Source organism: Microbacterium sp. NPDC055357, from assembly GCF_053644835.1.
Genome location: NZ_JBSHLZ010000005.1, coordinates 174,537 through 231,319 on the forward strand (window position 1 = coordinate 174,537; position 56,783 = coordinate 231,319).

Annotated in this window: 52 protein-coding genes, 1 tRNA gene and 1 pseudogene; 39 read left to right on the forward strand and 15 right to left on the reverse strand. The window is 69.7% G+C overall.

What is annotated here, in order from left to right; genetic code table 11:
• Window positions 1–15: 15 nt before the first annotated feature.
• Genes ACWICD_RS09110 through ACWICD_RS09135 form a run of 6 tightly spaced genes read right to left on the reverse strand, consistent with a single transcriptional unit; the run spans window position 16 to window position 6,632 of the window.
• Window positions 16–567 (reverse strand): DnaJ family domain-containing protein, encoded by a 552-nt coding sequence (locus ACWICD_RS09110; protein ID WP_454139974.1) that lies wholly within the window; start codon window positions 565–567, stop codon window positions 16–18.
• Window positions 564–1,508, reverse strand: coding sequence for an oxygenase MpaB family protein (locus ACWICD_RS09115; RefSeq protein WP_376128531.1), 945 nt, complete (start codon window positions 1,506–1,508; stop codon window positions 564–566). The genes ACWICD_RS09110 and ACWICD_RS09115 overlap by 4 nt, the downstream gene beginning before the upstream one ends.
• Before the next feature lie 19 nt (window positions 1,509–1,527).
• A complete protein-coding gene (locus tag ACWICD_RS09120; protein ID WP_376128529.1) occupies window positions 1,528–2,472 on the reverse strand; it encodes a carbohydrate ABC transporter permease in 945 nt (314 codons plus the stop codon).
• Window positions 2,459–3,373 (reverse strand): carbohydrate ABC transporter permease, encoded by a 915-nt coding sequence (locus ACWICD_RS09125; protein ID WP_454139975.1) that lies wholly within the window; start codon window positions 3,371–3,373, stop codon window positions 2,459–2,461. The genes ACWICD_RS09120 and ACWICD_RS09125 overlap by 14 nt, the downstream gene beginning before the upstream one ends.
• A gap of 55 nt (window positions 3,374–3,428) precedes the next feature.
• A complete protein-coding gene (locus ACWICD_RS09130) occupies window positions 3,429–4,721 on the reverse strand; it encodes an ABC transporter substrate-binding protein (protein WP_454139976.1) in 1,293 nt (430 codons plus the stop codon).
• A 27-nt stretch (window positions 4,722–4,748) separates the two neighbouring features.
• Window positions 4,749–6,632 (reverse strand): glycoside hydrolase family 127 protein, encoded by a 1,884-nt coding sequence (locus tag ACWICD_RS09135; RefSeq protein ID WP_454139977.1) that lies wholly within the window; start codon window positions 6,630–6,632, stop codon window positions 4,749–4,751.
• A gap of 180 nt (window positions 6,633–6,812) precedes the next feature.
• Here ACWICD_RS09135 and ACWICD_RS09140 point away from each other — a divergent pair, with 180 nt between their 5' ends.
• A complete protein-coding gene (locus ACWICD_RS09140; RefSeq protein WP_376128521.1) occupies window positions 6,813–7,817 on the forward strand; it encodes a LacI family DNA-binding transcriptional regulator in 1,005 nt (334 codons plus the stop codon).
• A gap of 37 nt (window positions 7,818–7,854) precedes the next feature.
• Here ACWICD_RS09140 and ACWICD_RS09145 read toward each other — a convergent pair whose 3' ends face one another.
• Complete coding sequence (locus ACWICD_RS09145; RefSeq protein ID WP_454139978.1) at window positions 7,855–8,973, reverse strand: aminotransferase class V-fold PLP-dependent enzyme; 1,119 nt, start codon at window positions 8,971–8,973, stop codon at window positions 7,855–7,857.
• Between the two features lie 107 nt (window positions 8,974–9,080).
• Between ACWICD_RS09145 and ACWICD_RS09150 the strand changes: the two genes are divergently transcribed.
• From ACWICD_RS09150 to ACWICD_RS09250, 21 genes are all read left to right on the forward strand, one after another.
• Window positions 9,081–10,778 (forward strand): ABC transporter substrate-binding protein, encoded by a 1,698-nt coding sequence (locus ACWICD_RS09150; protein ID WP_454139979.1) that lies wholly within the window; start codon window positions 9,081–9,083, stop codon window positions 10,776–10,778.
• Window positions 10,779–10,780: 2 nt separating this feature from the next.
• A complete protein-coding gene (locus ACWICD_RS09155; protein WP_376128515.1) occupies window positions 10,781–11,755 on the forward strand; it encodes an ABC transporter permease in 975 nt (324 codons plus the stop codon).
• Window positions 11,752–12,750: an ABC transporter permease gene (locus ACWICD_RS09160; RefSeq protein ID WP_376128514.1), complete on the forward strand. Its 999-nt coding sequence runs from the start codon at window positions 11,752–11,754 to the stop codon at window positions 12,748–12,750. The genes ACWICD_RS09155 and ACWICD_RS09160 overlap by 4 nt, the downstream gene beginning before the upstream one ends.
• Window positions 12,747–13,631 carry an ABC transporter ATP-binding protein gene (locus tag ACWICD_RS09165; protein WP_454139980.1) on the forward strand — a complete coding sequence of 295 codons (885 nt, stop codon included), beginning with the start codon at window positions 12,747–12,749 and terminating at the stop codon, window positions 13,629–13,631. Before ACWICD_RS09160 ends, ACWICD_RS09165 begins: the two co-directional genes overlap by 4 nt.
• Window positions 13,628–14,503: an ATP-binding cassette domain-containing protein gene (locus ACWICD_RS09170; RefSeq protein WP_454139981.1), complete on the forward strand. Its 876-nt coding sequence runs from the start codon at window positions 13,628–13,630 to the stop codon at window positions 14,501–14,503. Before ACWICD_RS09165 ends, ACWICD_RS09170 begins: the two co-directional genes overlap by 4 nt.
• On the forward strand, window positions 14,500–15,783 hold the full coding sequence (locus ACWICD_RS09175; RefSeq protein WP_454139982.1) for an alpha/beta fold hydrolase: 1,284 nt from the start codon (window positions 14,500–14,502) through the stop codon (window positions 15,781–15,783). The genes ACWICD_RS09170 and ACWICD_RS09175 overlap by 4 nt, the downstream gene beginning before the upstream one ends.
• Window positions 15,780–17,225 carry an aminopeptidase P family protein gene (locus ACWICD_RS09180; protein ID WP_454139983.1) on the forward strand — a complete coding sequence of 482 codons (1,446 nt, stop codon included), beginning with the start codon at window positions 15,780–15,782 and terminating at the stop codon, window positions 17,223–17,225. The genes ACWICD_RS09175 and ACWICD_RS09180 overlap by 4 nt, the downstream gene beginning before the upstream one ends.
• On the forward strand, window positions 17,222–19,924 hold the full coding sequence (locus ACWICD_RS09185) for a beta-L-arabinofuranosidase domain-containing protein (RefSeq protein ID WP_454139984.1): 2,703 nt from the start codon (window positions 17,222–17,224) through the stop codon (window positions 19,922–19,924). The genes ACWICD_RS09180 and ACWICD_RS09185 overlap by 4 nt, the downstream gene beginning before the upstream one ends.
• A gap of 64 nt (window positions 19,925–19,988) precedes the next feature.
• Window positions 19,989–20,894, forward strand: a complete 906-nt coding sequence (locus ACWICD_RS09190) for a dihydrodipicolinate synthase family protein (protein ID WP_376128502.1) — start codon at window positions 19,989–19,991, stop codon at window positions 20,892–20,894.
• 26 nt (window positions 20,895–20,920) lie between these two features.
• Complete coding sequence (locus ACWICD_RS09195) at window positions 20,921–21,922, forward strand: proline racemase family protein (RefSeq protein WP_454139985.1); 1,002 nt, start codon at window positions 20,921–20,923, stop codon at window positions 21,920–21,922.
• Complete coding sequence (locus ACWICD_RS09200) at window positions 21,919–22,890, forward strand: ornithine cyclodeaminase family protein (RefSeq protein WP_454139986.1); 972 nt, start codon at window positions 21,919–21,921, stop codon at window positions 22,888–22,890. The genes ACWICD_RS09195 and ACWICD_RS09200 overlap by 4 nt, the downstream gene beginning before the upstream one ends.
• A gap of 1 nt (window position 22,891) precedes the next feature.
• Window positions 22,892–23,599 (forward strand): GntR family transcriptional regulator, encoded by a 708-nt coding sequence (locus tag ACWICD_RS09205; RefSeq protein WP_376128497.1) that lies wholly within the window; start codon window positions 22,892–22,894, stop codon window positions 23,597–23,599.
• Window positions 23,596–24,762: an NAD(P)/FAD-dependent oxidoreductase gene (locus tag ACWICD_RS09210; protein ID WP_454139987.1), complete on the forward strand. Its 1,167-nt coding sequence runs from the start codon at window positions 23,596–23,598 to the stop codon at window positions 24,760–24,762. Before ACWICD_RS09205 ends, ACWICD_RS09210 begins: the two co-directional genes overlap by 4 nt.
• Window positions 24,759–25,040, forward strand: a complete 282-nt coding sequence (locus ACWICD_RS09215) for a (2Fe-2S)-binding protein (RefSeq protein ID WP_376128493.1) — start codon at window positions 24,759–24,761, stop codon at window positions 25,038–25,040. Before ACWICD_RS09210 ends, ACWICD_RS09215 begins: the two co-directional genes overlap by 4 nt.
• Entirely contained in the window at window positions 25,033–26,490 is a 1,458-nt protein-coding gene (locus ACWICD_RS09220) for an FAD-dependent oxidoreductase (protein WP_454139988.1), read from the forward strand. The genes ACWICD_RS09215 and ACWICD_RS09220 overlap by 8 nt, the downstream gene beginning before the upstream one ends.
• Window positions 26,491–26,494: 4 nt before the next feature.
• A complete protein-coding gene (locus ACWICD_RS09225) occupies window positions 26,495–27,958 on the forward strand; it encodes an aldehyde dehydrogenase (NADP(+)) (protein ID WP_454139989.1) in 1,464 nt (487 codons plus the stop codon).
• Window positions 27,959–28,367: 409 nt separating this feature from the next.
• Entirely contained in the window at window positions 28,368–29,381 is a 1,014-nt protein-coding gene (locus tag ACWICD_RS09230; RefSeq protein WP_454139990.1) for a LacI family DNA-binding transcriptional regulator, read from the forward strand.
• A gap of 254 nt (window positions 29,382–29,635) precedes the next feature.
• Window positions 29,636–30,382 (forward strand): L-ribulose-5-phosphate 4-epimerase, encoded by a 747-nt coding sequence (locus tag ACWICD_RS09235; RefSeq protein ID WP_376128485.1) that lies wholly within the window; start codon window positions 29,636–29,638, stop codon window positions 30,380–30,382.
• On the forward strand, window positions 30,379–32,013 hold the full coding sequence (locus ACWICD_RS09240) for a xylulokinase (RefSeq protein ID WP_454139991.1): 1,635 nt from the start codon (window positions 30,379–30,381) through the stop codon (window positions 32,011–32,013). Before ACWICD_RS09235 ends, ACWICD_RS09240 begins: the two co-directional genes overlap by 4 nt.
• A gap of 87 nt (window positions 32,014–32,100) precedes the next feature.
• A complete protein-coding gene (gene araA, locus ACWICD_RS09245; protein WP_454139992.1) occupies window positions 32,101–33,612 on the forward strand; it encodes an L-arabinose isomerase in 1,512 nt (503 codons plus the stop codon).
• A 3-nt stretch (window positions 33,613–33,615) separates the two neighbouring features.
• Complete coding sequence (locus ACWICD_RS09250) at window positions 33,616–34,557, forward strand: aldose 1-epimerase family protein (RefSeq protein ID WP_376128479.1); 942 nt, start codon at window positions 33,616–33,618, stop codon at window positions 34,555–34,557.
• 143 nt (window positions 34,558–34,700) lie between these two features.
• Here the strand turns inward: ACWICD_RS09250 and ACWICD_RS09255 are convergent, their stop codons facing one another.
• On the reverse strand, window positions 34,701–34,895 hold the full coding sequence (locus ACWICD_RS09255; protein WP_376128477.1) for a hypothetical protein: 195 nt from the start codon (window positions 34,893–34,895) through the stop codon (window positions 34,701–34,703).
• 127 nt (window positions 34,896–35,022) lie between these two features.
• Between ACWICD_RS09255 and ACWICD_RS09260 the strand changes: the two genes are divergently transcribed.
• The 3 genes from ACWICD_RS09260 (at window position 35,023) to ACWICD_RS09270 (ending at window position 36,223) form a co-directional block, all read left to right on the forward strand.
• Window positions 35,023–35,454, forward strand: coding sequence for a YdeI/OmpD-associated family protein (locus ACWICD_RS09260; protein WP_376128475.1), 432 nt, complete (start codon window positions 35,023–35,025; stop codon window positions 35,452–35,454).
• 59 nt (window positions 35,455–35,513) lie between these two features.
• Window positions 35,514–36,083, forward strand: coding sequence for an asparagine synthase (locus ACWICD_RS09265; RefSeq protein WP_376128473.1), 570 nt, complete (start codon window positions 35,514–35,516; stop codon window positions 36,081–36,083).
• Window positions 36,084–36,150: 67 nt separating this feature from the next.
• Window positions 36,151–36,223: transfer RNA gene (locus ACWICD_RS09270), tRNA-Arg, on the forward strand.
• A 75-nt stretch (window positions 36,224–36,298) separates the two neighbouring features.
• Here ACWICD_RS09270 and ACWICD_RS09275 read toward each other — a convergent pair.
• The 4 genes from ACWICD_RS09275 to ACWICD_RS09290 all read right to left on the reverse strand — a co-directional run bounded on the left by ACWICD_RS09275 (window position 36,299) and on the right by ACWICD_RS09290 (window position 39,022).
• On the reverse strand, window positions 36,299–37,099 hold the full coding sequence (locus ACWICD_RS09275) for a nitroreductase family protein (protein WP_454139993.1): 801 nt from the start codon (window positions 37,097–37,099) through the stop codon (window positions 36,299–36,301).
• Between the two features lie 8 nt (window positions 37,100–37,107).
• The gene (locus tag ACWICD_RS09280; RefSeq protein ID WP_376128469.1) at window positions 37,108–37,464 is read right to left on the reverse strand and encodes a hypothetical protein; all 357 of its coding nucleotides are present in this window, start codon (window positions 37,462–37,464) and stop codon (window positions 37,108–37,110) included.
• 14 nt (window positions 37,465–37,478) lie between these two features.
• Window positions 37,479–38,381 carry an SDR family oxidoreductase gene (locus tag ACWICD_RS09285; protein ID WP_376128467.1) on the reverse strand — a complete coding sequence of 301 codons (903 nt, stop codon included), beginning with the start codon at window positions 38,379–38,381 and terminating at the stop codon, window positions 37,479–37,481.
• Window positions 38,382–38,491: 110 nt separating this feature from the next.
• Window positions 38,492–39,022 carry a MarR family winged helix-turn-helix transcriptional regulator gene (locus tag ACWICD_RS09290; protein WP_454139994.1) on the reverse strand — a complete coding sequence of 177 codons (531 nt, stop codon included), beginning with the start codon at window positions 39,020–39,022 and terminating at the stop codon, window positions 38,492–38,494.
• Between the two features lie 101 nt (window positions 39,023–39,123).
• Here ACWICD_RS09290 and ACWICD_RS09295 point away from each other — a divergent pair, with 101 nt between their 5' ends.
• Genes ACWICD_RS09295 through mmsB form a run of 3 tightly spaced genes read left to right on the forward strand, consistent with a single transcriptional unit; the run spans window position 39,124 to window position 42,715 of the window.
• A complete protein-coding gene (locus tag ACWICD_RS09295) occupies window positions 39,124–40,626 on the forward strand; it encodes a CoA-acylating methylmalonate-semialdehyde dehydrogenase (protein WP_454139995.1) in 1,503 nt (500 codons plus the stop codon).
• Between the two features lie 14 nt (window positions 40,627–40,640).
• Window positions 40,641–41,774, forward strand: a complete 1,134-nt coding sequence (locus ACWICD_RS09300) for an acyl-CoA dehydrogenase family protein (protein ID WP_454139996.1) — start codon at window positions 40,641–40,643, stop codon at window positions 41,772–41,774.
• A gap of 20 nt (window positions 41,775–41,794) precedes the next feature.
• The gene (gene mmsB, locus ACWICD_RS09305; protein ID WP_454139997.1) at window positions 41,795–42,715 is read left to right on the forward strand and encodes a 3-hydroxyisobutyrate dehydrogenase; all 921 of its coding nucleotides are present in this window, start codon (window positions 41,795–41,797) and stop codon (window positions 42,713–42,715) included.
• Window positions 42,716–42,971: 256 nt separating this feature from the next.
• On the opposite strand, the gene ACWICD_RS09310 is transcribed toward mmsB, so the two are convergent.
• Complete coding sequence (locus tag ACWICD_RS09310; protein WP_376128457.1) at window positions 42,972–43,382, reverse strand: GreA/GreB family elongation factor; 411 nt, start codon at window positions 43,380–43,382, stop codon at window positions 42,972–42,974.
• Between the two features lie 94 nt (window positions 43,383–43,476).
• On the opposite strand from ACWICD_RS09310, the gene ACWICD_RS09315 reads away from it, so the two are divergent.
• The 6 genes from ACWICD_RS09315 to ACWICD_RS09340 all read left to right on the forward strand — a co-directional run bounded on the left by ACWICD_RS09315 (window position 43,477) and on the right by ACWICD_RS09340 (window position 50,855).
• Window positions 43,477–45,045, forward strand: a complete 1,569-nt coding sequence (locus tag ACWICD_RS09315; RefSeq protein ID WP_454139998.1) for an L-serine ammonia-lyase, iron-sulfur-dependent, subunit alpha — start codon at window positions 43,477–43,479, stop codon at window positions 45,043–45,045.
• 65 nt (window positions 45,046–45,110) lie between these two features.
• The gene (locus tag ACWICD_RS09320) at window positions 45,111–46,439 is read left to right on the forward strand and encodes an MFS transporter (protein ID WP_454139999.1); all 1,329 of its coding nucleotides are present in this window, start codon (window positions 45,111–45,113) and stop codon (window positions 46,437–46,439) included.
• On the forward strand, window positions 46,436–48,247 hold the full coding sequence (locus ACWICD_RS09325) for a glycoside hydrolase family 2 protein (RefSeq protein ID WP_454140000.1): 1,812 nt from the start codon (window positions 46,436–46,438) through the stop codon (window positions 48,245–48,247). Before ACWICD_RS09320 ends, ACWICD_RS09325 begins: the two co-directional genes overlap by 4 nt.
• Window positions 48,244–49,254, forward strand: a complete 1,011-nt coding sequence (locus ACWICD_RS09330; protein ID WP_454140001.1) for a DUF2804 domain-containing protein — start codon at window positions 48,244–48,246, stop codon at window positions 49,252–49,254. Before ACWICD_RS09325 ends, ACWICD_RS09330 begins: the two co-directional genes overlap by 4 nt.
• Window positions 49,255–49,299: 45 nt before the next feature.
• The gene (locus tag ACWICD_RS09335; RefSeq protein ID WP_454140002.1) at window positions 49,300–50,124 is read left to right on the forward strand and encodes an ABC transporter ATP-binding protein; all 825 of its coding nucleotides are present in this window, start codon (window positions 49,300–49,302) and stop codon (window positions 50,122–50,124) included.
• Window positions 50,121–50,855, forward strand: a complete 735-nt coding sequence (locus tag ACWICD_RS09340; protein WP_454140003.1) for an ABC transporter permease — start codon at window positions 50,121–50,123, stop codon at window positions 50,853–50,855. The genes ACWICD_RS09335 and ACWICD_RS09340 overlap by 4 nt, the downstream gene beginning before the upstream one ends.
• Before the next feature lie 3 nt (window positions 50,856–50,858).
• Here the strand turns inward: ACWICD_RS09340 and ACWICD_RS09345 are convergent, their stop codons facing one another.
• Window positions 50,859–51,302, reverse strand: a complete 444-nt coding sequence (locus tag ACWICD_RS09345) for a MarR family winged helix-turn-helix transcriptional regulator (protein ID WP_376128443.1) — start codon at window positions 51,300–51,302, stop codon at window positions 50,859–50,861.
• Between the two features lie 43 nt (window positions 51,303–51,345).
• Here ACWICD_RS09345 and ACWICD_RS09350 point away from each other — a divergent pair, with 43 nt between their 5' ends.
• Window positions 51,346–53,142: a DUF2207 domain-containing protein gene (locus tag ACWICD_RS09350; protein WP_376128441.1), complete on the forward strand. Its 1,797-nt coding sequence runs from the start codon at window positions 51,346–51,348 to the stop codon at window positions 53,140–53,142.
• Window positions 53,143–53,147: 5 nt separating this feature from the next.
• On the opposite strand, the gene ACWICD_RS09355 is transcribed toward ACWICD_RS09350, so the two are convergent.
• Window positions 53,148–54,665 carry a DUF222 domain-containing protein gene (locus ACWICD_RS09355; protein WP_454140004.1) on the reverse strand — a complete coding sequence of 506 codons (1,518 nt, stop codon included), beginning with the start codon at window positions 54,663–54,665 and terminating at the stop codon, window positions 53,148–53,150.
• A 531-nt stretch (window positions 54,666–55,196) separates the two neighbouring features.
• On the opposite strand from ACWICD_RS09355, the gene ACWICD_RS09360 reads away from it, so the two are divergent.
• The 4 genes and pseudogenes from ACWICD_RS09360 to ACWICD_RS09375 all read left to right on the forward strand — a co-directional run.
• Window positions 55,197–55,457, forward strand: coding sequence for a DUF2599 domain-containing protein (locus tag ACWICD_RS09360; RefSeq protein WP_376128437.1), 261 nt, complete (start codon window positions 55,197–55,199; stop codon window positions 55,455–55,457).
• A 40-nt stretch (window positions 55,458–55,497) separates the two neighbouring features.
• Window positions 55,498–55,899, forward strand: coding sequence for a hypothetical protein (locus tag ACWICD_RS09365; RefSeq protein ID WP_376128435.1), 402 nt, complete (start codon window positions 55,498–55,500; stop codon window positions 55,897–55,899).
• A gap of 399 nt (window positions 55,900–56,298) precedes the next feature.
• Window positions 56,299–56,607, forward strand: a complete 309-nt coding sequence (locus ACWICD_RS09370) for a transposase (RefSeq protein ID WP_454140005.1) — start codon at window positions 56,299–56,301, stop codon at window positions 56,605–56,607.
• Window positions 56,604–56,783 (forward strand): annotated as a pseudogene (locus tag ACWICD_RS09375) (IS3 family transposase); the annotation flags it as partial. The gene ACWICD_RS09370 and the pseudogene ACWICD_RS09375, both read left to right, overlap by 4 nt.

Genomic DNA, 56,783 nt, shown 5'->3' on the forward strand with positions numbered 1-56,783 from the left:
CGGGCGCGGCGGAGGTCACCGGCGCCGACGGCGTCGCCGCGGCGGGGCCGCGGCATCGGGCTCCGGCTCGGCCGTTGTGCGCCGCTCGCGCCATGCGCGCAGTTCGGCGTCGACGTCGCGCGTGGGCGTCACGACCGGCGGCCCGCCGAGCAGCTGGCGCCGGGCTTCGACGACGCGACGGTTGAAGTCCTCGACGTACTCCCGCGCGTCGTGCTCGTTCGCGAGGGCGTCGATGCGCCGAGCGAACTCGGCGTGCTCGACGCGCAGCGAGAGCGCGGGCGGTCCGAGGCCCGTGAGCTGCTCGTGCTCGATCTTGCGGCGGATCCACCAGTCGGCGTCGTGGTGCGCCCCGAGTCCGCGGATGGGCTTTCCCGCTCCGGGTAGGTTGTCGAAGTCGCCGCGGCGGATGGCCTGCTGGATCGCCGTCTCGACGTACGCCGCGCGATCGAGCGTGCTCGAGCCGGTGGGCGAGCGCGGAACCTCATCGGATGCCGCGGGCTCGGGCGGCTCCGCCGCGTCGCGCTCCTGTCGGTAGCGCGCCGCTGTGAGCCGCGGGTCCTCGCTCACGGGCGGCCTCGCGGCGTGGCCGGCGTCACCGGCCCGGACGTCGTGGCGAGGCGGCGCAGGCGTTCGCGCGCGAAGTCCTGCGCGCGCGGCCCCGACCCCAGCGCACGGGCGGAGATCGCCAGCACGACGCGCGTGAGGGTGATGACGGGGAACGGTGACCGGCGCAGGCCGAGCAGCTTCCGGTACCGGTGGGGCAGGCTCGCCACGGCGGCGGCGAACAGCACGCGATACGCGATGCGCATCGACCCTCGAAACGGGATGCCGCGCAGGAACCGCACGACGTCGTCGACGCGTTCGTCGCGGCGCAGCTCGTGGCGGTCCAGGTATCCGTCGAGGCGTCGGCGCAGCTCGGCCTCGGATTCGGGCGGGTCGGCGACGTGCATGAGGCGTCCGGCCGTCGCCCACTCGCGGACGTACGCGTCGGGGCCGCCCGGGATGGGACCGCCCCACAGTTCGTGCGCGCCGAGGAACGCCTCGGTGAAGGCGAGGTGCACCCACTCGACGAGATCCGCGTCCGACGCCGAGTACGCGCGGGGGCCGCTCGCCGACTCGAACGTGCCGCTCACGCGCTCGTGCATGCGCCCGACGCGGGCGGTCTCGCGTTGCGCCTGCTCGGTCGAGCCGTAGGTCACGCAGATGATCCACCGCACGGTGCCGGCGAGGCGTCCGATCGGGTCTTCGCGATAGCGGGAGTAGTCGTGCACTCCGGCCATCGCGCCGGGGTTCAGAGCCTGGATGAGCAGCGCGCGGATGCCCGCGACGAACGTGCCGAGTCCGGCGTGCACGGTCCACACGGCACCGCCGTCGGCGAAGTAGCCGTCATCGTCGCCTGCCGCGAGGGCACGCACCCATGGCGGGGTGCCGTCGGGGTGGCCCGACAAAGCCGTGAGCAGTCGCGCGCGCAGGGGTGCACGGCGCGGGGGAGCGGCATCCGAACTCATCACTCCAGCGTGCCACGCCTCACTTCGCAGCTCCTGCGAAGATGCCGTTGACGTAGTGACGCTGCAGCAGGAAGAAGATGATGAGGCAGGGCACCATCGACACGACGACACCCGCGTCGAGCAGTCCCCAGTCGACCGTGCCGAACCGGCCGATCTGATTGCTCTGCAGCACGACGGGCAGCGTGAACTTGTTCTGGTCGGTCAGCAGCACGAGCGCCGCGAGGAACTCGTTCCACGCGTTGAGGAACGCGAAGATCGCCGAGGTCACGATTCCGGGGACGACCAGCGGAAGGAACACCCGCAGCAGACTCGTCCATCGCGTGCAGCCATCGATCAGCGATGCCTCTTCGATCTCGTCGGGGATCGCGGCGAACGAGTTCCGCATGATGAAGACGCAGAACGGCAGTTGGTAGGTCGTGTAGACCAGCACGACACCCAGCAGCGAGTTGAACAATCCGAGTTCGCGCAGCACGACGCTGATGGGGGTCAGCAGCACCGTGAACGGGATCATCATGCCGGCGAGGATCACGGCGAACACGACTCCGGATCCGCGGAACCGATAGCGTGCCAGGCCGTACCCGGCGAGGACCGAGAGCGCAACCGCGAGCGCGACGGTGCCGCCCGCGACGACGAGACTGTTCAGGATGCCGCGCAGCACGCCCTCGCCCGGATCGAACATGCGCTCCCACGCGTCGAACGAGATCTCCGTCGGAAGAAGGGTCGGCGGACGCTGCCTGAGCTCTTCGGGCGACTTGAGGCTGCCCGTGAGGGTCGTCACGAGCGGCAACAGGAAGAGGGCGGCCAGGAGCAGGCCTCCGACCCACCACCACACGCCCGCTCCCGAGCGACGGGTACGGGTCCAGCGGCGCACGTCGCCGCCTCGGCGGATGCCGCGGTCGGTGGTGAGCGTGGCCGTGGCGAGCTCGGCTGCGGTTTCGTCGCGCTCGGTGTCACGAACGGCCACGGTCGCCTCCTCTCAGGAGCCGGATCTGCAGGGCCGAGACGACGACCAGCAGCACGAGCATGATGACCGACAGCGCAGCGCCGTAGCCGAGCTCGAACTTCGTGAACGAGATGTTGTAGATCCAGTAGACGGCGGTGACCGTCTCGTTGTCGGGGCGACCCTTCGTGATGAGGAAGAACTGTTCGAACGCGAGCAGCGATCCCGCGACCGAGAAGACCAGCACCAGGATCACGGTCGGGCGCATGAGCGGCAGCACGACGCTGAAGAGGCGACGCCACCATCCGGCGCCGTCGAGCTGAGCCGCCTCCAGCACGTCCTCGGGCACGCCGTTCAGGCCGCCGAGCAGGAGGATCATCTGGAAGCCGACGACCTTCCACGTCACCATGACGCACACATTGATCAGGCCCGGCCAGGTCTGCGTCGTCCACGCGACCTGATCCAGCGGCATCCCCAGCGCCGCAGTGATCGCTGCGACGGGTCCCGCCGTCGGATCGATGAACCACAGCCACAGGAAGCTCGCCGCGGCGAAGCCGATGACGTACGGCGTGAAGAACACGGTGCGGAAGAACGCACTGCCACGGCTCGATCGACGGATGAACAGGGCCAGGGCGAACCCGAGCACGAACAGCACGGGCGTGATGATGAGGGTGTACAGCAGCGTGAACCCGAGCGAGCCGAGGAAGGTGGTGTCGGTCGTGAACGCGCGCACGTAGTTGTCGATGCCGATGAACCGCGGCTCGCCCAGGAGTGGCCAGCGATGCAGGCTCATCCACAGCATGAGAATGACCGGAACGATGAACAGCACCGTGGTCAGGGTGAGCGCCGGCACCGTGGCGAGAAAGCCCGTCCACGCCAGCCGGGTGCGGAGCCGAGTGCTCGGCGGGGTGACCGCTCGCGTCATGGTGAATCCTTCGGGATGACGGTGGGGACCGCGCGAGGCGGTCCCCACCGTGCCGTTACTGTCCGGCTTCGTCGACGATCTGCTGTGCGGTGCGCTGCGCCGCTTCGGCCGCGGCGGGCACGTCGCTGCCGAACACGCCGGCCTGCATGAGGCTCACCCAGGGGCCGTTCGGGTCGCTGAACAGGGCGTTGAAGGCGACCGTGTAGGGCACGCGTCCCTCGAGGGTCGCGGCGGCGAGAGCGGCCCACTCCGGGCCCTTCGCGCTGTACACGCTGTCGTAGAGGTCCGTTCGCACCGGAGTGAACCCGTCCTCGGCGAGGTGGGTCTGCGCGTCGTCGCCCGTGACCCACTCGATGAACGACCACGCGGCATCCGGGTCGGGGGATCCGGCCGGGATCGCGAGCACGTCCCCGCCCGCGAACGATGCCCCTTCGCCCGCCGTCTTGCCCGGCAGCGTCGCGACGCCGACCTCGAAGTCGGGAGGCGTGCTCTGCAGCTGGCTCAGGTAGAACGAGCCGCTGGCGACCATGCCGAGCATGCCGCTGTCGAATGAACCGCCGTAGTTCTCGCCTCCGTCGACCTGGCTCGCCGTCGTGATGCCGCCACCGGCGACCATGCCGTTGAGCAGCTCGACGAACTCGACCACGACGGGATCGTCGAAGGTGGCCTCGGGGTTCAGGGATCCGCTCGCGGAGTCGATCGGGTCTCCGCCGGCGGCCCAGATCATCGGGTTGAGCGCGAATGCGGCGCATCCGCCACAGCCTGCTGAGAAGTGGTAGCCCTCGTAGTCGGGGCCCAGGGCGCCGATCGCGTTGGCAGCGGCGGCGAACTCATCCCACGTCTGCGGGGGAGTCTCGGGATCGAGGCCGGCCTGCGTGAACAGGTCCTTGTTGTAGAACAGCACGGAGGAATCGGCCGTGAACGGCACCGTGAAGTTGCGACCCTCGTACGTGCCGGCGTCCAGCTGACCTTCGAGCAGGTCGCCGGCGTAGGGGAGTGCGCCGATCTGATCGGTGACGTCCTGGAAGGCGTCCGCTGCGATGAAGAAGGGCGCCTTGACGACGTCGATCGCGACGACGTCGGGGCTGTCGCCCGCGCTGATCGCCGAGCCGAGCTTCTGCTGGACCTCGCTGTTGGGGATCGCGGTGACCTCGACGGTCGTACCGGGATTGGCGTCTTCGTACTGTTTCGCGAGGTCGCGCATGTAGGACTCGCCGTCGGTGCGCGTCCAGACCGTGAGGGTCGAGGAGTCGCCGTCCCCGCCGTCGCTGCCACAGCCGGCGAGCGTCGCCGCCGCCACGGCCACGACGCCGACGACAGCGGCGCGTCGTGCGATGTGCTTGTGCATGTGATGGGTTCCTTTCTGGGGTGGAAATCAGGAGTCGGCCGGAAGCCAGACCCGCATCGCGTCGACGCCGTTGTTGCCCCACGTCGCGTAGGGCCGCAGGACGAGATCGGCACGCTGCGCCGGTGCAGCGGGAGCGTGAGTGCTGTACAGCGGCGCGTCGTCGGGGATCGGCACGACGCCGACGGCAACGCGCGCCAGAGGGCCGATCTCGGTCGATGTCTCGAGCGCGGTGACGATCGAGTCGGGCGACAGCTGCGCTGCGTCGACGTCGATGTCGTTGTCGCCCTGCTCGGCGCAGTAGACGACCGGTCCTCGCGAGATGGCGACACTGCCCCGCAGGGCGTCGGCACGGCGGTGCGGATGCCGCACGTCGAACGTCATCGGCAGCTCGAGATCGATCACGGCGCCGTCGCGCAGCGCGTCCTCGAGCGCGATCCAGCCCTCACCGACGGACGCCGCGCGCGGTGTGCCATCGACCCGCACGGACACCCCTGACGGATGCGCCCATGCGGGAACGCGCAGGCGCAGAGTCGTGCCGGGGGCATCCCCGGCGACGGTCACCGAGACGGCGCCCGTCGCGGGGTAGTCGGTGCGCACCGTCAGGGTCGCCTCGCCGTAGCTCACCGATGCGGGCAGATAGTGGGCGATGTCGATGGCGCCTGCGCCGGCGGCGCCGACGTAGTGCTCGAGCGATCCGAAGGTGCGCATCAGGTTCGGCGGGCAGCACGCGCACGAGAACCACGACAGCCGCTCGGACGATTCCTCCTGGCGACTCGCGACGTGCTCACGCCGCCGCTGCAGGGGGTTGCTGTAGGTGAACGTGTCGCCGCTGTCCGAGATGCCGGCCAGGACGACGTTGTGCAGCGCGATCTCTCCGGTGTCGAGGTACCGCGCCTCGCCTGTCGCGAGGTACATGCGCCATGCCCAGCCGAAGAGGGCGATGCCCGCGCACGTCTCGCTGTAGGCGCGATCCGCGGGCAGCTCGAAGCCCGCGCCGAACGCCTCGTCCTGATGGCGCGATCCCGTGCCGCCGGTGATGTAGATGCGGCGCGAGACCATGTCGTCCCACTGCACGCGCATCGCCGCGAGCGCATCGCGGTCTCCGCCTTCCAGGTACAGGTCGGTGACCCCCTGGTTGAGATAGAGCGCGCGCACGGCGTGGCCGCGCATCGTCGTCGTCGACAGGACGGGCAGGTCGTCCTGATAGTAGGGGGCCCCGTACACGCCTTCGCCGATGAAGCCCGAGCCGCGGCGGCGGATGAAGCTCTCGGCGAGGCGGAGCGCGGCAGCATCCCCCGTCGTGCGATACATCTCGATGAGCGCCGTCTCGATGAGCGGATGCCCGCAGTACTCGACACGGTCGTCGGCGCCGAACAGGTCGTCGACGAGCGCGACGAACCGCTGCGACACGCGCATCAGGCGGTCATCGCCCAGAGCGCGCTGCGCTGCGACGGCGGCCTGGATGAGGTGACCGAGGCAGTACAGCTCATGCCCGTGCACGAAGTTGCTCCACGGCTCCCGGTCCGGATGGTCCTGATAGGCCGAATCGAGGTAGCCGTCGGCGCGTTGCGCGCGCTCGAGGAGCGAGACGGTGTCGTCGAAGAACGTCCGCAGCTGCGCGTCATCGGCGCGCCCGAGTTCCCACGCGACCGCCTCGAGCATCTTGTAGACGTCGGAGTCTGCGAACAGCTGCCCGCGGAACGGCGCATCGGACTCTCCGGTCAGCCGGCGGAGGTTGTCGAGGTTTCCCTGCGATTCCAGCTCTCGGATGCCGTGGGGCAGCGAGATCCTGCGGTTGCGTGCGTGCCAATCGGCCAGCCGGCCCGAGGCCGTGCTGTCGGCGGGAAGCGCCGTGCGAAGCCCGTGCGTGCCGTTTCCGATGGGCCCGCGGGCGAGAGGAGAGTGCGGCATCCGTGCCCTTTCGATCTCTGTGCACGACGACGTGCGATGTGCTGCAATGGGACGCTACAGCAGACCGAAAGCGGTTTCAAGAGTTTCGCGCAGAGTGATCTATGCCCTTGTCTTCCAGGGCGATACTGTGGAAATCATGAGATCGGGGTTTTCGCCGCTGCCACGCTCAGGCTTCGCGTGGTGATCCCGCGCAAGCCGCGGCTGGCCGACGTCGCCGCGCTCGCGGGTGTGTCGATGGCGACGGCGTCGAAGGCGCTCAACGGTCGCGACGAGGTCGCGGCGGGCACGCGCGCGCGTGTCCACGAGGCCGCCGCTCAGCTCTCGTTCGAAGGAAACTCGATCGCCCGAAGCCTCTCGACGGGGCGTATGGGTGCGGTGGGCCTGCTGACATCCGACCTCGAAGGCCGCTTCAGTCTTCCGATCCTCATGGGCGCCGAAGACGCGTTCGGCGCGGAGGAGACGGCGATTCTGCTGAGCGATGCGCGAGGGGACCGTGTGCGTGAGAAGCGCCATATCCGTGCGCTCATCCCGCGCGTCGACGCGCTGCTGGTCGTGGGCAGCCGCACCGATGCGCGTCGATCTCTCGGGGACCTGCCGATGCCCGTCGTGTACGTCTACACGCCGTCCGATGATCCGGCCGACTGCTCGCTGACGCCCGACAACGTCGACGGCGGCCGACTCGCGGCACGCCACCTGCTCATGACGGGGCGCCGGCGCCTGCTCCACATCACCGGCCCGCCCGCCGATGCGGCCGCGACGGACCGGGCGCAGGGAATCGACGAAGTGCTCGCGACCGGTTCGTCCGGTGCGCGACTGTCCCTGCGCACCGAGTACGGCGAGTGGACGGAGCGGTGGGGGCGCTCCGCGACGCAGTTCGCCCTGCGCGACGGCATCGACTTCGATGCGATCCTGTGCGACTCGGACCAGATCGCCCGCGGTGCGCTGGATGCGCTGCTCGTGGCGGGCCGCCGCGTGCCCGAGGATGTCGCACTCATCGGCTACGACAACTGGGAGCTCATCGTCGCCGACACCAGTCCGCCGATCTCGAGCATCGACATGAACCTCGAGGCGATGGGTCAACGCGCCGCGCAGCTGCTCACCGCCGCGATCGCCGGCGTCGATCTTCCCGCCGGGCCGCAGCTGATGCCGTGCCGGGTCGTGGCGAGGGGTTCGACTCTGAGCTGAGCGGATGAGCGCGGTTCCGGCCGCGCTCCCTCACGCGTCAGGACAGCAGAACGGATGCCGCGGTCTCGATGTCGTCGAGTGTCGTCGTCGCGTGCACCGAGAGCCGGATGCGGTCGGGCCCGTGCAGCGTCGTGGTGATGCCGGCATCCGCGAGTCTCCGCCGACGTTCTCCGGCAGAGCCGTCGCCCCATCGCGCCACGACGATGCCGGCGCGATCCGACGCCGCGGCGGGCGAGACGACATCGGCGCCTCCCGCGCGCAAGCGGTCGTCGAGCGCCGTGACGCGCGTGGACACCAGGCGCTCGATCTCGGGCACGCCGACGTCGGTGACGAGCCCCAGAGCCGCCGAGAGCACGTGAGCGGATGCCGGCGAGCCGTTGGTCACGCGCATGTGCTGCGCGCCCGCGGCGAGCGGGTGCCGCCGGCCGTCGTAGCTCGTCGGCCGCTCGACGGCCGTCCAGCCGCTCAGGCGCGGAGCAAGACGTGTGCGGGCGCGCTCGGATACGGCGACGAATCCCGTGCCCCACCCCGCGCGCAGCCACTTCTGCCCGCCCGCGACGACGACGTCGGCGAGATGCCACGGCAGATCGACGACGCCCGCAGCCTGGATCGCGTCGACGATGAGCAGCCGGTCGCCGATCGTTTCGCGCAGACCCGCGAGGTCGGCGCGCCAACCCGTGCGGAAATCGACGGCACTGACGGCGACGGCTGTCGTGCTCGGGCGCAGCGCCGCAGCGACGCGTTCGGGTGTCACGGGTGCCGTGAGGCGGGCGCCCGGCATGTCGCGCACGCGCAGGATGCCGAGTTCCTCGGCGCGCCACCAGGGGTAGAGATTCGCGGGGAACTCGCCTCGCGAGACGAGCACCTCGGCCCCGCGCAGCGCGAAAGCCGTGTGGAACAGGCCGAGCGACGTGTTCGGGATGAGCGCGATGTCGTCGGCCGCGAAGCCCGTGAGCCGGGACACTGCGACGCGTGCTGCGGCGTCTTCGGACGCTTCGTCGACATCTCCGACGGTCATGCGCGACCAGTACGCGGCAGCGGCCTGCGCCGTGGAGCGCGCGGGCGGGCCCGAACGGGCGAAGTCGAGGTGCCCGGGGCATGGCTCGAACGCGGCCAGGTAGCTCGCGATGGTGGGGGAGGGTTCCGAATCGGGCACGCCGTAAAGATAACAATCTGACAGTGCAGTTGTACATTGCACCGTCATGTTGTTTCATGGTCCGAGTCACTCGACGCAAGGAAGCAAGAGAAAGGGATGGTCCACCCATGGACACCAGGAAGAAGGCCGCCGGGCTGCTCGCCGCAGGCGTGACGGCGGCGTTGCTGCTGACGAGCTGCGCCGGCGGAGGCTCGGCCCCCGAGCAGTCATCCGGCGCCACAGGTGAGGCCCAGCCGGGCGGCACCGTCCACATGCTGCAGAACACCGACTTCTCCTACCTCGACCCCGCTCGCGGCTGGGACGGCGGCGTGAACGCTTTCTATCGCCTGCTCTACCGCGGTCTGACGATGCAGGCCGCCGGAGACGCGGAGGACCCCAACGCGATCGTCGCCGACCTCGCCAAGTCGCTCGGCGAAGCATCCGGGGACGGCCTGACGTGGACCTACACGCTGAAGGACGACCTGGCCTTCGACAACGGCGACCCCATCACCTCGGCCGAGGTCAAGTTCGGCGTCTCCCGCGCGTGGGACCCTCAGATCGGCATCGGCTCGCCGTACCTCAAGAACGTCATCGACGCTCCCGAGGACTACCAGGGCCCGTACGTGTCGGGTGACCTGCCGACGATCGAGACTCCCGACGACAAGACGATCGTCTTCCACCTCAAGGAGCCGTTCCCCGAGTTCGACAACGTGCTCGCACAGGCCAACGCCGCACCGTTCCCGGTCGGCACGGGCGGCGGCGACGAGTTCATCAACGACGTCATCGCATCGGGTCCGTACACGCTGGAAAGCTACACGCCCGGCAGCACCATCAAGCTCGTGCGCAACGAGCACTGGAACGCCGACACCGACGACGTGCGCAAGGCGTACCCCGACGCGTGGCAGTTCGACATCGGCATCGACCCCGGCACGATCGACGAGCGCATGATCGCCGGCCAGGGTGCGGACGTCAACGCGATCTCGAGCAAGCTCAGCGCCGCCGTGCTTCCGCGCATCCAGACGCCCGAGCTGCAGGAGCGTGCCGTTCCGGCACCGGCCTATTGCACGACGTACATGTCGCTGAACACCACGAAGGAGCCGTTCACCGACGTCCGCGTCCGCCAGGCGGTCAACTTCGCGCTCGACCGCTCGGCGCTGCAGAACGCTTCGGGCGGCAACCAGCTCGCAGACCCGGCCACGACGATCATTCCGCCGTCGGTCAGCGGACACAAGGAGTTCGACCTGTACCCGAGCGTCGACGGCGCGGGCAACATCGATGAAGCCACGGCGCTCCTGGAAGAGGCCGGCCTCGCCGACGGGTTCGAGTTCACGCTCGACATCCGCACCACCCCGCTCGCTCAGGCGCAGGCTGAGGCCGTGCAAGAGGCGCTGGCCAAGGCCGGCATCACGGTCAAGCTCAACGTCATCGACGCGGCGATCTACTACGAGACCATCGCGACGCCCTCGCAGCAGAACGATGCCGCGATCACCGGCTGGTGCCCCGACTGGGCCTCCAGCGCGAGCACCTTCATCCCGCCGCTGTTCGACGGAGCCATGATCACCGAGAAGGGCAACCAGAACCTCGCGCAGATCGACGATGCGGATGTCAACGCCCGCATCGCCGAGATCCAGGCGATGACCGACGTGGACGCCGCGAAGCAGGCCTGGGGCGAGCTCGACGAGCAGATCATGCAGCTCGCGCCGATCGCACCGCTCGTGTTCGAGAACGCGATCTTCCTGCCCGGCTCGAACATCGCCGGGTACTACCCCAGCACGAGCATGACCGACCTGACGATCATCGGTCTGAAGGATCCCTCGAAGGGCTGAGGATGACCTTCAGTCCGACCAATCTCGAGGTCGAAGCCACGCCGGGCGGCGACCCAGTGCTCGAAGAGTCACTGGAGTCGCCCCCGGCCTCTGGCCGGCGGCTCCTCCGAGGGTTTCTCACCGATATCCGCGCGCTCCTCTCGCTCGGCTACATCGCGCTGATCCTGCTCATGGCGATCTTCGCGCCGCTGATCGTCGCGATCAGCGGCTGGGGGCCGTACGAGTTCGACCAGACAGCCATCGATCCGAACATGGGCGCGATCCCGATCGGTCCGCTCGGCGGCATCAGTGCCGAGCACTGGTTCGGCGTCGAGCCCGGCAGCGGCCGGGACATCTTCGCCCGCATCGTCTACGGCGCACGCGTCTCGATGACGGTCGCGCTCTCGGCGACCCTGCTGACGACCATCCTCGGCACCGTCTTCGGACTGCTCGCCGGTTACTTCGGCGGCTGGGTCGACAACGTCATCTCCCGCGTCATGGAGTTCCTCATGGCGTTCCCCGCGCTCATCTTCATGATCGCGATCCTCTCCGCGCTCCCCGCGGACAACCGCGTGGTGCTCCTCGTCGTGGTCATCTCGCTCTTCGGCTGGCCTTACCTCGCACGCATCGTGCGATCCCAGACGCTGTCGTTGAAAGAGCGCGAGTTCGTCGAATCGGCCCGCGCGTCCGGTGCCGGCGGCGTCGCGATCATCTTCCGCGAGATCCTGCCCAACCTCATGTCGACGATCGTCGTCATGTCGACGCTCGCCGTTCCGGGCTACATCGGAACCGAAGCGGGACTGTCGTTCCTCGGTGTCGGAGTCGTGCCGCCCACGCCGAGCTGGGGCCAGATGATCGCCGCGGCGGCACCGTGGTACGCCGTCGACCCGATGTACTTCATCATCCCGGGCACGTTCCTGTTCCTGCTCGTGCTGTCCTTCACGACGCTCGGTGATCGCATCCGTGCGCTCGTCGGCAACACCGAGGTGCGCGCATGACCCGGATGATCCTCTCCCGTGCAGCCGGCATGGTGCTCGTGCTGTTCCTGGTGACGCTGTTCACCTATGTCATCTTCTTCGTGCTCTCGCCCGACCCCGCGGTGCAGATCTGCGGGAAGAACTGCACCCCCGAGCGCATCGACCAGATCCGGGCGAACCTCGGAATCGACCAGCCCTTCTGGACCCAGTTCCTCGGCTATGTCGGCGGTCTGTTCGCGGGACGCGAGTTCGAAGTGGCCGGAGCGGTCATCTCGTGCCCCGCGCCGTGCCTGGGCTACTCGTTCCAGACCGGCCAACTCGTCAACGACATGATCGTGCAGCGGCTGCCGATCTCGGCGACGATCGCGATCGGTGCGGCCGTCCTGTGGCTGGTCGGCGGCGTGATCGGGGGCGTGCTCAGCGCGGCCAAGGAGGGCAGGTTCACCGACCGGTTCTTCGCCGCGCTGACTCTGGGCGGCATGTCGGTTCCGAACTACGTGCTCGCGCTGCTCCTGCAGTTCGTGCTCGTCGTCGCGCTCGGATGGCTGCCCTTCCCGCAGGCGGTGCCCTTCGCCGCAGATCCGGTGCAGTGGTTCCTCAACTTCCTCATGCCGTGGATCGTGCTCGCGGTCGGCTACGCCGCCGTCTACACGCGCCTCACACGTGCGAACGTCATCGATACGCTGCAGGAGAACTTCGTGCGCACAGCGCGCGCGAAGGGCCTCAGCCCCGCACTCGTGTGGCGACGCCATGCGCTGCGTCCCGCGCTGACCCCGATCGTCACGATCTTCGGCATGGATGTCGCGGGCCTGCTCGGAGGCGCGGTGATCACCGAGAAGGTGTTCGGTCTCAACGGGGTCGGAAAGCTCACGGCCGATTCGATCGCGGCGAACGACCAGCCGGTGATCATGGCGGTCACGCTGCTGTCGGCGTTCTTCGTGATCATCGGCAACTTCGTCGTCGACCTGCTCTACACGGCGATCGATCCGCGTGTCCGAACGGCGGCACGCGCATGACCGGGGGAACGATGCACCAGACGGATGCCGGCGAGCTGCTGCGCGTCGAAGGTCTCACCGTGGAGTTCCGCACGGCCGGGGGCACTGCGCGCGTCGTCGACTCGCTGGACTTCACCGTTCCCCGCGGGGGAGCCCTCGGGATCGTGGGTGAGTCCGGTTCGGGCAAGTCGATGACGAGCCTGGCGATCATGGGACTGCTTCCCAAGGGCGGCTCGGCGAGCGGCTCGATCCGCTTCGACGGGCAGGAGCTGCTGACGCTCCCGGAACGCGCGATGCGTCGCGTGCGGGGCGATCGGATCGCGATGATCTTCCAGGACCCGTTGTCATCGCTGAACCCGTACTACACCGTCGGCACGCAGATCGCCGAGGCGTACCGCTCGCACCGCTCCGGGGTGTCGGCCCGGGCGGCGAAGAAGGTCGCGATCGAAGCCATGGAGCGCGTGCACATCCACGACGCTGCGCGGCGCGTCGATCACTACCCGCATCAGTTCTCCGGCGGCATGCGCCAGCGCATCATGATCGCCATGGCGCTCAGCATGGAGCCCGAGCTGATCATCGCCGACGAGCCGACCACGGCGCTCGACGTCACGGTGCAGGCGCAGATCCTGGACCTGCTCGCCGAGATCCGTCGCGACACGGGCGCCGGACTCATCCTCATCACGCACGACCTCGCCGTGGTGAGCGAAGTGACCGACAGCATCGTGGTCATGCGCAACGGCGAGCTCATCGAGCGGGGCGCGGTGGAGACGGTGTTCAGCGATCCTCAGCACGAGTACACGCGGCGACTGCTGGATGCCGTGCCGCGCATCGACGACGAGATCGGCGAGTTGCGCACCACATCGGCGACGCCGGTCGCGACCCCTGAGGAGGGACAGCGATGACAAGCACGACGCCCCTGTGCCGGGCAACGGCGCTGGTCAAGGAATTCCCCGGTCACTCGGGCCTGTTCTCCCGCTCTCGACCGTTCCGCGCCGTCGACGAGGTGTCGCTCGAGGTGCACCGCGGCGAGACCCTCGCGCTCGTCGGCGAATCGGGCTCGGGCAAGTCGACGACGGCGCGGATCGTGGCGCGCCTCATGGAGCCGACGTCGGGCACGATCGAGTTCGAGGGGCGCGATGTCACGCGGCTCACGGGCCGCGCGCTGCACGAATTCCGCAGCGATGTGCAGGTGATCTTCCAGGATCCGTACTCGTCGCTGAACCCGCGGCACACCGTCGAGACTCTCGTGACGGCGCCCTTGCGATACCAGAAGCGCCGGGTTCCGGGCGGTGCCCGCGCCTTCACCCGGGCGCTCATGGAGCGCGTGGGACTCAATCCCGACCACTCCGGCCGATATCCGGCGCAGTTCTCGGGCGGGCAGGCCCAGCGCATCGGCATCGCCCGGGCTCTCGCCGTCGGACCGAAACTCGTCATCTGCGACGAAGCGGTGTCGGCGCTCGACGTCTCAGTGCAGGCGCAGGTCATCAACCTGCTGCGGACGCTGCAGCGCGACGAGGGGTTCGGCTACCTCTTCATCGCGCACGACCTCGCCGTCGTGCGCCAGATCGCGACGCGCGTCGCCGTCATGAGTCGCGGGCGCATCGTCGAGCAGGGCGAGCGCGACGAGTTGTTCACGAACCCGCGAGACGAGTACACCCGCACGCTGCTGGCTGCGGTTCCCCGGATCAATCCGGAATGGGATCGCAGACGCCGTGCGGCCGAAGCGGCTCGCCGAGCGGTGTCGCCCCGAACCGAAGGAGCATCGAGCGCGTGACCACGTCCTATCATCTGCCCGGCATCCACGTCACTGAAACAGAGGTCGCGGTACCGCTGGATTGGAGCACCCCCGAGGGTGAGCAGATCACGGTCTTCGTGCGCGAGCTCGTCGACCCGGATCGGGTGAACGACGACCTGCCGCTGCTGACGTATCTGCAGGGCGGGCCGGGTGGCGCCAACCCCCGGCCGCTTCGCCGCGACGGGTGGATCGACGAGGCGCTGCGGACCTATCGGGTCGTGCTCGTCGATCAGCGCGGCACCGGCCGCAGCCATCCGCTCGAGGCGGTCGATGTCGAGGGGATGAGCGCGGAAGCGGGCGCCGATCTGCTCGCGCTCTTCCGCGCCGATTCGATCGTGCGCGATCTCGAGCACGTGCGTGCGACGCGGTACGGCGGGCGACGGTGGGCCACGCTCGGACAGAGCTTCGGCGGCTTCCTGACCCTCACCTACCTCTCGACGGCGCCGCAGGGTCTCACCGCCAGCTACGTATGCGGCGGCATCCCGGGCACCCCGCCGCGCGCCGACGAGGTGTATGCGCGCACGTTCGATCGGGTCGCCGACAAGACGCGCGAGCTGTACCGCCGCTTCCCCGGCGATGCCGCAGTGGTCGCGCAGATCGCCGACCGATTGACCGACGGCGATGTCACGCTGCCCGACGGGGACGCGCTCACAGTGCATCGCTTCCAGTCGCTCGGCACCGACCTCGGCATGAAGCCGGGGCACGAACGCCTCCACTGGCTCATCGAGAAGGCGTTCGCTCGTCCGGGTCGCCTCTCGTCGGGCTTCCTGCAGGACGTCATGACGCTCACCTCCAGCGCGAACAGCGCTCTGTTCTGGACGCTGCAGGAGTCGATCTACGGCGATCCGTCCAGCGGTGCATCCGCATGGTCGGCGCAGCGCGCACGCGAGAGTCGTCCGGAGTTCGGACCGGAACGCCGCCCGCTGCTGTTCACGGGCGAGATGGCCTTCCCCTGGATGTTCGACGAGGTTCGGCTGCTCCGCGGCTTCCGCGACGCCGTGCACGTGCTCGCCGAGCGCACGCGGTGGAGCCCGCTCTACGACGCCGACCGCCTCGCGGCGAACGAGGTCCCCCTCGCCGCGGCGGTCTACTTCGACGACATGTTCGTCGACGCGCACCTGCAGCTGGACACGCTGTCGCGGATCGGTGCATCCCAGTACTGGGTGACCAACGAATTCGAACACGATGGGATCGGATCCGGCCGCACGTTCACGACGCTGCGCGAGATGGTCCGAGCCCGAGGAGGAGAGCAGTCATGACCGCCCCCGAAGCGACGACGCGTCCGCCCTACGCCGGAACCCGGTATCCGCGCCTCGCGCAGGTGCCTGCCTTCACGCGCTTCGTCGAGCAGGGATGGGACGACGTCGCCGTCCACCCTGATCTGCCCGACGGCACGGCTGCGGCGGCAGCGGTGCACCGTGCGCGGCTGAGTGCTGCCCTTCCCGGTCAGACGCTGGTCGCCGCGGCCGGCAGCGCGCCCATCCGCAACGACGACGCCGCGTACGGCTTCCGCGCCGACAGCAGCTTCGTGTGGCTCACCGGCTGCCAGGTCGAAGGTGCCGTCCTGGTCATGTGGGCGACCCGCGGCGGGCATGACAGCGTGCTCTACCTGCCTCGCCCCTACCGGCCGGGAGACACCGGCTTCTTCGCGGACGCCGCACACGGCGAGCTCTGGGTCGGCCCGAGTGCGGGTCTGCCGGAGTGGGCTGATGCCCTCGGGATCGCCGTCGAGCCGCTCGAAGCGCTCGAACCCCGCCACGCCGGACTGCGCGGTGCGCAGGCGGCGCGGTCGGCGGCCGCGCTCGCGACATCCGTCGGCGCGACCGTCTCCAGCGAGCTCGAGCGCACGCTGTCCCAGCTGCGCATGGTGAAGGACGACTGGGAGATCGGACAGCTGCGTCTGGCTGTGGACGCGACGGTCACCGGCTTCGCCGCGACCGTCGCGGAGGTCCCCCGCGCGATCCGCGACGGGCTCGGCGAGCGCTGGCTGCAGGGCACGTTCGATCGGCATGCGCGCACCTTCGGCAACGGTCCGGGGTATTCGACCATCGTCGGGTCCGGACCGCACGCGCCGATCCTGCACTGGGTGCGCTGCGACGGGCCGATCCTGCCCGACGCCGCACTGCTGCTGGATATGGGCGTCGAAGCGCGTTCGCTCTACACCGCCGACGTGACCCGCACCGTGCCGGCCGGCGGCAGCTTCAGCGCGCCGCAGCGCGCCGTGCACGACCTCGTCGAGAAGGCGCACCGGGCGGGGCTCGACCTCATCCGCCCGGGCACGCCCTATCTCGACTTCCACTTCGCCGCGATGGAGGTCATCGCGCAGGGCCTCCACGACTGGGATCTGCTGCCCGTGTCGGTGGACGAAGCGCTCTCGCCCGATGGCCAGCAGCACCGCCGCTACCTCGCATGCGGAATCGGCCACCACCTCGGCCTCGACGTGCACGACTGCAGCCAGGCGCACTACGAGGACTACATGGGTGCGGATCTGGAGCCGGGCGTCGTCATGACCGTGGAACCGGGTCTGTATTTCCACGCGCACGATCTCACGCTGCCGCCCGAATTGCGGGGGATCGGCGTGCGCCTGGAAGACGATGTGCTCGTCACGCCGACCGGTTCCGAGGTGCTCTCCGCAGGACTTCCGATCGACGCCGAGGGCGTCGAACGGTGGACGCGCGCGCAGCTCGGTGCGTCGTCGTGACGACGTCGCCGAGCCGCAGCATCCGGGAATTCCCACTCGCCGACGTGACGCTGCTCGAGGGCAGCGTGTTCGTCCGCGCGAGGGACGAGATGCTGCATCTCGCTCGCACGTATCCGATCGACCGTCTCCTCGCGGTGTTCCGGGCCAATGCCGGGCTGGACACCCGTGGTGCCTCCGCACCCGGGGCCTGGGAGGACTTCGGCCACCCCGACGAGCAGCCGTGGAGCGAGCACGACTATCCCGGCCGCGAGGGCGCTCCGACGGCGAACCTGCTGCGCGGACACTACGCCGGGCACTTCCTGTCGATGCTGTCGTTCGCCGCGGCCGGTGAGGGGGACCAGGCGCTGCGAGCGAAGGTCGACGAGATGGTGGCGGGGCTGGCCGAGGTGCAGCAGGCGCTCGCCGCGACCGGCCGGTTCTCGCATCCCGGCTTTCTCGCGGCATACGGCGAATGGCAGTTCTCGCGGCTCGAGCACTTCGCCCCGTATGGCGAGATCTGGGCGCCGTACTACACGTGCCACAAGATCATGGCGGGGCTGCTCGACGCCCACGAACTGACCGGCAGCGGGCAGGCGCTCGAGGTCGTCACGGCGATGGGTCACTGGGTGCACGGCCGGCTCTCGCTGCTCGACGACACGCGCCGCCAGCGCATGTGGTCGCTGTACATCGCGGGCGAGTTCGGGGGGATGAACGAGACGATGGCGCGCTTGAGCGCGGTCGCCGACGAACCGCTCTTCCTCGAGACGGCGCGACTGTTCGACCAGAGCGATGTGCTCGATGCCGGCGCCGCGGGCGAGGACATCCTCGACGGGATGCACGCCAACCAGCACCTGCCGCAGCTCATCGGGTACGTGCACGAGTACGAACTGACCCGCGACCGGCGATACCTCGACGCCGCGATCGGCATGTGGAACCGCGTCGTGCCCGGTCGGATCTACGCGCATGGCGGCACGGGCGAGAGCGAGCTGTGGGGGCCGGCCGACGTGGTCGCCGGTGACATCGGCCATCGCAACGCCGAGACGTGTGCGACCTACAACCTGCTCAAGCTCGCGCGGCTGCTGTTCGCCCACACGCTGGATCCCGCCTACATGGAGTACTACGAGCGCGGCCTCCTCAACCACATCCTGGGTTCGCGCCGCGACGCCCGGTCGGACACGAGTCCGGAAGTCACCTACATGTTCCCCGTGCATCCGGGAGCCCTGCCCGAGTACGACAACATCGGCACGTGCTGCGGCGGGACGGGCCTGGAGAACCATGTGACCCACCAGAGCGCCGTCTTCTTCCGCGGCACGGGCTCCCGGCCGGAGCTGTGGGTCAACCTCTACACGCCCGCCGAGCTCCGGTGGCGCGAGCACGGAGTGACCGTGCGCATGGAGACCGACCTGCCCTTTGCCGGTCGCGTTCGCCTGCGGATGGAGCCGACGGATGCCGCGGGCGTGCCGGTCACGGTGCACGCGCGCATCCCCTCGTGGGTCATCGGCGAGCCGACGGCGCGTATCGCCGGTGAGGAGATCGCGCTCGCTGCGGGCGCCGGCGAGTATGCGACCGTGACGCGAACGTGGGCACCCGGCGACGAACTCGAGCTCGACCTGCCGATGGGACTGCGCGCGGCGGGGACGATCGACGATCCCCGGCTGCAGAACGTGAGCTTCGGGCCGTCGGTGCTCGTCGCGCGATCCGATGCCACGACGCTGCTCGACGTCGCTCTGCACAGCCGGCGAACGCTGCGAGGCACGATCCTGGCCGACGACCCGTCGCCCGCGGCCGCGCTCGAGCGCGATGGCGCGGTGCGCATCGGAGGTCTGCCCTTCACGCCCGTGTGGACCGGAGCCGACGAGCGATACCACATGTACGTCCGCGCCGACGACGAGACGATCGCCTTCGCGGGTGCCGACACGGGCGTCGCAGCCCGACGTCGCGCCGACGGCGGCAGCGTGCTCGACGACGTCTGGGCCGAGCCGGTGCCGACGACTCGACCGGCCTTCCTCGCACGCGTCATGGCCGCCGTCGAGCGGGGCTGCGCCGACGGAGTTCTCGGCGGATCCGAAGCCAAGACGGTGCTGCGCGCGGCCCTCGAGGCCGATCCGTTCGGCCCGGGACCCGAACCCGGCGAGAGCATCGCCGACGTCGAGGCCGCCCGCCGCGAGGTGCAGCTCGCCCTCGGGCGACTGGACGACGCCGCACCGTCGGCGCCCGCGGTCGAGCTGATCGTGCACCCGGATGCCGCGCCATCCGGGTGGCATCTGCAGCGGCCCAGCGTCGAGGTCAAAGTCCAGACCTGGGGCGAGGACGATGCCGATCCGGTCGTCGAGGTGCGCATCGATGACGGGCCCTGGTCGCGGTACGACCGACCCGTCGTGCTGGATCGGGAGGGCACGATCCGGGTCGAGGCCCGCGCCGTCGCCTCGGGGCGCACGGGTGTCGCCGTCCGCACGCTCCACATCGACACGGTCGCGCCGGTCACCACCGCGACGGTCGCGCGACTCGGCGCCGCCGTCGAGATCACCTTCACCGCCCGAGATGACATGTCGGGGGTGGAGCGCATCCAGTGGCAAGGCGAGGGCACCTTCATCGCGACATTCCAGGAAGCGTTCGTCCGCGCGCTCGGCGACGAGGAGCAGGTGATCGTCTACACCGCGACCGATCGCGCGGGCAACGAGGAGCCTCGGCGCCGGCTCGTTCTCCCCTCACGGGAATGACGCTGGACTTCCCACCCTCCGGCGTACTAACATTGCAATTGTACCTAGCGGAAAAGGAACGCACATGACCGAACACAAGCCGTGGCACGGTGTCAACCTCGCCACCACGCTCCCCTTCAACTCCGACTTCTCGGTGGACCACGATGCCTATGCGGAGCTCATCCGCTTCACGACCGACAACGGCGTGACCGGCATCATCCCGAACGGGTCGCTCGGCGAGTACCAGACGCTCACCGAAGAGGAGCGTCGCCAGGTCTTCCTGACCGCTGTGGAGGCTGCCCCCGAGGGTGTCGTCGTCATCCCCGGTGTCGGTGCCTACGGGGCGCTGGAGAGCGTGCGCCTGACCGAGCACGCCGCCGAGCACGGCGCTCCCGCCGTCATGCTGCTGCCCCCCAACGCCTACCGCGCGAGCGACGAAGAGGTCATGGACCACTTCCGCCGCGTCGGCGCCGTGGGCCTGCCGATCCTCGCCTACAACAACCCGCTCGACACCAAGGTGGACCTGCGTCCCGACCTGCTCGCGCGCCTCTACGACGAGAACCTCATCGTGTCGGTCAAGGAGTTCTCGGGCGACGTCCGCAACTCGTTCGCGATCCGCGAGCTCGCTCCGGGCCTGGACATCTCGATCGGCACCGACGACGTCGTGTTCGAGCTCGGCATCAACGGCGCCCGCGGCTGGGTCGCCGGCTACCCCAACGCCATCCCGAAGACGACCGTCGAGCTCTACAACCTCTCGACGTCCGACGACCCGCAGGACTGGGTCAAGGCGCGCGAGATCTACCGCGACCTGCACCCGCTGCTGCGCTGGGACTCCAAGTCGCTGTTCGTCCAGGCGATCAAGCTCTCGCAGCAGGTCGCCGGTGTGCTGTCGAACATCACGACACGCCCGCCGCGTCTGGCGCTGCCCGAAGAGATCAACGCGCAGATCATCGCCGACACCGAAGCGGTCCTCGCCAAGGGCTACCGTTGATCCGAATCTGACCCCGAAGGACCATCATGCGTACGCAGCGTGTCTTCCACGCCGTCGACTCGCACACCGAGGGCATGCCCACCCGCGTCATCGTGGGCGGAGTGGGCATGCTCCCCGGGGCGACGATGGAGGAGCGCCGTCAGCGCTTCATGGCCGAGAACGACGACATCCGCACGTTCCTCATGAACGAGCCGCGGGGTCACTCCGCCATGAGCGGGGCGATCCTGCAGCCGCCGACGCGCCCTGACGCGGACTGGGGCGTGCTCTACATCGAGGTGTCGGGCTGCCTGCCCATGTGCGGGCACGGCACGATCGGCGTCGCGACGGTCCTGGTCGAGACGGGCATGGTCCCCGTCGTCGAGCCCGTCACGACGATCCGGCTCGACACCCCCGCGGGCCTCGTCGTCGGCGACGTCGCGGTCAAGGACGGGCACGCCGAGCGCGTGACGATCCGCAACGTCCCGTCGTTCGTCGTCGGGCTGGACCAGACCGTCGAGGTGCCCGGGCTCGGCACCGTGACGTACGACCTCGCGTTCGGCGGCAACTTCTACGCGATCGTCACGCTCGACAGCATCGGCCTGCCCTTCGAGCGCGCGCGCAAGGACGACCTGCTGCGTGCGGGCCTGGCGATCATGGCCGCCGTCGACGAGACGAACATGCCGGTGCATCCCGTCGATCCGACGATCCGCGGATGCCACCATGTCTATCTCGAGGCACCGGGTTCGACGGCGCAGCACTCGCGCCACGCCATGGCCATCCACCCGGGGTGGTTCGACCGGTCGCCCTGCGGCACCGGCACGAGCGCGCGCATGGCGCAGCTGCACGCCCGGGGGCTGCTGCCCCTGCACACCGACTTCATCAACGAGTCGTTCATCGGAACCTCGTTCACCGGCCGCCTCGTAGAGGAGGCCTCGGTCGCCGGCATCCCGGCGGTCATCCCCACGATCACCGGGCGCGCGTGGGTCACGGGCACGGCACAGTACATGCTCGACCCGTCCGATCCGTTCCCGAAGGGGTTCCAGCTGTGAAACTCGTAGATGCCGCCACGATCGATCGCACGCTCACCCGGCGAGACGCCGTCACTGCGATCGAGGACGCCCTGCGCTCGGGCTGGGACATCGAGAACGACCACGAACGACTCTTCGCGCCGCTCGCCAAGGGCGAGTTCCTGCTCATGCCGTCGCAGTCGACCACGACGGCGGGAGTCAAGGTCGCCACGATCGCGCCCGAGAACACGTCGCTCGGGCTGCCGAAGATCCACGCCTGGTACCTGCTCTTCGACCGCGAGACGCTGCAGCCGATCGCGATGCTCGACGGTACGCGACTGACGACACTGCGCACGCCGGCGGCGACGACCGTCGCGATCGCCCACCTGCTGGCCGCTGCGCCGGGTGGTGCTCCCACCACGCCCATCCATCTCGCCGTGATCGGCTCGGGGCCGCAGGCGATCGAGCACGTGCGGACGATCGCCGACACCGTGGCGGTCGGTCGCGTCTCGCTCATCGGACGCACCCCCGATCGTGTGGCGGCGGCCGTCGCCGAGCTTCGCGCCGACGGCCTGAACGCGGATGCCGCCGAGCAGGACGCCCTGCGCACGGCCGATGTCATCGTGACGGCGACATCGGCGACGACCCCCGTGGTCGACCTCGGCGATGTGCGTGAGGACGCCGTCGTCGCCGCGATCGGTTCCCACGGCACCGAGAACCGCGAGCTCGGCGCCGACCTCGTGCGCGCCGCCGACCTCGTCGTCGAAGCGCGTGGCTCGGCCTTCCGCGAGAACGGCAACCTCGCCGGTGCGCGCAGCGACGAGGAATGGGCGTCGGGGGAGCAGCCGGTCGCCAACCTCGCCGACCTCGTGCACGGCGCTGTGCGCCGCCGGCCCGGTGCGCCCGCCGTCTACACCGGTGTCGGCATGGCGTGGGAAGATCTTGCCGTCGTAGAGAAGATCATGGAAGCTGTCGGCATCCGTGAGCAGCAGGGGTCAGAGGGGACATGAGATGAGCGTTTCCGAGCCCCGCAACGTCGTCCGTCTCAACAAGCAGCCGAGCATCCGCGACACGGTGACCCGTGCGCTGCGCTCGGCGATCATCAGCGGCGAGATGCAGCCGGGCCGCGTGTACTCCGCGCCCAGCCTCGGCGACGAGTTCGGCGTCTCGGCGACCCCCATCCGCGAGGCGATGCTCGACCTCACGCGCGAGGGGCTCGTCGTCGCACTGCCCAACCGGGGCTTCCAAGTGACCGAGGTCTCACCGCGCGATCTGCACGAGGTGACCGAGCTTCGTCTCATGCTCGAACCACCGGCCATCGAACGGGCGACGCCGTTCGTGCCCGAGTCGGCCTTTCCCGCGCTGCGCGAGCAGTCCGCCGCGATCATCCGGGGCGCCGAATCGGGCGACCTCATCGACTATCTGACGGCCGACAGCGACTTCCACCTCGCGCTGCTGCAGTACGCGGGCAACAGTCGCCTCACCGAGCTCGTCGCCTCGCTGCGCTCGCAGACGCGTCTTTTCGGTCTCTCGGGTCTGCGCGAACAGGGGCACCTCGTCTCGTCGGCACGCGAGCACGACGCCATGCTCGACGCGATCGAGGCGCGCGACGCCGTACGGGCGCGCGAGCTCGTGCACGCGCACATCGAGCACGTCCTCACCGATTGGTCCGGCGACGGGCGCGGCGCGGATCACATCGGCACGGTGCCCGCGTCATGACGGCGGCCACCGCACGCGCTGACGTCCTCATCGTCGGCGCGGGGATCATCGGCGCCGCCGTCGCCTACTTCGCGGCATCCGCGGGACTGTCGGTCACCGTCGTCGAGCGCGGGTCGATCGCGGCCGGGACGACGAGCCGCTGCGAGGGGAACCTGCTCGTCTCGGACAAAGAGGTCGGCCCCGAGCTCGAGCTGTCGCTCTATTCGCAGACGCTGTGGCGGGGCGAGCTCGCCGAGCACGCCGCGGATTGGGAGTTCGAGTCCAAGGGCGGACTCGTCGTCACCTCGAGCGCACGGGGCAAGACCGCGCTCGATGCCCTGTGCGTGCACCAGCGCGGACTCGGGATCCGCGTCGACGATGTGCCCGACACGGCCGGTCTGCGCGCGATCGAGCCGTATCTCAACCCCGAGATGGTCGGCGGGGCGTTCTATCCCGACGACGCGCAGGTGCAGCCGATCCTCGCGGCGCACCACCTGCTGCGACTCGCCCGCGATCGCGGTGCGCGCCTGCTGACTCACACCGAGGTCACCGGCATCCGTGTCGTGGGGGGTCGAGCCGTCGGCATCGAGACGGCAGCGGGTCGCATCGACGGCGGCGCCGTCGTGATCTGCGCCGGGCCGTGGAGCGGCGAGGTCGCCGCGCTCGCGGGCGTGCAGGTGCCGGTCATGCCGCGACGCGGCTTCGTGCTCGTGACCGAACCGGTGCCCGTCACGGTGTACCACAAGGTCTATTCGGCGTCGTACGTCGAGAACGTCGCGAGCTCCGACGCGGGCCTGCAGGTCTCGGCGGTCGTCGAGGGCACGCCGAGCGGCACGATCCTGATGGGCGCGAGCCGGGAGCGGGTCGGGTTCGACGCGTCGTTCTCGGCCGACGCGGTCGGCCTGGTCGCGCGCGCGGGCACCGAGCTGTTCCCCGTCCTCGCGGACGTGCAGATCATGCGCACCTATTCGGGCTTCCGCCCCTACTGCCCCGATCACCTGCCGATCATCGGCGAGGACGCACGGATGCCGGGACTCTGGCACGCGGCGGGACACGAGGGCGCCGGCATCGGTCTTTCGGTGGGGACGGCGAAGCTGCTCGTGCAGTCGCTGCGCGGTGAGACGACCGACATGTCGCTCGAGCCCTTCCGCCCGCACCGCTTCGATGAGAGGAGCGCGGCATGACCGGGCCCGAGCTCACTTTCGACGGCGTGCCCGTGCCCTTCCGCGAAGGGCAGACCGTGGGTGCCGCCCTCACGGCCGCGGGTATCTCGTCGTGGCGGTCGACCCGCGGTCGCGGCGAGCCGCGCGGGCTCTTCTGCGGTATCGGCGTGTGCTTCGACTGCCTGCTCACGGTCGACGACCGCCGCGCGCAGCGCGCGTGCGTCACACCCGCGTGCGACGGGCAGACCGTCCTGAGCGATGACCCGGCCCGGCCGCTTCCGGGAGCGAACCATGACTGACTCGAGCTTCGATCTCGCCGTCGTCGGGGCGGGGCCGGCCGGACTCTCGGCCGCGGTCTCCGCCGCCGAGCGGGGTCTGCGCGTCGCCCTCGTCGATGCGGGGGAGCAGACGGGCGGCCAGTACTGGCGCCACCCTGATGAGCGGCATCCCGCATCGTTCGAGCTGCCCGAATCGACCGGACACCACCACTGGGCCCACTACACCGCGCTGCGTGAGCGTCTGGGGCGCGCCGTCGCCGACGGTCGCATCACCCATGTCGCGGGGCGTCAGGTCTGGCGCGTCGACCGCGATGAGAGCTTCGTGCTGCGCACGACGGCCGTGGCGGGCACCGACACCGTGCCTCCCGCCGACCGCGCCGTGCGCGCACGGCGGATCGTGCTCGCGACGGGTGCCTACGACCGGCAGTTGCCGATCCCTGGCTGGACGATGCCGGGCGTCATGGCGGCCGGCGGGGTGCAGGCGCTCCTGAAGGCGAACCAGGTCGCCGCGGGGCGCCGCGCCGTCGTCGCCGGAACCGGGCCGTTCCTGCTCTCGGTCGCCGCCGGACTCGCCGAGGCCGGCGTCGAGGTCGTCGCGGTGTGCGATGCCAATGCGCTCTCGCGCTGGGCGCGTACCCCCTTCCGCGCCGTGCAGGAGCCCGGCAAGCTGCTCGAGGGAGTCGCGTACGCGGCGACGTTCCTCCGCAACCGCATTCCGCTGCGCACCCGCACGGTCGTGACCGCCGTCCGCGGCGAAGGCCGCGTGCGCGAGGCCGTGCTCGCCCGCGTCGACGCGCGCGGCCGCGTGCGCGCCGGCACCGAGCGCACGGTCGCGGCCGACCTCGTCGCGCTCGGCTGGGGATTCACACCGCAGCTCGAACTCGCGGTCGGACTCGGGCTCGCTACCCGCATCGACGTCGACGCGTCGCTCGTCGCCGAAGCCGATGCCGACCAGCGTTCGAGCGTCGACGGCGTCTATCTCGCCGGAGAGGTGACCGGCATCGGCGGGGCCGTGCAGTCGTGCGCCGAGGGCGAGCTCGCCGCGCTCACGGCGGCCGCCGACGCGGGTCGCCCGGACGACCCCCGCACGCGCCGTCGCCTGCGCCGCCGCATCTCGCGCGGTCGTCGCTTCGCCGTGGGGATGCACCGTGCTTCGCCCGTGCCCTCCGACTGGTCGACCTGGCTCGCGGACGACACCCTCGTGTGCCGCTGCGAAGAGGTCGATGCGGCCCAGGTGCGGGCGACCGTCCACTCGCTCGGCGCCGACGATGCCCGTGACGTGCGGGTGACGGCCCGACCGGGCATGGGCATGTGTCAGGGTCGGGTGTGCGGCTTCGCGCTCTCGTGCCTCGTCGGCGCGGAATCGGGCCGCGCCCCGGCCGCCGCCGACCTCGAACATCTCGCCAAGCGCCCCGTGGGGATCCCCCTGCGGGTCGCCGACCTCGCCGAAATCGCCGACGCAAAGGACTGAATCCATGAACGTTCCCGTCACCGCCCCCGCCGACGTCGACGCCATCGTCGAGCGTGCCGCCGCGGCATCCGCTCTGTGGAAGAACTCCACGATCGCCGAGCGGGTGCGCGCCCTGAACGCCATCGCCGACGCGCTCGACGCGCACGCCGACGAGCTCGTGCCCATCGCGCAGCGCGAGACGAATCTCGCCGAGGGGCGCCTGCGCGGAGAGCTCAAGCGCACGACGTTCCAGTTGCGCCTGTTCGGCGAGGTGCTCGAAGAGGGCACGTGGCTGGATGCGCGCATCGACCACGCCGACGCCGACTGGCCCATGGGCGCTCCGCGCCCCGACCTTCGCCGGCAGCTCGAGGCCATCGGTCCCGTGCTGATGTTCTCGGCGAGCAACTTCCCGTTCGCGTTCTCGGTCGCCGGCGGCGACACCGCGAGTGCGCTCGCGGCCGGCAACGCCGTCGTCGTCAAGGCGCACCGCGGACACCCCGAGCTCTCGGTCGCGACGACCCGCGTCGTCCGTGACGCGCTCGCCTCGGTCGACGCTCCCGAGGGGCTGTTCGACACCGTCTACGGAACCGAATCCGGCGTGCGGGCGCTCAAGGCGCCGCAGATCCAGGCGGCCGCGTTCACCGGCTCGATCTCGGGCGGACGCGCACTGTTCGACATCGCGGCGTCGCGCGAGCAGCCGATCCCGTTCTTCGGCGAGCTCGGCAGCGTCAACCCGGCCTTCGTGACGCGCTCGGCGGCGGCTTCGCGTGGCGAGACGATCGCGACCGACTTCCTCGCGTCGGTGACCGGGAGTGCGGGTCAGCTGTGCACCAAGCCCGGCGTGCTGCTCGTGCCGTCGGACTCGAACCTCGAGGCTCTCTTCGCCGGTGCGTCGCTGCCGGCGCCGGCAGCGCTGCTGAACCCCGGCATCGCCGACGGATTCCGCACGGCCGTCGAGCAGACCGCGGGCCGTGACGACGTCTCGGTGCTCGTGGGCGCTCCGACCGCCGACGGCGACCCCGCCCCGGTGCTGCTCAAGACGACCGCCGCGGCCCTGCGCGAGGACCCCGAGGGGCTCATCGCCGAGATGTTCGGCCCCGGGGCACTCGTCGCGACGTACGAGGACGAGTCCGAGCTCGTGGAGGTCGCCGCGGTGCTCGACGGGCAGCTCACGGCGACGATCATCGGCGAGGCCGACGACGCCGTCGCGGGCGAGCTGATCCCGATCCTGGCGACGAAGGCCGGTCGTGTGCTGTGGAACCAGTGGCCGACGGGCGTGTCGGTGACGTGGGCGCAGCAGCACGGCGGACCGTACCCCGCGACGACGGCCGTGGGCACGACGTCGGTCGGCGCCGCCGCGATCACGCGGTTCCTGCGCCCCGTGACCTACCAGAACGTGCCCGATGCACTGCTGCCGGCCGCGCTGCAGGACGCCAACCCGCTCGGCATCCCGCGTCGCGTCGACGGGGTATTCGCCCCCGCGTCCTGATCCTTCGCGGGTCGCGGGTCGCGGCTCGGGTCGCCGGGGTCGGTGCGATTCGACTCCGGTCCGGTCCGGTCCGGTCGGCTCGGCGGGGCTCGGGGCGTGGCTTGGCTTGGCTTGGCTTGGCGTGGCTTGGCGTGGCTCGGCGTGGCTCGCCGACTTGGTGGGGTTGCTTCGGCTCAGCTCGGTCCGGCGCCTCGCCGGCCGGGCCCCGCTGGCGACGGGCGGCATCCCTTCGTTCGCCTGACTCCGTCGCCTCCGGCGAGCGGGCAGGACGTTCCGGGGCGAGCGAGTTTCAGCCGCGCCGGCATCCGTTGTTCGGATGGCGGATGCCGCGACGCCGGCCGCCCACGGCACGGCGAGGCGCGTCCCCGGCGATGCGGGAGGCGAGATGAGCGCCGGTAGGGTGAGCGCGATGGGCGAGAACGAGACCGAACCGGCGCGCCGCGGGCGCGTGGGCGTGCGGGACGTCGCCCGCGCGGCCGGAGTCTCGGCCCAGACCGTCTCCCGCGTGCTCAACGAGCACGCGAGCATCCGGCCGGAGACGCGGGCGCGCGTGCTCGCGGCGATGGCCGAGCTCGGGTACCGGATCAACAACGCCGCCCGCACACTCGGAACGCGCGAGACGCGCACGCTCGGTGTCATCGCCTCGGATGCGACCCTGTACGGGCCGTCGGTCGGCATCGCCGCGCTCGAAGCCGCGGCGCGCGAGGCCGGCCGATGGACGGCGACCGCCTACGCCGACGCTGCCGACCCCGAGTCCGTCGTCGCGGCGGCCGACCGCCTGCTCGCGCAGGGGGTCGACGGGCTCGTCGCGCTCGCGCCGCATGCGGCGAGCCTCGCCGCGCTCGAGCACGCCGTCGCGGGAACGCCGCTCGTCGCGCTGCACGCCGGCCGAGGGACCGACAGGCAGAGGGCGGGCATGGCGCTCGCCGTCGAGCACCTCGTCGTGCTCGGGCACCGTCGGATCGCGCGTGTCGCGGGTCCGGCCGACTGGCTCGAGGCCGTCGCGCGTGACGAGGGCGCCGAGCATGCCCTGCGTGCGGCGGGCATCGCGGACGGTCCCCGCTGGAGCGGAGACTGGAGCGCCGCAGCCGGCGCCCGGCTCGCGAACGAGGTCGCCGTCGCCGCACGCGACGGCCGCGGACCGACGGCCGTCGTGGTCGCGAACGACCAGATGGCGCTCGGGCTCGTCGCGGGTCTGCGCGGCGAGGGGGTCGAGGTGCCGCGCGACATCAGCGTGACGGGGTTCGACGACAACCCCGACGCTGCTTTCTACGCTCCCGCGCTCACGACCGTGCGCGTCGACCTGCCCGGTGAGGCCCGCCGCGCCGTCGCGGTCGTGCGGGGCGGGACCGAACCGCCCGTGGCCGCCCCCGTGCTCGTCGTGCGCGACTCGACAGCGCCCCCGCCGCATCCCCTCTCCTGACCGCGAGACTGCAACCGCAGCTCGAGACTGCGGCGTATACCCGCAGTCTCGGCGGCCCGTTGCGGTCTCGCGGTCAGGGCAGAGTGGGCCTCGGCTCGGCTCGGCTCGGCTCGGCTCGGCTCGGCTCGGCTCGGCTCGGCTCGGCTCGGCTCGGCTCGGCTCGGCTCGGCTCGGCTCGGCTCGGCGACGGTCGACGCGGCGCGGGCAGCGGGTGGTCGATCGCGCGTGGTACCGGTAACATCGACGCGAAACCGATGGAGGACATCGTGACGACTTCCGACGCGGCTGCTGCGGGCCGCACCTTCGCCCCCGACGTCGAGGCGGCCATCGCCGCGACCCGCGACGACGTCGCGCGACTGCACGGCGAGCTCGTGCGCTACGGCCTCGTCGTGTGGACGGGCGGGAACATCTCCGGACGCGTGCCCGGCGCCGATCTGTTCGTGATCAAGCCGTCCGGCGTCTCGTACGACGAGCTCACCGCCGACGACATGATCCTCTGCGACCTCGACGGCCTCACCGTCCCCGGTTCGCACGGCAGCCACCGCAGCCCGTCGAGCGACACGGCCGCCCATGCCTACGTCTACCGGCACATGCCCGAGGTCGGGGGAGTCGTGCACACGCACTCCACCTACGCCGTCGCCTGGGCCGCGCGCGGCGAAGAGATCCCGTGCGTCATCACGGGGATGGCCGACGAGTTCGGCGGGCCGATCCCGATCGGCCCGTTCGCGATCATCGGCGACGACTCGATCGGGCGCGGGATCGTCGACACGCTCACGGGTCACCGCAGTCGTGCCGTGCTCATGCAGAACCACGGCCCCTTCACGATCGGCGTCACGGCGCGGGACGCCGTCAAGGCCGCCGTCATGTGCGAAGACGCGGCGCGCACGGTGCACCTGGCGCGCGAAGCCGGCCCGCTGATCCCGATCCCGCAGGAGTCGATCGACCGCCTCTACGAGCGCTACCAGAACGTGTACGGGCAGAGCGGGGACGATCGCCGATGAACGCCATCGCAGCCGGGCGCACGGCGCTCGGGATCGAGCTCGGATCGACGCGCATCAAGGCGTGTCTCGTCGACGCCGACGAGCCGTCGATCGTGCTCGCCACCGGTTCGCACGAGTGGGAGAACCGCTTCGAGGACCGTGTCTGGACCTATTCGCTCGACGACGTCTGGGAGGGAGTCCGCTCGGCCTACGCCGCGCTCGCCGCCGACGTCCGCGAGCGTCATGGCATCCCCCTCGAGCGGATCGGCGCGATGGGCGTGTCGGCGATGATGCACGGCTATCTGGCCTTCGACGAGACCGACGAACTCCTCGTGCCGTTCCGCACCTGGCGCAACACCACGACGGGTCCTGCCGCCGCCGAGCTGACCGATCTGCTCGGCGTCAACATTCCGCTCCGCTGGTCGGTCGCGCACCTGCGACAGGCGGTGCTCGACGCCGAGCCGCACGTCCGGCGCGTGCGATTCCTGACGACGCTCGCCGGCTACGTGCACTGGCGCTTGACCGGCTGCAAGGTGCTGGGCATCGGCGACGCGTCGGGCATGTTCCCCATCGATGCGGCGACCGGCACGTATGACGCCGCTCTCGCCGCTCGCTACGACGGCCTCGGCGGTCCGGCCCCGATCGCCGAGCTGCTTCCCGAAGTGCTCGCAGCGGGCGATTCCGCCGGGCGGCTCACCGCCGAAGGAGCGGCGCTGCTCGACCCGTCGGGTGCCCTCGAGCCCGGCGCCCTGCTCTGCCCGCCCGAGGGCGATGCGGGCACGGGAATGGTCGCGACGAACGCCGTGGCCCCCCGCTCGGGCAACGTGAGCGCCGGCACCAGCATCTTCGCGATGGTCGTGCTCGAGCGTCCGCTCGCGCGGCTGCACCACGAGCTCGACGTCGTCACGACGCCCGCGGGAGACCCCGTCGCGATGGTGCACTGCAACAACGGCGCGAGCGAGCTCGCCGCGTGGGCGGGCCTGTTCGCCCGGTTCGCCGCGGCCGCCGATGCTCCCCTCGAGCTCGACGCCGTGTTCGACGTGCTGTTCCGCGAAGCGATCGACGGGGCATCCGACGCGGGCGGGATCCTCGCCTACAACCACCTGGCCGGCGAGCCGATCGCCGGTCTCGCCGAGGGCCGACCGCTCGTGGTGCGAACGCCCGACAGCGTCCTCACGCTCGCCAATCTCATGCGCGCCCAGCTTTACGGCGTCTTCGGAACCCTCGCGCTGGGCATGCGCGTGCTCACCGACGAGGGCGTCGCACTCGATCGGATGTTCGCGCACGGGGGCCTGTTCCGCACGGCCGGCGTCGCCCAGCGCTTCCTCGCCGGCGCACTGGCGGCACCCGTCTCGGTCCGCGACACCGCGTCCGAGGGTGGCGCGTGGGGCATCGCGGTGCTCGCCGCCTATGCGCGCACGCTCATCGCGACGGATGCCGCAGCCCACCCCGGCACGCTCCTCGAGCCCGCGGCCTCTGGAGCGGGCTCGTCCGACGTATCTCTTTCCTCGTATCTCGATGACCGCGTCTTCGCGGACGCCGTCGTCGTGACCGCCGACCCCGACCCCGCGGACATCGCCGGGTTCGACGCGTACCTCGAGCGCTACCGCGCCGGGCTCGCCGTCGAGGCCGCTGCCGTCGCCGCTCTCTGACCCCGTTCCCCTCCGCAAATCGCGCGAAGCCGGACCCGCATCCGGATTCCCGGCTCGTGCGACCTGCGCTCATCGAAAGACATCCTCATGACCCGCACACCCCTTTCCACCTCCCTCGACGGCTACGAAGTGTGGTTCGTCACGGGCAGCCAGGGCCTCTATGGCGACGAGACGCTGCGTCAGGTCGCGTCGCAGTCGCAGGCCGTCGTGGAGGGTCTGGCGGACCTTCCCGTCACCGTCGTGTGGAAGCCCGTGCTGACCGACGCCGACAGCATCCGCCGCCTCGCGCTCGAGGCCAACGCCCGCGACGACGTCATCGGCATCATCGCCTGGATGCACACGTTCAGCCCCGCCAAGATGTGGATCGCGGGACTCGATGCGCTGCGCAAGCCGCTTCTGCACCTGCACACGCAGGCGAACGTCGAACTGCCGTGGTCCGAGATCGACTTCGACTTCATGAACCTCAACCAGGCAGCGCACGGCGACCGCGAATTCGGGTACATCCAGACGCGCCTGGGCGTCGCCCGCAAGACCGTCGTCGGTCACGTGACGAACCCCGCCGTGCGTCAGCAGATCGAGGATTGGCAGCGCGCGGCGGCCGGGTGGGCGGCATCCCGCACGCTCAAGCTCGCGCGGTTCGGCGACAACATGCGCTACGTCGGCGTCACCGAGGGCGACAAGACCGAGGCCGAGCTGCGCTTCGGCGTGCAGGTCAACACGTGGGGCGTCAACGAACTCGCCGAGGCGGTCGGGCAGGTGACGGATGCCGCGATCGACGACCTCGTCGCGGTGTACCTCGACGAATACGACGTCACGGGGGAGCTGCGGCCCGGCGCCGAGCGCCACCAGTCGCTCCGTGACGGCGCGGCGATCGAGCTCGGCCTGCGCTCGTTCCTCGAGGAGGGCGGCTTCGGTGCCTTCACGACGTCGTTCGAAGATCTCGGCGCCCTGAAGCAGCTGCCGGGCCTGGCGGTTCAGCGGCTCATGGCCGAGGGGTACGGCTTCGGTGCGGAGGGCGACTGGAAGACGGCGATCCTCGTGCGCGTCGCGAACGTCATGGGTGCGGGCCTGCCGGGCGGGGCCAGCCTCATGGAGGACTACACGTACGACCTCGTCGCCGGTGAGGAGAAGATCCTCGGCGCGCACATGCTCGAGGTGTCGCCCTCGCTCACGAACGCGCGGCCGCGTCTCGAGGTGCATCCGCTCGGGATCGGCGGCAAGGACGACCCCGTCCGGCTCGTCTTCACCGCCGATCCGGGGGCGGCCCTCGTCGTCGCGATGAGCGACATGCGTGACCGGTTCCGCCTCGTCGCCAACGTCGTCGAGAACGTCGAGGCGCCCGACCTGCCGAATCTCCCGGTCGGTCGCGCCGTGTGGAAGCCCGCACCCGACTTCGCCACGTCGGCGGCCTGCTGGCTGACGGCGGGCGCCGCGCACCATACTGTGATGACGACCGCCGTCGGCGTCGAGGTGTTCCGTGACTTCGCGGAGATCGCCGCCACCGAGCTCGTCGTCATCGACGAAGACACCACGGTCCGCGGGTTCCAGCGCGAGCTGCGGTGGAACCAGGCGTATTACCGACTCGCTCAGGGAATCTGATCCATGGCACGAACCGCGACCTCCGGCACTCAGCACGCGCTGCGCGCCGGCGACTACGAAGCCGTCGTGGCGAGCGTCGGCGCGACGCTGCGTTCGCTGACCTACCGGGGGCGAGATCTCGTCGTGCCCTTCGGCGCCGATGACGTGCGTCCCTCGTACCGCGGGGCGACCCTCGCGCCGTGGCCGAACCGCGTCGTCGACGGCGCGTACTCCTTCGGCGGGCGGGACTTCCGCCTGCCGCTCACCGAGCCCGCGCGCGGCCACGCGCTGCACGGCCTGGCCGCGTGGCTCGACTTCGAGGCGATCGACAAGGGCCCCGACCATGTGACGCTCGCCGCCGCGATCCAGCCGCAGACCGCGTACCCGTGGCGCATCATCGTCTTCACGACCTATTCGCTCGGGCCCGACGGTCTGACGCAGACCGTGACGGCGCGCAACGAGTCGAGTGAGCCGGCCCCGTGGGGCGTCGGACCGCACCCGTATCTCGTCGCCGGAGAGGGCACGGTCGACGACTGGACCCTCGAGCTCCCCGCCGGCGAGGTGCTCGAGGTGACGGCCGACAGGCTCGCGCCGACCCGGGTCGTCGCGGTCGACGCCGATCCCGAGCGGTTCGACTTCCGCAGCGCGCGCCGCGTCGGCTCCGTCGAGCTCGACCACGCCTACACGGGCCTTCTCCGCGGCGAGGACGGCGACGTGACGGTACGGGTGACGGATGCCGCCGGCTCAGGCGTCGCGATGTCGTGGGGCGCCGCGTGCCCGTGGGTGCAGGTCCACACCGCCGACAAGCCCGAACCCGCACTGAGCCGCCTGGGTCTCGCGGTCGAGCCGATGACGTGCGCGCCCGACGCCTTCAACGCCGACCGCTATCGGCATGACTCGGGGCTCATCGCGCTCGAGCCGGGAGCGGAGGCCGAGGCCGGCTGGCGCATCTGCGCGATCGGCTGAGGCGTCGCGAAACGAGGACGCCCGTCGGGATGCGTGGCATCCTGACGGGCGTCTTGCGCACTCATTCACCGGATGCTGCGAAACCCCCGAGTACTCTCCAGGGTCCCGCGCATGCTCGGCGACGGCGCAGTGTGGTCAGGGAATCAGTCCCTGAGGTCTTCTTTGATCTCGTTGCGGGTCTTCACCGAGTCCCGTTCGGCTTCGGCACGCTTCACCTCGGCGTCGGCCTTCATCTCGTCGGCTTTGTCTCCGATGCGGTCCGTGGTGTCCTCCCACGTGTCCTTGATCTTGTCGCCGACAGCATCGGCCGTATCCTTCGCGTCATCCAGGAATCCCATGGTCCTGCTCCTTCCGTGGTTTCGCGTGACATCGACGTTACGGGGACCGCCGCGAAACTCAGCGGGGGTTGCGTTCGCGCGTGCAGATTGCTACCGACGCGCGTGTCGCCGGTGACAGAATCGTGCCATGCGATTCGAGACGACGCTGTTCTTGAGCGGCAACAACACCGGGATCGAGGTCCCACCGGAACTCATCGACGAGCTCGGCGCCGGCAAGCGGCCGCCCGTCGACGTCACGGTGAACGGGTTCGCGTACCGCAGCACGGTCGCTGTGATGGGTGGCAAGTACCTCATCCCGTTCAGCTCGGACAAGCGTGCCGCGACGGGGCTGAATGGCGGCGACCCCATCACCGTCGAGATCACCCTCGACACGGCGCCGCGCGAGGTCGACGTGCCCGATGATCTGGCGGCCGCGCTCGCCGACGCCGACGTGCGGGCGGCGTTCGACCGGCTGGCGCCGAGCGCACGCAAAGCGCACGTGACGAACGTCGAGGGCGCGAAGGCCGCCGACACCCGCGCGAGACGCATCGCGGCGATCGTCGCCAAGCTCTCGGGCTGACTCGCGGCATCCGACTCTCGCATGTCGCCCCGGACGATAGCCTCGTGGGGGGAGGTGCTGTGAGCAAGACCACGGACGCGATCGCCGAGGGCGTGTCCATCGCGTTCGCCGCAGCCAGACTGGTGGTGCGCAACCACATCCTCGTCGAGACGATCGCGCACGGCGCCCCCTTCGACGTCGAGCGCTTCGCTCCCGTCGCGCGTGATGCCCTGCTCTCGCTCGCGACCGAGCAGGAGGCCGCGGCAGACCTCGCGAAGCAGCAGCGCCGCCGCGCGTGGGGCAAGTTCACCGACCCCGACGGAACGCACGACTACCGTGACCGGGATACCCGCAACCTCCGCAAGCGCCACAAGCAGTACGTCGGTGTCGCGAAAGAGCTGCGCCAGCGGGCCGACGATCCCGATGCCGTCCGGTCGCTGGTCGAAGCATCGAGGGATGCCGCGTGGGGAGACGTCGAGGCGAATCTGCAGCGCCGCCTCACGGTCGAGGGCATGCGGCCCGACCTCGACCCCGATTACGAGCGCATGCGCGCCGCCCGGATGCAGTCCCTGCGCCTCATCGATCTGCCGCGTCTCGCCGCGCATCGGCGTCGTTCCGCCGACCCGCAGGACTCCGACGCGGAGGAGTGACGTCGATTCGCGACGAACGCGAGCGTGGGGTATTCTGGACGCTGGCCCGAGCGCAAGCGCGGGCCATGCGCCTCTAGCTCAATGGATAGAGCATCTGACTACGGATCAGAAGGTTGGGGGTTCGAGTCCCTCGAGGCGCGCGTACTGTGTTGAGACAGTCATGATCGAAAGCCCGCGAGCAATCGCGGGCTTTCGTGTCTCCGCTGTCGGCCGGCTCACGCGGTCACGTCGTCCCAGCCCTCCTGCGCGGTGTCGCACGTCTCGCGGAACACGAACTGCGACGGCAGCTTGCGTTGAGAGCTCGACCAGTCGATCGCGGGGCGCCGCTGCTCGGGCGGCAGATAGCCCAGTCGGTAGACGGCCATGAGCTCGAGGTCGTCGGGAACCCGCAGCAGATCGACGATCTCCTGCCACCGCCCCGGTGCTTCCATCGGGAACGAGATGAACTGGATCCCCATCCCGAGCTCCACCGTCGTGAGCCAGACGTTCTCCATCGCGGCGCCCATGCTGAAGACCGAGTAGAACGACGACAGCTCGCCCGGCCGGTACTCGCTGCGATCGAGCATGACGGCCAGAAGCAGTGGAGATCCGGCGACCAGCCTGCGGTTCTCGGCCCCGAGGGTCTTCGGCACGCCGAGAGCGTTCATGAGCTTCTGGCCACGCGACGTGAACACCTGGCCCGTGAAGGGCCGCAGCGGTGCCGGGAGCTTGTCGAACAGCATCCCGCTGCGCTCGTGCTCCATCTCGGCCTCGCTGAAGCGGAAGTACGGCTTGTAGCGCTCGAAGAACGTGCCGTTCGACATCACCTCGGTCATGCTCTCGCCCGAGATGCGCGCGATCGTCTCGATCGTGTCGCGGTGCTCGATGACGATGAAGCGCCACGGCTGACTGTTCAGCTGCGACGGGGCACGGCTCGCCGCCTCGAGCAGCAGGCGCTGATGCGCCGGCGACACCGGGTCAGGAAGGAACGGACCGTTCGTCGTCTTGCGACGGCGGATGACATCCAAGAACTCCATGGGACTCCTCACGCTGATCGGATGACGGCGGCGATCACGAACGGCGCTGCGGTCAGCGCGAGGATCGGATGCCGCCGCGTGTGTGTTCCGGCGAAGGGGATCGCCGCGAGGGGCCCGACCGCGGGAGCGAGCGCCAACGCCGCTCGACGACTCCGATCCCGCGGGCGCCCCCACCACGCCGAGCTCACCGCAGCCGCGGTCAGCGCGGACGTGGCGATGTAGAGCGCGTGGTGCACCCAGCGCGCGCGACGCGTGTCGACCCACCCGAGGGCGACCGTGAGCCCCAGCGCGCAGTTGGCGGCGTAGCATCCCGCCGTCCAGCCGAAGATGCCGGTCGTGCGTCGACGCGGGGTCGCAGCGAGCACGGAGGATCGCGTGTTCAGAAGACCGGCAGGCCGCCGGTCACGCCGACGACCGTCCCGCTGACGTAGCTCGCCTCGGCGGGGGAGGCGAGGAAGACATACGCGCCGGCCAGTTCCGCGGGCTGGCCGATGCGGCCGAGCGGAGTGTCCTTGCCCATGTTCGCGACGGCGGCGGGTTCCTTCGTCGCCGGCTGCAGCGGGGTCCAGACGGGGCCGGGGGCGACGGCGTTGACGCGGATCCCGTCGGGTCCGAGCTCGCGCGCGAGATTCACGGTGAGGTTGTTGATCGCCGCCTTCGTCGCGGCGTAGTCGATCATCGTGACCGACGGATCGTACGCCTGCACGGAACTCGTGTTGATGATGCAGTCGCCGCGGTCGAGGTGCTCCAGCGCCGCCTGGCTGACCCACAGCGTCGCGTACAGGTTGGTCTCGACGGCACGGTGCAGGTCTTCGGCCGCGAGCCCCTTCAAACCCTCTTCGCCGCGCGCCCAGTGGAACCCGGCATTGTTGGCGACGATGTTGAGTCCGCCGAGTTCCTCCGCGGCACGGGTCACGACGTCGCGGCAGGTCTGTTCGTCGCGCAGGTCTCCCGGCAGCAGCACGGCCGTGCGGCCGGCCTTCTCTATCCAGTGCGCCACGTCACGCGCGTCCTCTTCCTCCTCGGGCAGGTAGCTGATCGCGACATCGGCGCCCTCCCGCGCGAACGCGATCGCGACGGCCCGGCCGATCCCCGAGTCCCCGCCCGTGATGAACGCCTTCAGCCCGTCGAGGCGTCCGCGGCCCTGCCAGGACTCCTCGCCGTGGTCGGGACGGGGATGCATAGGCGCGGTCAGGCCGGGAGGGGACTGCTGCTGCTCGGGCATGCCTCCTTCGTCATCGGCGAGCGACTGGGCGTGCTTGGCGACGGGTGCTTCGGGCATGGTGGGCTCCTTCACTCGCGGGATTCGACCCTCAGAGTAAGGAGCGCGCCGCGGCGATGTCTGCCCCCTATCGACCAGGGGTGATGGGTGCTACGCCCCCGTGTCGCGGCTCAGACGAGAGGTTCGGGAGCCGGTGCCGGCATCGAGAAGTCCCCGGCGTCGAGCCGCAGCTTCGCGATCGACTGTGTCAGCGGCGGGATCACCTCTTCGCAGACCTGCGCGAAGACCTGCTCGTTGAGCGCGGCCGTGGCAGCCTCCGTGATTTCGTATCCTGCCGGCGTGATGGTCAGCAGCGCGGCTCGTCCGTCATCGGGGTGGGGGTCGCGGCGCACGAGCCCGTCGCGTTCCAGCCGGGCGACCGTGTTGGTCACGCTCGCGGGGTGCACCTGGAGTCGGGCTGTCGCGCTGGCCATTGGCATCGTGCCTTCTTTGCTGAACGCCAGCAGTCGCAGCATCTCGAACCGGGCGAAGGACAGCGAGAACGGCCGCAGGGTCTTCTCGACCTCGGCGAGCATCAGCTGGTGCGCGCGCATGACCGATGTCACGGCCGCCATACCGTCCGCCGCTTCGCCCCAGCCGTGCGCGATCCACTGACGCCGGGCTTCGGCGATGGGGTCGACGTGCAGCGGCTTGGGGGGCAAGAGGGGCTCCTTCCTGGCATCCACCGTATCGCCGGGGGCGCGCGATCCGTCGATCGCGATCTTTGATTGCAGATCAGATAGTTGAATGTCATAGTACTTCTATGACGCGAGAACTCACCCACTTCATCGGCGGCGCTCGCGTCGCCGGCACATCCGGCCGCTTCGGCGACGTCTTCGACCCGAGCACCGGCGAGGTGCAGGCCCGCGTTCCGCTGGCGAGCACGGCCGAAGTGCAGGCGGCGATCGGCAACGCCGAAGCGGCGCAGGTCGAGTGGGCGGCGCAGAACCCGCAGAAGCGGGCGCGCGTGCTGCTGAAGTTCCTCGACCTCGTCGCGAAGGACACGCCGGCCCTCGCGCGGATGCTGTCGAGCGAGCACGGCAAGACCGTGCCCGATGCGATCGGAGACATCCAGCGCGGTGTCGAGGTCGTCGAGTTCGCTGCGGGAGCGCCCCACCTGCTGAAGGGGGAGTACTCCAGCGGTGCCGGCACCGGGATCGACGTGTACTCGATGCGCCAGCCGCTCGGCGTCGTCGCGGGGATCACGCCGTTCAACTTTCCCGCCATGATCCCGCTGTGGAAGGCCGGACCGGCGCTGGCCGCGGGCAACGCGTTCATCCTGAAGCCGAGCGAGCGCGACCCCTCGGTTCCCCTGCGCCTGGCCGAGCTCTTCCTCGAGGCGGGGCTCCCCGAAGGCGTGCTCAACGTCGTCAACGGCGACAAGGAGGCCGTCGACGCGATCCTGCACGACGACCGCGTCAAGGCCGTCGGGTTCGTCGGCTCGACCCCCATCGCGCAGTACATCTACGAGACCGCCGCCGCCAACGGCAAGCGCGCGCAGTGCTTCGGCGGAGCGAAGAACCACATGATCGTCATGCCGGATGCCGACCTCGACCAGGTCGCCGATGCGCTCATCGGCGCCGGCTATGGGTCTGCGGGCGAGCGCTGCATGGCGATCTCGGTCGCCGTGCCGGTGGGCAAGCAGACCGGTGACGCGCTCGCCGCGAAGCTCGCCGAGCGCGTGGCGACCCTGAAGGTCGGCCCCGCCCTCGACGAGAGCAACGACTACGGTCCGCTCGTGACGGCCGAGGCCAAGCAGCGCGTCGAGCACTACATCCAGGTCGGCGTGGACGAGGGGGCGACCCTGCTGGCCGACGGCCGCGGCTACGAGGTCCCCGGCTACGAGAACGGCTTCTACCTCGGCCCGACACTGTTCGACCACGTCGAGCCCGAGCACACGATCTACCGGGAAGAGATCTTCGGACCCGTGCTGATCATCGTGCGCGCCGACGACTACGAACAGGCCCTGAGCCTCCCGTCGACGCACGAGTACGGCAACGGCGTCTCGATCTTCACCCGCGACGGGGATGCCGCGCGCGACTTCGCCGCCCGCGTCGATACCGGGATGGTGGGGGTCAACGTGCCCATCCCCGTGCCGATCGCGTACCACACGTTCGGCGGCTGGAAGAAGTCCGGATTCGGCGACCTCAACCAGCACGGTCCCGACGCGTTCCGGTTCTACACCAAGACCAAGACCGTGACGAGCCGCTGGCTGTCGCACGATCTCAAGGAAGGCGCGAGCTTCGTCATCCCGACGATGCACTGATCATGAGCGCGGGAATGACAGAGGAGCGCGCCGCCCTCGTCGAGGCGGTCCGCGATTTCGCCGAGGCAGCGCTCGCCCCGCACGCGGGCACGTGGGATGCGGACAAGCACTTCCCGATCGACACCCTGCACCAGGCCGGTCAGATGGGTCTGGGCGGCATCTATGCGCGCGAGGAGTTCGGCGGGTCGGGCCTGTCCCGTCAGGATGCGCTGGCGATCTTCGAAGAGCTCGCCAAGGGCGACACGACGATCGCGGCCTACATCTCGATCCACAACATGGTCGTGTGGATGATCGACACCTTCGGTGACGCCGAGCAGCGGGCGCGATGGATCCCGAAGCTCGCGACGATGGAGGATCTCGGCAGCTACTGCCTCACCGAGCCGGGCGCGGGCTCGGATGCGGCGGCGATCACGACGAGCGCGCGGCGCGAGGGCGACGAGTACGTCATCAACGGCGTGAAGCAGTTCATCTCGGGCGCGGGCTCGTCGGCCGTCTACATCGTGATGGCCCGCACGAACGGCCCGGGCTCTCGCGGCATCAGTGCCATCGTCGTTCCCGCCGATACGCCGGGGCTGTCGTTCGGCCCGAACGAGAAGAAGATGGGCTGGAACGCCCAGCCGACCCGCCAGGTGATCCTCGAGGACGTGCGCGTGCCGGTGGCGAACCGGCTCGGCGACGAGGGCGACGGATTCGGCATCGCCATGAAGGGCCTCAACGGCGGCCGTGTCAACATCGGCGCCTGCTCGCTCGGCGGCGCCCAGTGGGCCCTCGACCGTGCCGTCTCGTATGTCCAGGACCGGCACGTCTTCGGGCTGCCGCTCACGGCGAACCAGACCATCGTCTTCCGGCTCGCCGAGATGGAGACGGATCTGCAGGCCGCACGAGCGCTGCTCGAGCGGGCCGCCGAGAAGATGGATGCCGCTGCCCCCGACGTCGCCGTCGCGTGTGCGCTCGCGAAGCGTTTCGCGACGGATGCCGCCTTCGATGTCGCCAACGCCGCGCTGCAGCTGCACGGCGGCTACGGTTATCTGCACGAATACGGCATCGAGAGGGTCGTGCGTGATCTGCGCGTGCATCAGATCCTCGAGGGAACGAACGAGATCATGCAGCTGATCGTCGGTCGCGCAGTGATCGAGCAAGGCCGATGACCGGCGACGAAGGGAACCCCATGAGCACCATCGCATTCATCGGACTCGGCCACATGGGCGGACCCATGGCGGCGAACCTCGTCAGAGCAGGGCACCGTGTGCTCGGCTTCGACCTCGTCGCCGAGATCCGCGATGCCGCCGCCGCCTCGGGCGTCGAGCTCGTCGCCGCCGGCACCGAGGCTGCCGCAGCGGCGGACATCGTGATCACGATGCTTCCCGCCGGCCGACACGTCCTGGCCGCGTACGGCACCGCGGACGAGCCCGGGCTGCTCGCCGCGGCGCGCCCCGGCACGCTCTTCATCGACTCGTCCACGATCGCCGTCGACGAAGCGCGTCTGGCCGCCGATGCCGCGATCGCCGCCGGTCACCGCGCGCTCGACGCCCCCGTCTCGGGCGGCGTCGTCGGGGCAGAGAACGCGACACTCGCCTTCATGGTCGGTGGCAGCGACGCCGACTTCGCCGAGGCTCTGCCCGTGCTCGAGGCGATGGGCAAGCGGATCGTGCACTGCGGAGGCTCCGGCCTCGGGCAGGCCGCCAAAGTCTGCAACAACATGATCCTCGGCATCTCGCAGATCGCCGTCGCCGAGGCGTTCGTCATCGGTGAACGGCTGGGACTGTCGCATCAGGCGCTCTACGACGTGGCATCCAACGCGTCGGGTCAGTGCTGGGCGCTCACGACGAACTGCCCCGTGCCGGGCCCGGTGCCGACCAGCCCCGCCAATCGGGACTACCAGCCGGGTTTCGCGGGCACCCTCATGGCGAAGGATCTGTCGCTGGCGGGTCAGGCGATCGACCTCACCGGAGTCGACGCGCGGCTCGGCTCGCTCGCGCGGGACATCTACGTCGCCTTCGCCGAGGGCGACGGAGCGAATCAGGATTTCTCGGGGATCATCAACACGATCCGCGAGCACAGCGCGGCAGCATCCGTCGCCGCGGACTGACGCCGGCGCGACAGGTTCGACTTCCCCCGGGGGCTGGGCTATGGTCAGCCGGAATACCCACCAGCTGTCACAAGGGAAGTGAGTATCCGATGGCAACGAAAGAGAACGGCAAGAAGGCGGCGCAGCTGTCGCTGAAGGAGAAGCGGGCGCTCAAGCGCGAGAAGTCACAGGAAGACGTCGTCCGCACGCGCAAGCGCTGATCGCCGGCCATCTCTCGCGGTCGCCCGTTGTGCGCGACCGCGAGAGCGATCGGCGGTCAGCCGTGGGGAACGGCCGCGATGATCTTGACGGCGATGTTCACGCCGTTCGGGGCGCGATAGGTCAGGCGGTCTCCGGGGTGGGAGCCGACGATGGCCTGCCCCAGGGGCGATTCGGGCGAGTACACGGCCATGTCGCCGACCGGGCCCAGCAGTGCGCGGGCGCCGAGCAGGAACGTCTCCTGCGAGTTGTCGGATTCGAATTCGACCGTGACACGCATGCCCGGTTCGACGAGTCCGTCATCGGCCATCGATCCGACCTGCGCGCGGCGGATGAGGCCGCGCAGTTCGACGATGCGAGCCGACGAGACGTCGTCGGCGACGTCGCTCTTGGTGAGATCGTCCAGCTCCTGCTGCAACTGATTCAGGGCATCCTGCGTCAGCCAGATCGGCTCTTCTGCAACAGACACGGCAACCTCCACGAAGTGAACGGATGAAGTTTCGATCCTACCGCCGTTGGCCCCGAAACACCCCTTCCGTGACGCGACGACGTAGCCTGGTGATGTGAGCGCATACGTCTCGGCGTTCGAGTTGTTCTCCATCGGAGTAGGCCCCTCGAGCTCCCACACGGTCGGTCCCATGCGGGCGGCCCTCGATTTCGCGACCCGTCTGCGCGAGCTCGGACTTCTCGGCGACGTCGCGCGCATCACGTGCACGCTGTACGGGTCGCTGGGGGCGACGGGGATCGGTCACGGCACGCCCGACGCGATCGTCGCGGGCCTGCAGGGACTCGAACCCGAGACGGTGGATCCGGATGCCGTGCGGTCGGCCTGGAGCGATTGGCCGGACGGCGCCGATCTCGTGCTCGCGGGGGAGCGCCGCGTGCCGTTCGCGAAGCGCGACGTCGTCTTCGCGCCGCGCACGCGCCTGCCGGGACACTCGAACGCCATGTCGCTCGAGGCGTGGTCTCGCTCGACGGCAGGACCGATCACGGCGGCGGGAGCGGTCTTCCGCGAGACGGGGGCGGCGATGTTGCCCCCCGCGCCGGTATCCGACGAGGGCCTCGTGCTGCGCGAGACGTACTACTCCGTCGGGGGCGGGTTCATCCGCCGCGACGGCGAGCCGCCGCGCGTGCAGGCTCACGCGTATCCGCTCGACTTCGCCAGCGCCGACGAGCTGCTCGCCCTGTGCGACGAGCGCGGCATCACGATCGCCGAAGCGGCGCGCATCAATGAGCAGGCGCTGCGCAGCGACACCGAGATCGCGGCGAAGCTCGACGGCATCTGGGACGCCATGGCCGGGTGCGTCGGAGCCGGGCTGAACGCCGACGGTGTGCTCCCCGGCATCCTGCAGGTCAAGCGGCGTGCGGCCTCGATCCGCGCGCAACTCGACGAAGCCGAGTCCTCGGGCCACCGTGAGCTTCCCGGTGAATGGCTCGGCGCGTTCGCGCTCGCCGTCAATGAAGAGAACGCCGCGGGCGGGCGCGTGGTCACGGCGCCGACGAACGGCGCCGCGGGGATCGTGCCCGCTGTCGCGATGTACTGGTGGCGCTTCCTCGCGGACTCGGGCCTCGGCGCCGGCAATGCCGTCACCCCCTACGGCGAGCTCGTCGGCAGTGCCCTGATGGGGTTCCACCCGCCCGTGCCCGAGCTCGTCGAAGGCTCGCCGGCCGCGCTCGCCGAGGCGAACCGGCGGCGCGGCATCCGTCGGTTCCTGCTGACGGCCACGGCGCTGGGCTCGCTGTTCAAAGCGAACGCGTCGATCTCGGGGGCCGAAGGCGGATGCCAGGCCGAAGTCGGCTCCGCATGCGCCATGGCGGCGGGAGGCTTGACGGCGGTCATGGGCGGCACGAATCGGCAGATCGAGAACGCCGCCGAGATCGCCATGGAGCATCACCTCGGTCTCACGTGCGACCCCGTCGGCGGGCTCGTGCAGATCCCCTGCATCGAGCGCAATGCGATCGCCGCGTCGACCGCCGTCACGGCGGCCCGGCTCGCGCTGCGCGGCGACGGCTCGCACTTCGTCTCGCTCGACACCGTCGTCGAGACGATGCGTCAGACCGGCATCGACATGTCGACGAAGTACAAAGAAACGAGCGAAGGCGGCCTCGCGGTCAACGTCATCGAATGCTGATCCCGCTCCAGGGGATCTCCGGCCTAGGATCGAACGCACCCCCTGGATCGTGAGCAAGGATGCCGATGTCCCGAGATCGCCTCGCGCCCGCGAGCGAGCCCACCCGGCGCCTCGCGCCGCTGTCCGGTCGCGTGTGGTTCACGGTGGTCCTGCTGGGCCTCGTCGGGCAGCTCGCGTGGACCGTCGAGAACATGTACCTCAACGTGTTCGTCTACGACACGATCTCGACCGATCCGACCGTCATCGCGATCCTCGTGGCGGCCTCGGCGATCGCCGCGACCCTCGCCACGATGCTCGTGGGGGCCTGGTCGGACCGTGCGCGCACGCGTCGCCCGTTCATCGCGGTCGGCTACATTCTGTGGGGTCTCACGACGGCGACGTTCGGGTTCGTCCAGCCGACGGCGGGCACGGATGCCGCGCTCGCGGTCGGCACGGCGGTCGTCGCCATCGTGGCCCTGGACTGCCTCATGTCGGTGTTCGGATCGGGAGCCAACGACGCCGCTTTCAACGCGTGGGTGACCGAGTCGACCGAGCCGGGTAATCGCGGACGTGTCGACGGCGTGCTCGCGATCATGCCGCTGCTGGCGATGCTCCTCGTCTTCGGTGCGCTCGACGGGCTGACGCAGGCGGGCGAGTGGCGCCTGTTCTTCGCGATCGTGGGCCTCGCGACGGCGGCCGTGGGGGTGCTCGCCTGGTTCCTCGTGCGCGATCCGGTCCACATCGCGCCCAGCGCCGACGGATATCTCTCGTCGGTCGTCTACGGCTTGCGCCCCTCGTCGGTGCGGGCGAACCCGCGACTGTATCTGCTGCTGCTCGCGTACGCGATCGTCGGCACGAGCACGCAGGTGTTCGTGCCGTACCTGATCATCTACATCCAGCGGTACCTGCGCATCGACGGCTACGCGATCGTGCTCGGCAGCGTCCTGATCGTCGCCTCGATCGCGAGCGTCCTGGGCGGGCGCGTCATCGACCGGATCGGCAAGGTCCGCGCGATCCTGCCCGCGACGGCGATCCTCGTCGCGGGTCTGATCGGAATGGCGTTCGCGCGCGACATGGTGGGCGTCATCGTCGTGGGTGCGGTGATGATGAGCGGCTTCATGCTGTCGGTCGCCGCCATCGCCGCGAGCGTGCGCGATGCGACGCCCCTCGACCGGGTCGGCGTCGTGCAGGGGCTTCGCATGATCGCCGCCGTGCTGGTGCCGATGGTCGTCGGTCCCTTCATCGGCGCCGCCGTCATCATCGGTGCGAACGAGACCTACACGGATCTGGGCGTCGTCAAGCAGGTGCCCACGCCCTGGATCTTCCCGGCGGCCGCCGTCGTCGCGGTGCTCGTCATCGTCCCCGTGCTGCTGCTGCGACGCGTCCGCAGTGCGGTCGACGAGGTCGGCGCATGAGCCTGCGCACACCGTGGGCGGACGCCCTCGATCCCGACGCGCCGCTGCCCGAGTATCCGCGGCCGCAGCTCGTGCGAGGCGACTGGCGCAGCCTCAACGGGCGCTGGCAGTACGCGGTCACGCCCTTCGCGGCATCCGATCCCCTGGCCGTCGCCGACCCGGCCGACCCGCCCTCGGCGTGGCAGGGCGAGATCGTCGTGCCGTTCTCTCCCGAGACCGAGCTGTCCGGCGTGGGGCGCGTCCTCGGCGCCGACGAGACGCTCTGGTATCGGCGGAGCTTCGCGCCGCCGCGCACCCTCGCCGAGGGGGAGCGGGTGATCCTGCACTTCGGCGCGGTCGACCAGTCGTGTCGTGTCGCGGTCGACGGTGTCGAGGTGGGCGCCCACACGGGCGGATACCTGCCGTTCGCGATCGATGTGACCGACGATCTCGCGCACACGGGCGAGCACGAGATCGTCGTCGCGGTGCGTGATGTGACGGATGCCGCCTGGCTTTCCCGTGGCAAGCAGTCCACGCGGCCGGGCGGAATCTGGTACGCGCCGCAGTCCGGGATCTGGCAGACCGTGTGGGTCGAGATCGTGCCGCGCATCGCCGTCGACGCGCTCGTCCTGACGCCCGATCTCGCCGCGGGCGAGGTCGTGGTGATGGTCGGCAGCGCGCACGCGCGGGCCGAGGATCGAGCCACCGTCGAGATCAGGGCGGCGGACGAGCTCGTGGCGACGGCATCCGTCCCGATCGGCGAGCCGACGCGGGTTGCTCTCACGGAAAGCGTCCGAGCGTGGAGCCCGGAGGACCCCTTCCTCTACGACGTGCGCGTCGTTCTCGGCGACGATCGCGTCGACTCCTATGTCGGCATGCGCTCGTTCGGCGTCGGAACGGACGCCTCCGGCCGGTGGCGCCTGCTGCTCAACGGCGAGCCGTACCTGCCCGTCGGGCTGCTCGATCAGGGCTACTGGCCCGACGGCGGATACACCGCTCCCGCCGATGCCGCGCTCGAGTACGACATCCGGCTGGCCAAGGGCATGGGCTTCACGATGCTCCGCAAGCACATCAAGATCGAGCCGCTGCGCTGGTACCACCACTGCGACCGCCTCGGCATGCTCGTGTGGCAGGACGCCGTCAACGGCGGCACGCGCTACAACCCGCTCGTCATCACGGCGCCCGTCTTCGGCGCCCCCGCGCTCGACGACCGCCGGTACGCGAGGTTCGGGCGAGCGGATGCCGCGGGTCGGGTCCAGTACGAGACCGAGCTGCACGACATGATCGAGCATCTGCGCAGCGTGCCGTCCATCGCGCTGTGGGTGCCGTTCAACGAGGGCTGGGGACAGTTCGACGGCGCGCGGATCGCGGACGACGTGCGGCGCCTGGATCCGACGCGTCCGATCGATCACGCGAGCGGATGGCACGATCAGGGGGCCGGCGACGTGCGGAGCCTGCACGTGTACTTCCGTCCCGTGCGGGCACCCCGTCGTGCGGATGCGCGGGTGCTCGCCGTCACCGAGTACGGCGGCTACAGCCTCGCCGTCCCCGGGCACACGGCGAGCGATCGCGTGTTCGGATACCGCCGCTACCGGTCGCGCGAGCGTCTCGTCGCCGCGCTCGAGCGGCTGCACGTGCGCGAGATCGAACCCGCGATCGCCCGAGGTCTCGCGGCGACCGTGTATACGCAGCTGTCCGACGTCGAGGACGAGGTCAACGGACTGGTGACCTACGACCGGCGGTTCGTGAAGGTGCCCGAACAGGCCATGCGGCGCATCAACGACGGGCTGCGCGCCGCAGCCCGATCCCACGAGGTGGAGAAGCCATGAACCCCACGCCCCTGCCCGAGCTGATCGAGCGCGTGCCGCTTACGCTGCCGAACGGGCGCCTGAACCGCGCGGCCGTCGGGTGGGCGCGCCAGCCGGTCGTGGACACCGCCGGGATCGGCTCGGGGTTCTGGGGTCGCAACAAGCGGTGGGAGTACTGGGGCATCACGACCCCGACGCATCTGCTCGCCCTCACGGTGTCGTCGATCGATTACGCCGCCGTGCACGAGGTGTGGGTCTTCGACCGCGCGACCGAGCGGCAGTGGCGTCACGGGGCGACGGTGCTGCCGGCTCGCGGGTTCACTCTGCCGCCGTCGCTCGGCGAGGGGTCGGCGCAGGCGCGCGCCAAGGGCCTCGAGATCGACATCGATCCCGCGGAAGCCGGGGGCACACGGCTGCGTGCCCGCATCGCCGATGCCTCGTTCGACGTCGTCGCCGAACTGCCCGACGGGCACGAGCGACTCGCGGTCGTCGTGCCGTGGAGCGACACCCGATTCCAGTACACCGTCAAGGACGTCGCCCGCCCCGCGTCGGGCACCGTCACGATCGAGGGCGTCTCGTACGATGTGCCCGCGGGGGAGTCGTGGGCCGTGCTCGACCATGGCCGGGGGCGGTGGCCGTACGACATCCGGTGGAACTGGGGTGCCGGGTCGGGCATCTCGCACGGCCGGGTCATCGGCATCCAGGTCGGGGCGAAGTGGACAGACGGTACGGGGTCCACCGAGAACGCCGTGGTCATCGACGGGCGCCTCCACAAGATCCACGACGAGCTCGTGTGGGACTACGACATCGCCGATTGGCGACGACCGTGGCGGGTCGTCGGCGGCGGGCTCGCAGCATCCTTCACTCCGTTCCACAACAAGGAGACGCGCACGAATCTCGGCGTCGTCGCGAGCGCGACGGATCAGTGCTTCGGGCACTGGGACGGAACCTTCCAAACGCAGGACGGTGTCTCGATCCCGTTCGCCGGTGTGCTCGGGTGGGCCGAGGAGGTGCACAACCGCTGGTGAGCGCGGTGCCTTGACCCGTACCCTGCCCGGAACGATAATCGCGCCGTGGCGAATGTCGTGGTCGCAGAAGCGGTACTCGTGCGGGATCTTCGCGTGCGGCGCGGCGGATCCGAGATCTTCGCAGGCCTGGATGTGACGATCCCGCGCGGCCAGATCACGGGCCTGCTCGGCCCGTCGGGATGCGGCAAGACAACGCTCATGCGCTCGATCGTCGGCGTGCAGAAGGTCACGGGTGGCATCGTCACCGTCCTGGGGGAGCGAGCAGGGTCGCAGCAGCTGCGCGGTCGGGTCGCGTACGACACGCAAGCGGCCTCGGTGTACGGCGACCTCACGGTGCAGCAGAACCTGCGCTATTTCGCCCGGCTGGTCGAGGCTTCGCGCGGCGATGTCGACCGCGTGCTCGCGCAGGTCGGGCTGACCGGACAGCGGTATCAGAGAGTCGGATCGCTCAGCGGCGGTCAGGAGAACCGGGTGTCGCTCGCCGTCGCGATGCTGGGCGCGCCCGAGCTCATCGTGCTCGACGAGCCGACCGTGGGGCTGGATCCTGTGCTGCGCGCCGAGCTCTGGGAGCTGTTCCGCGACCTCGCCGACGACGGCGTGACGCTCGTCGTGTCGAGTCACGTCATGGATGAGGCGCTGCGGTGCGACCGGCTCCTGCTCATGCGCGAGGGGCGGATCATCGCCGACACGACGCCCGAGGGGCTTCTGCGCGACACTGGGGCGCCGGATCCGGATGCCGCGTTCCTCGCGCTGGTCGAGCGCGGTGGGGCGCGTCCGGGGGATGCGGCGGCGCATGACGGCGCGGCATCCGCTCCTCCCCTCACCCGGCGACGGGCCCGCTCACGCCGTGCCGGTGGGGGCCGTGCGTGATCGGCGCGCGGACGCTCGCGACGGCGGGCCGGGTGCTCACGCAGCTGATCCACGACCCGCGCTCGATCGCGCTCATGCTCGTCGCGCCGAGTCTGCTGGTCGGACTGTTCGCGTGGCTGTTCAGCGAGCAGGAGGGAGTCTTCGATCAGTTCGGCGGGGCGATCCTGGCGTTGTTCCCGTTCATCGTGATGTTCCTCGTCACCTCCATCACGACGCTCCGCGAGCGGCGCTCGGGCACCCTGGAGCGGCTCATGACGACGCCGCTCGGCAAGGCCGATTTCATTGCGGGCTACGCGCTGGCCTTCGGGCTCATGGCGATGCTGCAGGCGGTCGTGACGGTCGTGTTCGCCGTCGGAGTGTGCGGCCTGAGTGTTGATGGTCCGCTGTGGCAGCTCGGCCTCGTGGCGATCGTCGACGCGGTCCTCGGCAGTGCGCTCGGGCTGCTCGCGAGCGCGTTCGCACACACCGAGTTCCAGGCGGTGCAGTTCATGCCGCTGCTGGTGTTCCCGCAGATTCTTCTCGGCGGTCTGTTCATGCCGCGCGAGGACATGCCCGATGTCCTGCACGCGATCTCGGACTGGTTGCCGCTCAGCTATGCGATCGACACGATCGACGCCGTCATGGCGGGGGAACAGGGGTGGGACGTCTTCGGTCCGCTGCTCATCGTCGGTGCGTTCGCGCTCGGTGCCCTGGTGCTCGCGTCGGTGACACTGCGGCGGCGCACGCCGTAGACCTCAGGAGCGCGGACGTCCGGATGCCCGAAGCTTGGTCGTGATGTCGCGCAGCTGAACCAGTTCGTCGTCGCTGAGCACCGACATGCGCTCGGCGATCGACGATCCGTGGGCGGTCGCGATGCGGCGGAACGCCGCGACGCCGTCGTCGGTCGCCCGCACGAGCGAGCCGCGGCCGTCTTCGGGATCCGGCGCTTTCGTTAGGAGTCCCCGCGCGACCATGCGGTCGACGAGGCGCGACACGCTTGGCTGGCTGATGAGCATGTTGGCCGTGACATCTCGCAGCCGCGCGGTGCGGTCCTTGGCGCGCGTCACCGTGAGGAGCACGTCGTACTCGGCCTGCACGAGGCCGGCGTCTTCGAAGTCGCCGCTGATCTCTGCGAAGATCTCGTGCTGTGCGCGGAAGAGGCTTTCCCAGGCGGCGATGGCGAGACGGCGATCTGTCATGGCGTCAAGGGTACGACCTGGCCGCGCACATAGGCTGTTCTGCATGACGCGCGCCGTCGGCACCCCCTCGCATCGGACCCGTCTCATCGTGTTCGCGATGATGGCGATTCTGCTGGCCACCTTCGCCCCGGCGACGGCCTCGGCGGCCGCGGACGTCGAAGACTTCACGTTCGAGAGCCTCGAGGTCGATTACGTCCTGTCACGCGCCGACGATGGCACGAGCCGTCTGCATGTGACCGAGACCTACGTCGCGGTGTTCCCCGAACACGATCAGAATCGCGGCATGCGTCGCACGATTCCCGACGAGTATCTCGGGAGTCCCCTGCGACCGCGTCTGATCTCGATCACCGACGGGGACGGCGCTGCGCGCGCCGAGGAGACCTCATCGGATGACGGATGGTTCTCGATGACTTCGCGCGCCCGCGACTACGTGCACGGTCGGCAGACCTACGTCTTCGCCTATGAGCTCGAGAACGTCACGCGGTTCTTCGCGGACACGCGCGCGGACGAGTTCTACTGGAACGTCAACGGCACGATGTGGGCCCAGCCGTTCGGGCGGGTCACGGCACGCCTGACCCTCGATCCTGCGCTCGCCGGTGCCGCGACGGGGGCGGCGTCGTGCTACGTCGGACGCCAGGGCTCGAGCGACACGTGCCGAATCGAGACGGATGCCGCCGCGGGCGGGATCGTCGCAACGGCGGGACCCCTGGATCCCCGCGAGACCATGACGATAGCGGTCGCGTTTGACGAGGGAACCTTCTCGGCGTTCGACGCCTCGTATCTCGCGTCGCCGTGGGGCTGGCTGCAGGGCATCGCAGGGCTCGGAGTGGTCGGCGCGCTGGTCGGTGCGGGAGTCGTGCGGGGTCGGCGACTGCGTGATGACCCGGGCCGGCCGACCATCATCGCCGAGTACACACCGCCGCCCGGCATCGATGCGCTCGAGAGCGCCGTGCTTCTGCACCGCACGTCGAAGGCGATTCCGGCCGAAGTGCTGGAACAGGCCGTCGTGGGCAGCATCCGGATCGTCGAGGGAGAATCGCGGCGGTTCACGGGGCGCGCCCCGCTCACCGCCGAACTCGTGGACCCGTCGCGCGCCGACGGCGACGGGCTCATGCTGCTGCACGGGCTCTTTCCCGACGGAAAGCCCGGCGACACGTTCGAGTTCGGGCGCTCCGACACGAGGTTCTCGACGGCGGCGCAGGGCATCATCGCTGCCGCGACGAAGCAGCTCACGGCCCGCGGACTGTGGCGACGGGTGTCGCCGTCGCGGTACTTCGCCGTGCTCGGTGCGATCGCGGCCACCGTGCTGGTGTTCGCTTTCGGCTTCGTCGCGCTCGACGGCGGCGTCGACGGTGCCGTGCCGATCACGCTCATGGTGGCGTCGGGCCTTGCTGTCCTGGTCACGGTCGTGCTCGTCTCGCGTAAGCCGCTCACGTCGGCGGGAGCCGAGGCGCGCGATCATCTTCGCGGGCTGCAGCAGTTCATCGAGTGGGCCGAAGCCGACCGGATCCGGATGCTGCAGTCGCCCGCCGGTGCCGAGCGCGTCGCCGTCGACACGCAGGATCCCCGTCAGATGCTGAAGCTGTACGAGACTCTGCTGCCGTACGCCGTCGTGTTCGGCCAGGAGAAGGAGTGGGCGCAGCAGCTCGCCGTGCTCTACGGCGACGGGCACTCGCCCGGCTGGTACGCCGGGACGAGCGGATTCAACGCGGCTTCCTTCTCGGCCGGCATCTCGACCCTCTCGGCGAGCACCGCGTCGTCGTCGTCGACCTCTGGGGGTTCGAGCGGCGGTGGCTCTGCCGGTGGGGGCGGCGGAGGAGGCGGCGGCGGGGGCGTGTGACGCGCTCATCCCGCCCGCTTTCGTCGTCGTCGTTCGAACTCGACGGCGGCCGAGCGCCGCACGGGTCGCCACAGCTGGAGCGGATCGATATGGCGGGGTGCCTTGACCTCGGGGATGCCGTCGACCATCCGCACCCGCCACCCGCTCGTCTCCAGGGTGCGATGGTGGTGCCAGCAGAGCAGGACCCCGAAGTCGACGTGGGTCGGACCACCTCGTGAGTGCTCGATGGTGTGATGCACTTCGCACCAGACGGCGGGGACGTGGCATCCGGGAATGATGCAGTTGCCGTCTCGCACGGTGATCGCGCGGCGCTGATGACCCGTGAACACACGCTGCGGTGATCCCAGCTCGATGATGCGGCCATCGTCGGAGAGGACGACGCGTTGGGTGCCGTGGGAGCACGCGATACGTCGGGCGACGGCGGCGGGAAGGTGCTGATCGGTGCCGTCGACGAACGCGACGCCATTCTCGGCTTCGAGCTCGGCGGCTGAGATCGTGACGAGCAGTGCCGGCGCCGCGCCGCCGATCGACGGGCTCTCGGCCGACCGTGCGGCGACCCCGAGGATCGCCGCGAGCGCATCGTGCTGCTTCTGCGCACGGGTGCGCGTATCGATTTCGGCGAACTCGTCGGGCTCGTGAGACTCGACGAATCGAGGACCCCCAACGAACTCGGTCGCCGTGCTCCCGATCGACTCGGTCGCCGTGCCCCCGGTCGTTGTGTCTTTGGCCGCTGTGCCCTCGGTCGTTGTGTGTTCGGTCGCTGCGCCCGCGACGCGGGGTGACATGTTCACATCGAACAAGCGCTGCAGTTGCGCGGCGACGTCGGGCAGCAGACCGCCGGTGACGGGGATGAGGCCGTCGCGCACGCGCCCGAGCGTGAAGCCGCGCCGGCGGGCGGCGCGTTCGTATTCGGGCAGCACTCCGTCGGGATCGAGGACGAGTGCCCAGACCTGCGCTTGGCAGCGGAGGGTGTCCGCATCGCACGAGGGCTCGCCGGCAGCACCGACCGCGGCGCCCACGAGCTCTTCTTCGGCGGCCGCGAGCTCGGTCGGGTGACACCGTGTCGAGATCGGGCCGAGTGTGGTCGTGATGGCGGTCACGCTGTCGATCCCGATCTTTCCCTCTTCGAGCGCCGTGCGGAGCCGGGGGAACGCGGCGGGGATGTGTTCACCCGTCAAGCTCATCGACGGCGCGATGGGACGCGACGCGCGCAACCGCGCACGAGCCGTCGCCGTCGACACGCCCGTGAGCCGCGTGAGTGCCTCGGTCGCGGAAGTGCAGCCGAGCGCGTGCACCAATCGGGTGCCATCGGGCGTCGTGCGCCGTTCCATCTCGGCGGCGCCGATCACGCGTGCCGCATCGACCCGGCGTCCGATCGATTCGACGAGACGAGTGAACACGAGGAATTGGTCGTTCGACATCGCGCGCTGGCCCGCCTCGGTCAGCGTGGGGGACAGCACTTCGGCGAGCGCCTGCGCGAGCCCGTCGAGGGTCTCGAGTGCGGCATCCACCTGTGTTGTCATACCCTCAATTGTGGTGAGGGGTTCCGACATCGGAGTCGGAAGAGACCAGATCAGCCCTGAAAACTGTGGATAACTCCCGACCTCGTCAATCGGTGGAGGAACGGATGCCGCAGGCCCCTCGAAGGGCACGAGTAAGGGCCGGTCGGAGAGGCTCCCGACCGGCCCTTGTCCCTTGCACCAAGAGTGTCCTGCAATCACATGTCGGCAGCTGCCACAGCAAACAACTGCCGCCATCACTCTATAACGACGAGGTAACGAAAGGGAAGGCCCGCCGTTATCTTTTCGTGATCGTCCGTGTCCATGTCGTGTCTCACTCCAGTTGTCCGATTTTCACGGACCTGTCGAGTCGTCTCATTCCAGTTGTCAGATTCTCACTCCAGTTGTCCGGTGCTCGGCGCGCCGCGTAGTGCTGCTCCGAGGCCCAGGGTTCTTCCCGGCATCGCGGGCAAGACAGATGAAGCCGCGCCGCGCAGCCGTGTCATCCGCGGGTGGCGGTCCGGGGCCGATACACTCGCGATTGGATGAGTCGCGTTGCGCTCCTCCGCTCGCGACTTCGGCGGGATCGGTGCTTGGGCCGCCGGTCAGGCAATTCTGAAAGGCGCAGGCTGGGATGAGTTGCGCGGCAAGATTCCGGCCGTGAACAACAAGGCGACCTATCGCCAGCAGTACGACTGCCACGTGCTCGGTGCTTACACGCCATGGACCGGGGGGAGTTCCTGGGACCTGGAAGGCTGGCGGTCAAGTAACCCGAACTGGCTGAACAACGTGGCGAACCACAAGTGCAACTGGTGATCTGATGACGCAAGCTAGAACGCGGAGAACGAATAGGCGCATGGTCATCGCGCTCGTTCTCGCGGTCGCGCTCGTCCTCACCGTTCTCGTTGGCTTGGGGGTGTGGGTTGTCAAACGAGACTCCCGCCAGGATCTCAGCATTGCCGAGATCCTGGCGTCAGCGTCTCAGAACGGCGGCTACGCTTCGGAAGCGCTTCAAGGCATACAGGACGAAACCGTCGAGCTCTGCGCAGAAGTCAACGGATGCATCGAAGGGTACGAGTCGCCGACCGTCCAGCTCCTACGATTCAGCTCCAAGGAGAGCGCGGCAGTATTTGCGTCCTCGTCATCTGACGTACATCAGTCTGACTGGATCGTCATCGTGTACGTCAATAATTCGTTGACTGATAAGGGGCGGACCGAACTGGAGACATTAGTCGACGAGATGTGGACATCGGGGTAGCGGCTACAGGACCGGGACCCGCCGTCAGACGCAAGAACGATTCTGGTTGGTGAGGCCCACGTTGATCACCGGAAATCCTTCTTGCTGACGCCAAGACCAACACCCACACAGCGCGTACCTCGCGTTGAGTTCCTACGGTTCCCGCGCCAATGCCTCGATCATCCCTCGGGAGACACGGGGCGTGTCTGGGTGGGGCGATTCAGCCGATTCATGGCACGTCCGGTGAGACACGCGGGCACCGAGTCTTGTAGACACACCGTGAAATACCCAGGTCAGCCCCTCCCAGGATCTGACAACTCTCGTGAGATCCGACAGTCCATCGTCAAAGTTGGGATTGCTGCACGAGTAGGTGACATCTGATCTGGCTTGCCCGAGGGGTGGGCCTGGAAGGATGTTGCTGTGCCCAAGCCCTACCCGAGTGAGTTCCGTGACGACGTGGTGCGCGTCGCTCGGAACCGCGAACCCGGAGTGACGATCGAGCAGATCGCGAAAGACTTCGGTGTCCACCCCATGACCTTGCAGAAGTGGTTGCGTCGCGCCGACATCGACGAGGGCGCCAGGCCCGGCCAGTCCCGGACCGAGGCGGCTGAGATCCGTGAGCTGCGCAAGCGGAACCGGCTGCTGGAGCAGGAGAACGAGGTGCTGCGGCGGGCGGCGGCGTATCTGTCTCAGGCGAACCTGCCGGGAAAAGGTTCTACCCGCTCGTGACGGAGCTCGCCGCCGCAGGGATCCCTGTGACGGTGACGTGTCGGGTGTTGAAGCTCTCCCGCCAGCCCTACTACCGATGGTTGGCGGCCCCCATCACGCCGAGTGAGGTCGTGGAGGCGTATCGGGCGAACGCGTTGTTCGACGCTCACAAGGATGACCCGGAGTTCGGGCACCGG

Coding starts and splice junctions, on each gene's coding strand:
- ACWICD_RS09115 (WP_376128531.1), bottom strand. CDS start 1,508: ATGAGTTCGGATGCCGCTCCCCCGCGCCGTGCACCCCTGCGCGCGCGA.
- ACWICD_RS09125 (WP_454139975.1), bottom strand. CDS start 3,373: ATGACGCGAGCGGTCACCCCGCCGAGCACTCGGCTCCGCACCCGGCTG.
- ACWICD_RS09130 (WP_454139976.1), bottom strand. CDS start 4,721: ATGCACAAGCACATCGCACGACGCGCCGCTGTCGTCGGCGTCGTGGCC.
- ACWICD_RS09135 (WP_454139977.1), bottom strand. CDS start 6,632: ATGCCGCACTCTCCTCTCGCCCGCGGGCCCATCGGAAACGGCACGCAC.
- ACWICD_RS09150 (WP_454139979.1), top strand. CDS start 9,081: ATGGACACCAGGAAGAAGGCCGCCGGGCTGCTCGCCGCAGGCGTGACG.
- ACWICD_RS09155 (WP_376128515.1), top strand. CDS start 10,781: ATGACCTTCAGTCCGACCAATCTCGAGGTCGAAGCCACGCCGGGCGGC.
- ACWICD_RS09160 (WP_376128514.1), top strand. CDS start 11,752: ATGACCCGGATGATCCTCTCCCGTGCAGCCGGCATGGTGCTCGTGCTG.
- ACWICD_RS09165 (WP_454139980.1), top strand. CDS start 12,747: ATGACCGGGGGAACGATGCACCAGACGGATGCCGGCGAGCTGCTGCGC.
- ACWICD_RS09170 (WP_454139981.1), top strand. CDS start 13,628: ATGACAAGCACGACGCCCCTGTGCCGGGCAACGGCGCTGGTCAAGGAA.
- ACWICD_RS09180 (WP_454139983.1), top strand. CDS start 15,780: ATGACCGCCCCCGAAGCGACGACGCGTCCGCCCTACGCCGGAACCCGG.
- ACWICD_RS09190 (WP_376128502.1), top strand. CDS start 19,989: ATGACCGAACACAAGCCGTGGCACGGTGTCAACCTCGCCACCACGCTC.
- ACWICD_RS09195 (WP_454139985.1), top strand. CDS start 20,921: ATGCGTACGCAGCGTGTCTTCCACGCCGTCGACTCGCACACCGAGGGC.
- ACWICD_RS09205 (WP_376128497.1), top strand. CDS start 22,892: ATGAGCGTTTCCGAGCCCCGCAACGTCGTCCGTCTCAACAAGCAGCCG.
- ACWICD_RS09210 (WP_454139987.1), top strand. CDS start 23,596: ATGACGGCGGCCACCGCACGCGCTGACGTCCTCATCGTCGGCGCGGGG.
- ACWICD_RS09215 (WP_376128493.1), top strand. CDS start 24,759: ATGACCGGGCCCGAGCTCACTTTCGACGGCGTGCCCGTGCCCTTCCGC.
- ACWICD_RS09220 (WP_454139988.1), top strand. CDS start 25,033: ATGACTGACTCGAGCTTCGATCTCGCCGTCGTCGGGGCGGGGCCGGCC.
- ACWICD_RS09225 (WP_454139989.1), top strand. CDS start 26,495: ATGAACGTTCCCGTCACCGCCCCCGCCGACGTCGACGCCATCGTCGAG.
- ACWICD_RS09230 (WP_454139990.1), top strand. CDS start 28,368: ATGGGCGAGAACGAGACCGAACCGGCGCGCCGCGGGCGCGTGGGCGTG.
- ACWICD_RS09235 (WP_376128485.1), top strand. CDS start 29,636: ATGGAGGACATCGTGACGACTTCCGACGCGGCTGCTGCGGGCCGCACC.
- ACWICD_RS09240 (WP_454139991.1), top strand. CDS start 30,379: ATGAACGCCATCGCAGCCGGGCGCACGGCGCTCGGGATCGAGCTCGGA.
- araA (WP_454139992.1), top strand. CDS start 32,101: ATGACCCGCACACCCCTTTCCACCTCCCTCGACGGCTACGAAGTGTGG.
- ACWICD_RS09250 (WP_376128479.1), top strand. CDS start 33,616: ATGGCACGAACCGCGACCTCCGGCACTCAGCACGCGCTGCGCGCCGGC.
- ACWICD_RS09255 (WP_376128477.1), bottom strand. CDS start 34,895: ATGGGATTCCTGGATGACGCGAAGGATACGGCCGATGCTGTCGGCGAC.
- ACWICD_RS09260 (WP_376128475.1), top strand. CDS start 35,023: ATGCGATTCGAGACGACGCTGTTCTTGAGCGGCAACAACACCGGGATC.
- ACWICD_RS09275 (WP_454139993.1), bottom strand. CDS start 37,099: ATGGAGTTCTTGGATGTCATCCGCCGTCGCAAGACGACGAACGGTCCG.
- ACWICD_RS09285 (WP_376128467.1), bottom strand. CDS start 38,381: ATGCCCGAAGCACCCGTCGCCAAGCACGCCCAGTCGCTCGCCGATGAC.
- ACWICD_RS09295 (WP_454139995.1), top strand. CDS start 39,124: ATGACGCGAGAACTCACCCACTTCATCGGCGGCGCTCGCGTCGCCGGC.
- ACWICD_RS09300 (WP_454139996.1), top strand. CDS start 40,641: ATGACAGAGGAGCGCGCCGCCCTCGTCGAGGCGGTCCGCGATTTCGCC.
- mmsB (WP_454139997.1), top strand. CDS start 41,795: ATGAGCACCATCGCATTCATCGGACTCGGCCACATGGGCGGACCCATG.
- ACWICD_RS09320 (WP_454139999.1), top strand. CDS start 45,111: ATGTCCCGAGATCGCCTCGCGCCCGCGAGCGAGCCCACCCGGCGCCTC.
- ACWICD_RS09325 (WP_454140000.1), top strand. CDS start 46,436: ATGAGCCTGCGCACACCGTGGGCGGACGCCCTCGATCCCGACGCGCCG.
- ACWICD_RS09330 (WP_454140001.1), top strand. CDS start 48,244: ATGAACCCCACGCCCCTGCCCGAGCTGATCGAGCGCGTGCCGCTTACG.
- ACWICD_RS09345 (WP_376128443.1), bottom strand. CDS start 51,302: ATGACAGATCGCCGTCTCGCCATCGCCGCCTGGGAAAGCCTCTTCCGC.
- ACWICD_RS09350 (WP_376128441.1), top strand. CDS start 51,346: ATGACGCGCGCCGTCGGCACCCCCTCGCATCGGACCCGTCTCATCGTG.
- ACWICD_RS09355 (WP_454140004.1), bottom strand. CDS start 54,665: ATGACAACACAGGTGGATGCCGCACTCGAGACCCTCGACGGGCTCGCG.
- ACWICD_RS09365 (WP_376128435.1), top strand. CDS start 55,498: ATGGTCATCGCGCTCGTTCTCGCGGTCGCGCTCGTCCTCACCGTTCTC.